This window comes from Bacillus cereus group sp. MYBK245-2 (genome assembly GCF_051916145.1).
Lineage (GTDB): Bacteria > Bacillota > Bacilli > Bacillales > Bacillaceae_G > Bacillus_A > Bacillus_A pacificus.
This window is the reverse complement of the sequence record NZ_JBQAGB010000005.1, coordinates 1-56575: the sequence shown is the minus strand read 5'-3', so window position 1 is coordinate 56575 and position 56575 is coordinate 1. Positions and strand designations below refer to the sequence as shown.

Below are 56575 nucleotides of genomic sequence, written 5' to 3'. Positions count from 1 at the left end.
GCTTCAAGTGACGCGCTTCTCGCGTTGCCACCATGTAAAATTAACGCAAATGGAGTTTGCATATCAGTCATTTTAAATTCCCCCAAGCCATCTTTTTTCTATATTGTTATCTTATTATGAAAACGCATACAATTAAACATAAAAAACTTCCGTTGTGTAACGGAAGTTTTTATATACTTCTCTTATAACGATAATAATATCTCTTGAAAATCTTCAACCACTTCAGCCTGAGCTAATTTCTCTATCGTATTTTGATTAGACATAATATCATATAAAAAATCATAAAGCTTTTGTAAATCTTCATTATTATTGCGCTTTACACTAAATAAAATAATAACTTGTACTTTCTTATCTCCCCATTCAACCGCTTTATCAAGTGTACAAAACATCAAAAATGTTTTCTCACTTAATAACTGCATCGGATGTGGAATCGCAACTAAATTCCCAACCGCTGTAGGGGATGTATTCTCTCTTTCCATAACAGAGTCATAAAAGCTTTCTGGTACATAATTTTTTTCAGCAGCTTTCTCACATAAAAATTGGATAACCTCTTCCTTTGTAGAAGCACTGTGATTTAAAAAGATTAAATCTTCCTTCATATATTGCTGCACGCTAGTATTCACATGCGCAAATAACTGCTGACCAATTGACTTAATCTCTTTATCATCAAATATTGAGTTTACTTTTATAACAGGCACAGGTAAACCACTTGGTATATGAATGGTACTAATAATACAATCTATCTTTTCTTTGTAGAGATCTTCTACTTTCAATTGATAATAACCTGTAATCCCTACAATCTCTAATTTATCTCGGAACTGTGATAGAATTTTATATTTCAATAGTTGAGCACTTCCTTGACCCGTTGCACAAACTAATAAACATCTTTTCTTTTGATTCTGTTCCTGTAAACGACTCATCGCTCCGCCGAAGTGAATCGCAATATAACCAATTTCACTTTCCGGAATCGATTCTCCCGTGTATTCACCAATTATATCTCCAACGAGAACCGCAATTTCAAAAGCATACGGATAATTCTTTTTCACTTCTGCCAAAAGAGGATTTCTCGTATTTAACTTATACTTCAAACGGTTTAATAACGTTTTTAAATGCACACCAAACCCAAATAATAATTCTTCATCATAATAAAAAATAAGATTCCGTTCTTCCGCTACTTTAAAAAGAATATGTTGCATGAATGCATATAGATCTTTTCCTAATAGTTCTTCCACATTTTCATAACGATTTTTCGCTGTAACAGCAGTACTTAATAAATGCATCGTCACATATAAAACTTCTTCTTCGGGAAATGAAAGATGCAACTCTTTCTCTAAATCCCCTAAAATCTCTTTCGCAATTGTATATTCTTTCTTTATTATAAGTTCAGCTTGCTCTGTATGTAGTCCTTTCATATAATGTTGATCTTCACAACGCTTTAATGCAATTGCAATATGAATGACTAAATTATCTATTTCTATATCTGATAAATATATCGCTCCTCCTTCGATATACTTTAATATAATCGAACGGATAAGCGGTATATGAGGTAACGATAAATATGTATCATTCTGCTCAAATTGCTCATGAAACGGAGTATGGTCATAACGCGGTAAACCATATTGTGATAAACAAGAACGAATATGAAACTCCTCTCCGACAATACGTATACCATAATACGGTCTCTTTTCAATTTGTAATTGATAGCGACCACATATATCTGTAACATCTTTCATAATTAAATTTACAGTCGATTTACTTACATAAATCTCCTCTGCTAGCTGTGAAAGCTTCACATACCCATCTGTCGTTAAAATACGTTGCAGAATGTAAGCTATCCTTTCTTCATAAGAAGTCGGGATTTTTTCTGTCTGTTTTTGAAATAGACTCACGCAAAACTCTTCAAACTTCTTCGCTTGTATAATCTCTAGTTCGTATCCAGTCCCTCTTTGCGATTCAATTTTCGCTCCGTTTTCTTCCAATATATCATTTAATAATTTTATATCTTTTTGAATCGTCTTCGTTGATACATGTAAACGGCTCGCTAAAAAAGCTCGATTTAACATCGATTTCTCTTCTAAAAACTCCTCTAAAATAGAAACTAATCGCTGATGCACCTTTGTCATAGCTCTTCCTCTCGCAATATATATATAAAAAGGAAAAAGCTGCTGAGGTCAGTAGTTTTTTCCTTTTTTAATTTATCTATTTCTTTAATGTAAATCCGAATTTATCCCATGCTTGTAAATAGTCTAGTAAGAAAATCTCTTCTTCTACAATTCGACCAACTACATTTGTTTTTCCTGTATTCACCATATCTTTTAATGCAATTTGCAATTCACCTTTATATTGGCCATATTGCTCATTATCAATTAAAAGATCGCCGCGCTTAATTTCACGTGTATTATGAGGTTTAAACTCTTCTTTTTTATATTTCACACGGCTTTGTGTCGAACGAATCATATATTCAGATACATCCCCGCGATAAAAATGAGGTTCGTCTAATACGATAATTCTTTCTAATTCTGTCGTTGTATCATATAACTCTATATCAAATGTTTGTTTCTCTTTATTTAATGCACCTAGTGCTTGTAATTCTTCTTCTGATGCATAAGCGTTCGCAATAATAACATCATCAATTAATTCTGTCGCAAATAAATGCTTCGCCTGTGTTGTCATTGGTAGTTCTCGATGCTGTTCTAACGTACATAATCCTTCTGTTACGGGCCAAGGTCCATATGTTGCATCAAATGATGAAATAAAAGCAGCCGTTCTCATACCGTAATCTTTAAATTGTTTCGAGCATGTAATGAAATGATCGTATGATAATCCAGAATAACGATGCGGATAAAAATTATGGCAACCAATTAAATTTTCACGATTTGGTCTATGGCTCATAATATTATCTACATACTTCGTACCGTTACTCATATTAATCTCAATTTTTAAGCCATACGGATTGTAAGTCATAATTGATTCTTCTAATCCTGAGAAACCAACATCTAAACGAATACCGTACGCACCTAGTTCATGGAAGAATGATAAATCATTATACGAAATACCTAGTTGTTCAAAAACAGCTGGACTAATATCAACTAATACTTGGAACCCTAATGCATTTGCATGAGAGATCGTTTCTTTAAACTCTTCTATAATTTTCTCTTTTTCTCCATCTACAGACAATAAGCATGTGAATACACGTGTAAATCCGTATTTACTTGCTAATGTTAAATATTCCTTATCTTTCTCTACTGTTGAATGTTCTGGATAAATAGAAATACCTAATCGTCTCATATGTACACGCCTCTTTCTTCATTGTTTTGTAAACCTTTTCAAATATATGTAGTGAAAAAGTATATATCCCCTTCTCATTCACTACTTTTTGAATCCGCTTTCTTTAAAGAAAAAATAGTTTCTATCATTCATACCAACTACAAGTCTATACATCTATACTTTACAACTTTTTTTCATAGTTGTGTAGCTTTTACACAAATTTGTCAGTTTTTCACCTCGAAAATTGTTGTACGTTTTCAAGGCACCTTCCTTGACTGTTACATTGGCCAATACATATACTCGAAAGAAAAGAGAAATTTTTTATATAGGGGATGAATACATGGGAGAAGCAATACTCGTAAAACGAGAACCTTTATGGACGAAAGAATTTGTCGCGCTAATTCTAGCAAACTTATGTATGTTTTTAGGATTTCAAATGTTAATTCCTACTTTACCCGTTTATGTGAAAGAAATTGGAGGTACAAGTTCCAATATCGGATTCGTTGTCGGCATGTTTACTGTTGCGGCACTTTTTGTTAGACCGCTAACTGGAAATGCCTTACAAAAATTTAGCAAAAAAATCATTTTAATGATCGGTACTGCTATTTGTTTACTCGCTATGGGTAGTTACCTTTTCGCTTCAACTGTTTTCCTATTGCTTGCCGTTCGAATTTTACACGGAGCTGGTTTTGGTATTACAACGACTACATATGGAACTGTCGTTTCAGATTTAATTCCGCAAGCTCGCCGTGGTGAAGGCATGGGATATTTCGGTCTTTCTGGAACGATTGCAATGGCGCTCGGTCCACTGATCGGACTTTGGCTTATGCAAACATATAACTTCACGATTCTTTTTTTATGTGCACTTTCCTGTACAATTGTTTCATTAATATTAACGAAACTACTTCAAATCAAAAAATCGCCGCAATCACCACAGCAAACATCTGGTACCTTCCTTGATGGATTTATTGAACGTAAAGCTTTACTTCCTTCATTATTAATATTATGTATTACATTAATGTACGGAGGAATCGGGAGCTTTATTACATTATTTGCTACGGAAGTCGGAATTGCTGATATAAGCCTCTTCTTCTTATTTAATGCACTTGCAATCGCCGTCACTCGGCCGTTTTCTGGAAAATTATATGATGCGAAAGGTCATACATTCGTTATTATTCCAGGAGTTATTATTACGTTTACAGGTATTATTTTATTGTCGTATACAACTACAATTCCAAGTTTAATTATTGCGGCAGCATGCTACGGAAGTGGATTTGGAGCGATTCAACCTGCTCTACAAGCATGGATGATCGACCGAGTAGCACCTCACCGCCGAGGAGTTGCAACGGCTACATTCTTCTCAGCATTTGACCTAGGAATTGGTGCTGGCGCGATTATTTTTGGATTCATTGCACATTTTACAAACTACGCAACTGTATATCGTTATTCCTCTCTACTACTTATTGCTTTCCTGTTCATTTACATCACAAGTGTAAAAAAACAAAAGCACGGAAATAAAAACAGAGAAAAAGCTGCTGGATAATTTCAGTGGCTTTTTTCGTATTTTTCATGTTATAAAACTACATGCATTTTCCTACATATTTTTTTAACTTTCATCAAAAAATATACGATGAACTCGCAGACGCTTTCCTCCATATTCAACCGAACAATACTATTCTAAAAAGTGTGATTTCTTTACAAAATTAAGATTTATACAAGATAAAAACCAATAAAATACAGCTGTTTCTTTAAGGAATTGTAAACTTTTCTTCTCTTTGTAAATTTAGTGTAAATTTTACTAGCAAACCGTTTACAGTGCCTCAAGGTTCAGTTAATAATTACATCGTACATGAAATTTAAGGAGTGGAATGCGTGGAATATAATGTTCAAGATATGATCTTCCAGTTCATTGGTGGATTAGGTATTTTCTTATTCGGGATTAAATACATGGGCGATGGACTGCAACAAGCAGCTGGAGATCGTCTTCGCGATATTCTAGATCGCTTTACAACAAACCCACTAATGGGTGTACTAGCGGGTATGTTAGTTACTGTATTAATCCAATCAAGTTCAGGAACAACCGCTTTAACAGTCGGTCTTGTAAGTGCCGGATTTATGACATTAAGACAAGCAATTGGTGTTATTATGGGTGCGAACATCGGTACGACAGTTACTGCATTTATTATCGGAATTAAAATCGGAGAATACGCACTTCCAGTTATGGCAGTTGGAGCAATCTTACTATTCTTCTTTAAAAATAAAAAAGTACATTCTATAGGTCAAGTTGTATTCGGTTTTGGTATGTTATTCTTCGGTTTAGAATTAATGAGCGCAGGTATGAAGCCTCTTCGTTCTTTAGAATCATTCCAAGAATTAACGGTTAGCATGAGTGACAATCCAATTCTAGGTATTGTTGTTGGTACAGTCTTCACTTTAATTGTACAAAGTTCAAGTGCAACAATCGGTATTTTACAAGAACTATTCGGTCAAGGTGCAATCGATTTACAAGCTGCCCTTCCTGTATTATTCGGTGATAATATCGGTACAACAATTACAGCAGTATTAGCAGCAATCGGTACTTCAATTGCTGCAAGACGTGCAGCATTGGTTCACGTTATCTTTAATATTATCGGTACAATCATCTTTACAATTTTATTAGTACCATTTACAAGCTTAATCCAATATTTCCAAACGTCATTAAACTTAAATCCAGAAATGACAATTGCATTCGCACACGGAACATTTAACGTAACGAATACAATTATTCAGTTCCCATTCATCGCTGTATTAGCATGGATTGTAACGAAAATTATTCGTGGTGAAGATGCTGCTATTGATTTCAAACCGCAACATTTAAATCCAATCTTTATTGAACAATCTCCAGCTATCGCTTTAACAGAAGCTCAAAAAGAGATTATTCGTATGGCTGAGTTTTCATTACATGGATTAAAAGAAGCAAATCAATTTTTAAATACACAAGACAAAAAACACGCGAACATGGCTACTCAATTAGAAGGAGCTATTAACAATTTAGATAAAAAAATTACCGAGTATTTAGTTTTACTATCAGAAAAACCACTTTCACCGACAGACTCTGAGAAGCATTCAGTTCTAGCAGGTGTTGTTGGAGATATTGAACGTGTCGGTGATCATGTAGAAAATCTTGTAGAACTTGTAGATTTCCAAATTTCAAATCGTGTTTCTCTATCAGGCGAAGCATTAGCTGAACTAAATGAAATGCTTGAGTTAACAATTTCAACATTACAAGACGCAGTTGAAGCTTTAACAAACTTCGATACTGAACTAGCTCAAACTGTTATTGCAAAAGAACGTAAAATCGATCAAATGGAACGTGTTCTTCGTAAACGTCACGTATTACGTCTGAACGAACGTAGCTGTTCAGGTGATGCAAGTATCATCTTCGTTGATATGGTAAGTAACTTAGAGCGTATCGGTGATCACGCTGTAAATATCGCTGATGGTGTTTTAGGTGAACAAGGTAAAGTCAATTTAAAACAATCATTATAATAAGAAAGAGACGCTAACGTGAGCGTCTCTTTTTTCATTTCATATTTACAACCGTTCTTCCTTTTAACTTTCCTTGCAATATAAGTGTAAACTTCTCATCTAATTCTTCTAATGCACATTCTTCTGTATAAAATAGTAACTCTTTATTTCCCCATTCATTGGCTAGGAGCGTCCACACATCTCTTCTCACATCCACTGGGCATTGCACTGAATCTATCCCTAACAGACTGATACCTCGCAAAATAAACGGATATACCGTTGTTTGTAATTGCTGGCCTGCCACATTACCGCATGTCGTTACGCACCCGCCATACTTTACCGTTTTTAAAGCTGTTTCTAACATATGTCCACCTACAGTATCGATAACCCCGGCGTATATTCCTTTTAACATTGGTCTTCCGGATTCATCATTCAATTCCGCGCGATGCATCACTTTTTTCGCTCCTAGACGTAGTAGCATCTGTTCCTCTTCCATTTTTCCTGTCGCTCCTACTACGCTAAACCCTAACTTACTTAAAATACTAACAGCTACACTTCCTACACCGCCTGTAGCACCCGTTACTAAAACATCGCCCATACTAGGCGTTACTCCTGCTCTAATAAGCTTATATACTGATAGAGCGGCTGTAAAACCTGCCGTCCCGTACATCATACTTTCCTTTAATGACATTCCCTCTGTTGAGACTCCCACGACTAAAGTCGCAAGCCCTAATCCTTACGGATTGACGGGTGGGATTCTTGAATGACTAAACGTTCGCAGTCCATTTCTGTTTTGAACAGACTTCAAGATGAGGGCATCTCATTGCCCCTCCTAAGACAGTGCGTATAGCATCTTAGGCTGATTGACTGTTACCATCAATCACAGTTGCGTAGCGAATATTCATCGCCCCAACAATATCACGATGTTTCTCAAATCCACATCGGCACTTGTATTTTCTGTCTGGTGCTTTGTTCTTTTCAGAACATTTCGGACATGTTTGACTTGTATAAGCAGGGTTCACATATTCTACCTTAATACCAACTAAATTCGCTTTGTATTCAATGAATTGTGCTAAACGATAGAATGACCAAGTGTGTAGATTTTTCTCGTTTTTACGGCTTGTTCTTGCCGTCTGTCTAATATTCGTTAGTTGTTCTAAACGAATAACAGAAATGTTATTATCGGTTGCAAAGTCAATGATTTCACGACTTACTTTGTGGTCTTGGTCTTGCATCCATCTTTGTTCTTTATCATCAAGTTGTCGAATGGCATTTAATTTCTTATTTTCACCTAACTTCTTACGAACACTACGAAACTTACGTTTCATATATTTGTTTTGTCTACCATTGCCGAAGAAACGAACTTTATCATCGTCTGTGATGGCTACCGCAGGGACTTTAAGACCTAAATCTACCCCTAAAATCTTCGTTCCTGTTTTTTCATTTGTAGGAATCGTGACAGATATTTGAGCAATCCACTTATTAGATTTCTTCGTGATACGAAGTGTACCTAACTTGTGTGTTAACAAATTAAAATTGCGATTATATTTATCAGTTAATAAAGCACGAACCTTTAAGCGAGTTGATTTTCCATTTACCATGAGTGGAACTGAAATGTGCGTGAAGTCAAACGAATAGTTTTGATTGTTCCATACACAAACAGGTCTCTTTAGAATCGGAATAACTTTGTATTTACTTTTTTTCACCTTGGTAGAAAACACACTTTTAGCGTCTTTAATTGCTTGGTTCTTCACTGCGCTTGGAAGATTAGCTTCAACATCTTTTGTACTTTTCTTAGTGCTCTTCTTCGCTTCAGCCATTTCAGATACAAGTGTATTAATGACTTTGATATACTCATAGCTACTTTGTTCCAATAACTGAATTTGTTCTTTTGTTGGAAGCAATTTAACTTTGACTGTGATTGTTTGTGACACAATTTTCACCCCCTCGTCTTTTGATTTTCAACATACTGTTTAATTGTCTCAGTCGATACATTTCCAGCAGTAGAAACAAAATAGGAACGTGTCCATAGACTTGGCAAGTGTTGAAGATGAGGAAACTCTCCTCTCAAACGCTTCGATGTCACTCCTTTAATTTTCGCCATTGTGTCAGCAGGACTAAGTGTTGGTAGTATATTTAAGAACAAGTGAACGTGGTCTTTGTCGCATTCCATTGCGACAATAGCAACATCCATTTCTCCGCATATTTCTTGAACCAACTCTTTGAAACGTTCTTCTACTTTTGTGTTAAGAAAAATCTTTCTTCTGTATCGCGGGCAAAACACAAAATGGTAGTTAATTAATGACACAGTTGTTTTGGTTCTTCTATAATCATTTATCATATTCACATTGTATCAGTTTTACTTTTAAACTACACCACAAAAGATACCAATATTTTGGATACTTAAAGTACCACAAACTTAGCGATTTTTAGTGGTACTCCGTATCCAACCTCACTTTCATCCCATACCTAAAGGCGATGGGCTTTCCCGTTCGGAAAGGGCTGTAAAGGGACAATCCAAGATGCCGGCACGCGAATATATTCTCCGAAACCACCAGAAGTATTCATCCCTAAATCATATCCCGTTACAATGACTTGATCTCCTACCTTAATGGTAGCATCTTCACTACTCACAACCACTCCTGCTGCATCAATTCCTGGCGTATGAGGATATGTTCTCGTAACACCTTTATTACCAGTGGCTGAAAGAGCGTCTTTATAATTTAGTGAAGAATAATGAACCTGTATGAATACGTCCCCTTCAGGTAAACTACTTACTTCTCTCGCTACAACGTTTCTTACAAACTGCTTACTTTCTGTTTCGTTCACAACAATTGCTCGGAATGATGTATGATTCATTACGCCCTCTCCTTTATCCGTCAAATTCTTCTTTATTATATGGAAGAAACAAGTAAACCTACTCGCTTCTTCTTGGCTATATTTCAACAAATCTTACTTCTCTATCACTTTCTCACAATACATATTTTCATTTCTACTAAAACAACTTATACTTATTTTACATCTAAAAAATATAATATAGAATATCTGACTTTTTATAAATATATTGAATTTTTACGAAATGTAAATGTTTTGTAATGTTTTTTTTCGTCAAATTTCATTATAATAAGTGGATATGAGTGTCGTATTTCAATCCAAATGAAGGAGTACAGGAAATGGAGCAAAACCCATCTTTGCAAGAAAATACACGCAGTAAACCGAAAAAAAGTAAGAAAAAAATAAAAATTATTATAAGCGTTATTCTATTCTTTTTAATAGTAGGTGGCGGTTATACTTGGTTTTTAGTAAATAAAGCATCTTCTGCTGTTCGAAATGCCGCACACGATTTAGCACGCGGTGATAAATCTGATTTACGTGATAAAGTTGTAAAACCTATTACAAACAATGTCTCTGTCTTAGTAATGGGTGTCGATGAAAGCGATGTCCGAGGAAAAGAATATGGTGAAGCTATAAGAACGGATGCACTATTACTTGCAACGTTTAATAAAGATAGCAAAACTGTAAAACTATTAAGTATTCCACGAGATACATATACGTATATTCCAGTGGAAAAGAAAAAAGATAAAATTACACACGCTCATGCATACGGTTCTACTAAAAACGGAAAAGATGGTGGACCACAAGCAAGTATTGATGCAGTTGAAAAATTACTAAATGTTCCTGTTGATTACTTTGTAAAGTTTAACTTCAAATCATTTATGAAAATTGTCGACGATTTAGGCGGCATTGAAGTTGATGTACCCGTTGAATTTACGGAACAAGATAGTAATGATAATGCTGATGCAATTCACCTGAAGAAAGGTGTTCAAAAGCTAAATAGTGAAGAAGCTCTTGCTCTTGCTAGAACACGCCACATCGATAGTGATGCAATGCGTGGGCAACGTCAACAGCTCGTTATTGAAGCAATTTTAAAGAAACTAACAAGCGTTGGATCTGTAACAAAAGTTGGTAACATCATTGATGATATTAACGGACAATTCGTTACAAACTTAACATTCGATGATATGCTTTCATTCTATAAGTACGGATCGGATTCAGAAATTGAAAAATTACAAATTCAAGGTGAAGACTGCTACATGGCAAAAGGTGATGATACTTGTAGCAAATCTGCTGGTGGCGGCCGAACGTATTACTACAATCCAGATAAAAAAGAATTAGCAAAAGTTACAAACGATCTTCGTACGCACCTTGGATTACCTGCATATACAAAAACAGACTCTGATTCGAAAAAAACAAGTACAGAGAAAACAAAAGAATCTAAGTCTGAAAATTCAAGTGAACGCGAATCAAGTAACAATGAAGTGAAAAATAAAAATAGCAATGAAGATACAGAAACATCGTCTAACGACAATGAATAATAAAGAAGCAGTTCTCTATGGAGGTAGAGTACTGCTTCTTTTTATTCCGTCACAATCAAAAATCAGAACTTTCTAACTATCTTTTTTAATATTTTTAAATTATAATAAATAGTAGCAATCTATTCCAATTATCAGGGGGTTCATACATATGAAAGCTGCAGTAAAACATAACATCTCAGATTTTAGAGACTACTTAAAGTCAAACGATATATACATGGAAGAAAATATAGATGAAAATAATGGTTCTGTTCATTTTTCAGTAGGATTAGAAACAGAAGCTGGCGCAAAAATTCAACTTCTCGCTGCTTTCCAAAATGAAGATCCTACTGTGGATATATACTGCTTCAATGTTGCTCACGTACCCGATGCAACAGCAACAAATGATATTTTGCACGTTATTAATGAATTAAACACATCTTATCGATTTGCAAAATTCACATTAAACAAGCAAAATGCAATTGATATTTCAACATCTCTTGCATTCTCAGAACCAAACTTTAATCCAGCGCTTGTCTTTGAACATACTCTAGCGCTATATAGATTAGCAAATGACGAATATAAGAACTTAATGAAAGTGATTTGGGCATAAATAAAAGGATGGGCTGCAAGCAGCGCCATCCTTTTATTTCGATATCATATCAATCCACATCTTAACAGCAGTTCCTACAATCAAAATCGATAACATATATTGCAGTGCTTTTTGATTGATCTTTTTCCCAACTCGCGCTCCAAGCGGCGCAGCAAAGATGCTTGCAATCGCAATAATAAGAGCTGGCATTACAACTACTTGCCCAGTTATCACTTTTCCAGTCGTAATCCCTACTGAGGAAATGAACGTAATAGCGATAGAGGTTGCTATCGTTGTACGTATTGGCAGTTTTAAAATGACTAGCATAATCGGAACTAAAAGGAACGAACCTCCAGCACCTATAATACCTGATGCTCCGCCTACACTAAACGCTAACAAGCTTGCTAACCATTTATTATATTTCAGTTCATCACCATTATTTCGGTTCGGTACGAACATCATAATAGCAGCAATTGTTGCTAACGCTGCATAAACAACATTGACCGTATGTTCCTCTAATGCATTAGCACCAAAACTACCTATAAAACTTCCTATTAATATACTAGCTCCCATATACACAACGAGCGTTTTATCCATATCATTACTTTTCCGATAAGCCCATGCCCCTGCAAAAGTTGCAAAGAATACTTGCACCGCTGTAATACCACTCACTTCATGTGCAGTATAGCCAGTAAATCCTAGCAATACCGGAATGTATAAGATCATCGGATAATTAATAATCGCACCGCCAATTCCAACCATTCCTGATATAAACGATCCTATAAACCCAATTATAAAAAGTAATACGACTAAGCTCATCTTACATCCCCTCCCTTCTAGAAAGAAGATGAATTAAATGAATAAGTTCACATTCCCATCCGAAGCATCTGCTAAATAAGCTCCTACTCCTGCAAACTCTACCCCTTCCATAATCTCTTCCTCTTTTAACCCTAATAAATCTACTGTCATTTGACAAGCTACAAGTTTAATCCCCTGTTCTTTCGCCAAATCAATTAAATCTGGTAACGGCATCGCATTATGTTTTTTCATAATACCTTTGATCATCTTTGGGCCCATACCGACAAAATTCATTTTCGATAATCCCATCTTGTCAGCACCACGTGGCATCATCTTTCCAAATACTTTTTCTATGAAAGTTTTCTTTACCTTTACATGTTCATCTTTCCTTAAAGCATTTAATCCCCAGAAAGTATGAAAAATAGTTACCTCTTGATCATAAGCAGCTGCACCATTTGCAATAATATAAGCAGCCATCGCTTTATCATAATCTCCGCTAAATAAAACGATTGTTGTTTTCTTTTGTTGTTCCATGTTGTTCTCCCTCCGATTACCTATAGGGGTATTCTAATTTTTATAAAAAAAGCATTTCGCCCTATTCTACTTTACCTTCCCACGCTAACATACCACCTACCATATTAATCACTCGAAAACCGTAACTTTCTAAAAACTGAACTGCTCTTGCACTTCTGCCGCCAGAGCGACAAACGATAATATATTCTTTCTTTTTATCCAACTCATGCATACGAAATTCTAACAGCCCTAGTGGAATGTTACACGCTTCTGGAATTTTCCCTTCAGCTACTTCTTCTACTTCACGTACGTCTACGATATTTACTGCTTCTTTACGCAACAATTTTTCTTCTAATTCTTTTGCTGTCATTTCTTTCATTTTACATTTCCTCCTCACAAACCATTCATTCCGCCTGAAACATTGATAACGTGCTGAAATCCTAATTTTTTTAATACTTTTGCTGCTTGCTTACTTCTCATCCCGCTCTGACAAATAACGATTACTTCCTTATTTTTATCTAACTGACTTGCTCTACTAGCTAACTCATTTAAAGGGATATTTTGAAATCCTTTCATATGATTTCCTCTATATTCACTTACTGTACGAACATCGATAAGTTGTTTCCCCTTTTTTCCCGCTATATTCTTTAATTGTTTTCCACTTATATTTTGAACACCTTTAACTGGTAAAAAACGCGACATAACAACTACTACAGCAAATACAATGAAAAGCGTACTTAGTATTGTATTCATATAACCAACCTCTCTATATTTATAAAACTACTACGCCTTCTTAATCCAAAACTTCAGCACATCATCTTCTTCTACATGCTTTACAATGTCATGACCACTTTTATTTGCCCATGCTGGAATATCCTTAATAGACCCTTTATCCGTTACATGTACTTCTAACACTTCTCCCGTTTGTAAAGTATCCATCGCTTTCTTCGTTCTTACAATCGGCATTGGACACGCTAAACCTGTCGCATCTAATACTTGTTTTACATTCATCATCTATTCCTCCATTTTTTATTTATTTCATTATTCGTGCACTGCACAACGATTTGGACCAATCTCCATTTCACGCTCTTTATCCACACTTGGGTGAATTTTACCCATATTGGTTTGACGGATTTCTTCATATGCATTTGGCTGAGGTGGTAAGTTTTCTGTTACAGTTTTACGGAACTCTACCTCATCCTCAATATTTAACCCTGCATTATTCGCAAACAAATCTTTTAATTTTGCGCTAACAATACCACTTTCGTTCATTTCACTTACTTTTGAATAATGAGCTGGTAACACAACTAAATTTTGAGATAGCTCTTTATATCGGCTATATAAAGTATTACGTAAATCACTTACCCAATCTTCAGCCTTCCCAGCAAGATCTGGACGCCCGATGGAATCTACAAATAAAATATCGCCTGATAATAAATAGGAATCATCTACAATAAATGATGTACTTCCAATCGTATGCCCCGGTGAGTATAATGCATCAATTTCAATTTTAGTACCCCCCACCGTAATAACAGATCCTTCAACAAGCGGTTCGTATGAGAAAACAACTTCCTCCGCATCTTTTGGCGGTAACCAATACGTACCACCTACTTTTTCCGCTAACTTATGTCCTCCAGAAATATGGTCTGCATGTAAATGTGTATCCATTACATTCGTAATCGTAACAGCATGCTCTTTCGCAAATTGTTCATACGCTTCAACTGTTCTTACTGCATCAATAACTGCTGCTTCACCGTTTGAAACGACCATATAAGATAAACAGCCTTTTCCAAGACGGTTAAACTGATACATACTTCCGCCATTTTTTAAATCTCCAACTTTTACAGGCTTTACATATTCACTCCATGCCTTCATACCACCAGCTAAATAATAAATATTTTCTAATCCAGCCTCTGTTAATTGCTCTGCCACAAATATAGAAGACCCTTCTTTTGCGCATACTACTAAAACATCTTTATCTTTAGGTAATTCACTTACAATATGATCTACACCATCTAACAAATCAAAATACGGTTTATTTATAGATGAGATTTGTTTCCCTTCAATTTTCCAATCTTCATAATCCGTCTCATTACGAACATCTAAAATAAACAACTCTCCGAATAAAACTTTCTCTGCAACATCTTTTGCTTGTAATGATTTAACACTCATCTTTTTACCCCCTATGGTATATTTACATTTAAAAAAAATTTAATTCTTTATATTCCCTTGCCACTCTAACATACCTGGAATGACATTTTTCACATTTGCATAACCTTTCTCTTTCAACATATGGCAAGCTACATCACTACGGTTACCAGTTCGGCAAACAACATAAATTTGCTTCGTCTGATCTAAAACTGCACTGTCTAACTCTCCTAACGGCACCGAAATGGCCGATGGAATATGACCAAAAGCGAATTCCGCTGCTTCTCGAACATCTAATACAATACACTCTTCATCGCTTAATAATATCTCTTCCAACTCCGTATTCGTAATCGTATGAGGATACTTTGCTACTTCGTTCACTTCATGCTCATGTGCTTTCCTAATGTAATGCATCAAAACATCGCCCTCTTGTTTCGTCCCGATATATTGATGCCCTACTTTATTTGCCCAGCTTTGTATATCTACTGTAGATCCTTTATCTGTTGCCTTAATTTCAATCACTTGTCCTGATGCTAATCCTTCTATCGCCTTCTTCGTTTTCACAATCGGCATCGGACAAGCCAAACCTTTGCAATCTAAACTCATATTCACTTTTATACTCATAGTCGATTCCTCCACAACTTATATACATATACCTGTAGGGGTATAATAAAATGTTTTTGAAAATCTGTCAACACTTACGTTTGACAGATTATCGGCTTTTTACAAGTAATTGAACAGCTTCTTTAATTAATTCTTCATTTGAACCATTACCACTTTCAAACTGTTCACGTAAACATTGCTCTAAATTTGTTCCAACAACAAGTCCAATTGTACGATCAAGTGCAGAACGAGACGCCGTTAACTGTGTAATAACCTCTCGGCAATCTTTTCCTTCTTCCATCATACGAAGCACACCACGAACTTGCCCTTCAATACGCTTTAATCTATTTTTCATGTCTTGATTATATTCCATTGTATAATCACCTCATTACCATTATGTCACTATTTATAACCTATGACAATATATTATACCCTATAGGGTATTTTGTAAACCCCTATTTTTAATTTTCACCTCATATATTTGCAAAACAAAAAGCGAAACCTTAATCTATAGGCTTTCATCTCCCACCAAATTTTGAAGTGGAAGATGAAAAAATATCAATATACAATACGTTCTGGTAATACTGTTCCATACAATTTAAAACCACCATCTACATTCTTTACCTTATATCCTTTTTCCATTAACATGCGCGCTGCAACATATCCTCTCATACCGAGTTGACACGTAATATATATATCTTTATCCACTGGCACTTCATCCAAACGATCACGTAATTCATCTAACGGAATATTAATAGAGCCTTTAATCATTCCTTGTTTGAGTTCATTAGGCTCTCGAACATCAATAAGATATCCACCATTTTCAACAATACGATCTATTTCATGCCATTGTACTGTGTCCACAAAACCATCTACTATATTACTTGCCGCATACCCTACCATGTTTACTGGGTCTTTTGCAGAAGAATATGGCGGGGCATATGATAATTCTAAATCTGGCAAATCAAGTACAGTTAAATTTGCTTTTATTGCCGTTGCGATAATATCCATACGCTTATCTACACCGTCACGTCCTAACGCCTGTGCTCCATAAATTTTTCCACTATCTTTATTAAAAATTAATTTTATTAGCACTGGCGTAGCATTCGGGTAGTATCCCGCATGAGAATTTGCCTGTACATGTACTACCTCATAGGGTATATTTAATCGTTTTAATATTTTCTCATTTACTCCAGTCGAAGCAACTGTTAGAGCAAAAACTTTAGCTACAGAAGTTCCGAGCGTACCTTTATATAAAGAATCCGTATGACCATGAATAATATCTGCTAACATACGACCTTGACGATTAGCTGGCCACGCTAAAGGAATCATCGTTTCTGTTTCAGTAACAAAATCTTTCACTTCAATCGCATCACCAATTGCATATATATGTGGGTCAGACGTTTGAAATTTCTCATTTACTTTTATCGTTCCTCTAACTCCTAGTGCTAACCCTGCATCCTTTGCTAAACTACTCTCTGGTTGTACACCAATTGCTAAAATAATCATATCTGTCTCTATAACTGAGCCACTTTTTAAACGTACAACATTCCCGCTCTCTTCTAATGCATCTACACCATCTTCAAAAACAAACTCAACATCGTGATTTTTCATATGCTCATGCACATATGCCGCCATTTCATAATCGATTGGTGGCATCACTTGATTTGCCATCTCTACAAGAGTAACATCAATTCCTCGTTCTCTTAAGTTTTCAACCATTTCCACTCCAATAAATCCGCCACCAATCACCGTCGCGTGACGTGGTTTCCTCTCATCAATGTACGCTTTAATACGATCTGTATCAGGTACATTCCGTAATGTAAACAACGCCTTCGCTTCTTCAATGCCCGGAATAGGTGGAACAATTGGTTTCGCCCCTGGTGAAAGAATTAAAATATCATATTCCTCGCTATATGTTTCATTTGTCGTTACATTCTTTATCGTAATTGTTTTCTCTTCTTTATTAATCTTTACTACTTCACTCAATACACGTATATCTAAATTAAAACGCTTCGACATTCTTTCAACAGTTTGTACTAATAATTTTTGTCTTTCTGTAATGACACCGCCAATATAATATGGCAATCCACAGTTTGCAAAGGAAATATATTCACCGCGCTCCACCATAATAATTTCATCTTCTTCACTTAATCGACGAAGCCTTGCAGCTACTGATGCGCCGCCGGCAACTCCGCCTACTACAACTATTTTTCTGGACATATTTTAAACCTCCATAGTATTTAATTTTCTCAAACCCCACACAAACATATACCTGTATGGGTATATAATAAGATATACAAAGAGCATTTTCAATATATATGTTTTTCTTTCACAAATTTGAAACAAATAAAAAAGAACTTAGATATCTCCAAGTTCCCTTACGTATAGTTCTATAGCTTTCTGTACGATTACATCTGCTGTATTTTCCTCCGGTGGCATCAATAAATTTGTAACCGGCCCATACACAACAGGACTTAATTCCACTTCATAACCACCATATGAAATTTCTTCCTTTGTCGGCAAGTAACCAATATATCCGTTCATATATCCACCAAAGAAAGCCAATTCATTTTGAAGATTCTCTTTCACTTCTAATGCCGTTTCCGAAAAAGGTTCCATTGGTATACCTGAGAACATACCATCATTCACTTGAAACAGTTGCACTTCTAAGTCAATAGTTAAATGCCGAATACCTTGCTTATATTTCTCTAAAACGATAGTAAGCCATTCATCCGTATTCACGCCCCACTGCTTCTCAGCTAACCAAGCCATGCTTCGTATCTCATCAATTTCAGGGATATCCTGCAGTTTCATTTGCACCGTACTCGAAACTGTTCTTAAATTTACAATTGGGCTGTATGTAACTGTTGGCAACATCGTTAATACATGTCCACTAAGTGTGTAAGCCATTTTCTTTAATGCTTCCCTTGAACCGCGATATTTCGCATTTACATTACCAGCAGCTCCTTGCACAATCATAACAGGACAGTTTACGATCCTCTCAAGAACCTCCCTCATCATTCCAGGATAATCCGCTGATAATACATCGCTATCACCTTTTAAAACATTCGGATGCGCAGTACAAAATACTACAATACCAGATAGCTCCTTCGTTTCAGCATTTCTTATTGCTAACATCCCAATTCTTTTATCTACAACGCCCTCTATATTTGTTCCCATCTTCGCTCTTCCATCAGATGTTCTCTCTCTTCGGTTGACCCCAATATCACCTGTCGTAACACCCCAGCCAACTTCACATCGCTTCAAGTTGTTATTCGCAGTAACAGCACCTTGCACCACATTATTTACTAAAATCGTTTTATACGACCTTACTAAAGGTTGTTCACCAACAGTTTCCGGACCAGAATGTGTATGTGTATAAACAACTGTTATTCGCTCAAATGGAACATGAAGCCTACTTGCTACTCGCTCACGAATCATATTCGTATCTTCTACTAACATTCCAATATTATCAATACTTATAAACACAGTTTTCATTTCATCTTTTTCAAATACAAAAACCGTCCCATAAATACGTTCTTCAACATTATTTATTCCTGTCTCTCTATGGTATCCAACAAAATCAATGCCAACAGGCGGCGTAATATCCACCTTGCATACCCCTATTTTGCTCATTTGAATCGCTCCATTTCTCTATGTAACTCCCTTTTTTCAAGAATAGCATATTTGACTTTGTTCCAAATAAAAAAAGAACGAACATAGCATCCTATGTCCGTTCTTCCCCTCACACATACTTCCGATGCACCATCTTCCCATCATAAGAAAACACAACACCCTTACTCTCTACGATCGACTCCATATGCACCGTTCTTCCCCATAGCTGATGAAGATATGGCAATACCTTTTCTAAGTATTTTAAATCGAGCTCAATTCCTTCGTAACTATGTTTAATGTACAATTCTCCATTCTTTAAGTAGTCCCCGTCTTCTACTACTAAGTACGGGAAACCACCATTTGTCCGCATATTTACGAGCTGATCACGTACATGCTCCCACTCTTTATCTATTACTTTATATTCTTTTCCTTGACGCTGGAATAAGTACATATCTTCTCTCATTACGAGATCTTTATTTAAGTAGTTTCTTAAAAACGATACGTCCCATTCGATTTCGCGTACTTCAAAGATTTTGTCACGACCAGATCCTGGTTTGACACCTCGTCTTTTCATTTCTTCTGTCGGGTTGTTGTAGCGCTCCTCAATATCTTCAAACATTTTAATACCGAGGTAGTATGGATTAATGCTTGTTTTGGATGGCTGAACGACGCCCGCATTTAATTTCGCAAATTCAATTGCTTCATCAGATGTTAAGTCCATTTCGCGAAGTATGCGTTGATGCCAGTATGATGCCCAGCCTTCGTTCATGATCTTCGTTTCAAGCTGTGGCCAGAAATATAACATTTCTTCACGCATCATCGTTAATATATCTCGCTGCCAATCTTCTAGCTCACGGCTATATTCTTCAATAAAGAGGAGTAAGTCTTTCTCCGGTTGTGGTGGGATTTTCTTCTTTTTACGCACATTGGAGCGTTCCCGCTTTTTATTTCGATTATCTAAATTCCATAAGTCATCGTATTGCGATACCTTTTTCTTTTCTACTTCTTCCTCTTCTAAATCATCAATACTCCATGCAAGTTTTGGACGCATGAGCGACGGATCAATATGCTCTTGAATGGCAAGTACGGCATCTAAAAATGTTTCTACCTCTTCTTTTCCGTACTTATGCTCATACGCTTTCACCCGTTCAGCTGTCGCTGACATACTTTCTACCATATCTCGCTTCGTATTTGAAAAACGAATATTATTTTTAAAGAAATCACAGTGCGCTAACACGTGCGCTACGATTAATTTATTTTGAATTAACGAGTTCGTATCTAATAAAAAGGCATAACATGGATCAGAGTTAATAACGAGTTCGTATATTTTACTAAGACCTAAATCGTATTGTAATTTCATTCTGAAAAACTGTTTCCCAAAACTCCAATGTGAAAACCGCGTCGGCATCCCATATGCACCAAATGTATAAATAATTTCCGCTGGACATATTTCATAACGCATCGGATAAAAATCAAGCCCAAATCCAGTCGCAATTTCCGTAATTTCCGCAATCGCATATTGCAGTGCTTTATCGTCACTTGCTCTCATTATTTTCCCTCCTTACACTTTCCCTTAAGAAAGTGTATGATTGAGAACAAGCTTTCATGAGGATTGATTGCATAATAAAAAGACACCCCCGTAAAAACGAGAATGTCTCATCTATTAACCTTCAATAATCTCCATCTTCTCCGTAATCGGTGTACGAGCTTTTCCTTCTGGCGCTTTATCGAAATAGCCAAGGTGAAGAATTCCAACGATGCGTTGACCTCTTGTTAAACCAAGTCCTTCTATAAATAATGGATTGTAGTTTAATCCACCTGATTTCCAAACACAACCTAATCCACGTTCCCAAGCAAGAAGTTGGAAGTTTTGCATAAATGCACATGTTGCAGCGTAATCTTCGTCACGTTGAATTTGACGTGGGTCTTCATTTATATATACAACAATTTGTGCTGGCGTGCTTAAGAAACGATCAGATAAAATTTTACCTCGTTTCGCTCTTTCTTCTTCTGTGAAAGAGTTTAATACTGCATCTACTAATTTCTGACGGCCGTCTCCAATGTATAATTTACAATTCCATGGTTCACGATGTTTATGATTCGGTGCCCACGTTGCGTCGTTTAATAGTTCAATTAACAACTCTTTGTCTACTGCTTTATCTGTAAATGTACGAACAGAACGTCTTTCTTTAATCACATTTGCGATGGAAGTATATGTAGTCATATTTTTCTCTCCCTTATTTTTATCTATATGTATACGTTTATTATTGATATTGATTTTCAATTTCGATTATACCTTAGTTTTTTACTATTAATCAATGTTTTATGTTGGAAAACTCCCAAAAACTTCATTTCATACTGTGAATAAAAAAACTTGATTTGTTCACAAGTATTTCACATTTTATGGAAATGATATGTGTACAGTTTTCCACATCATCTATCTAGGAGGAGTTTATATGTACAAAAAAATCGCAGTAAGTATGACTATGGCAGCATTATTATTCGGTACAACCGTCTTCCCCACTTTCGCTGCTACGCCAAAAGAAGTAACATTGCATCATCATAAACCAATTTCAGAAGAAGAAATGCAATCGCTCGAAAAACTCGGTTATAACAAACATGAAATTTGGAAAGCTGCCCACATTGCAAGAATGAGTAAAAAAGAAATTAAGGACGTTTTAGCTTACTATAAGCAAAATAAATCTTGGGAGAAAACAGCTGAGCATTTCGGGATAGATCCAAGTAAGTTGAAAAAGCATCATATGAATAAAGAAACGAAAAAGGCGCTACTGCAAGAATTAGCAAATATGCAAAAATCTACACCAGACGGGCTAAAACAAAAAATGAAAGAATATAATATCGGATTACGTCAGCTCACGGTATTAACAATCATCTCTCAAAAAAGTAATACTCCCCTTGATGATGTGCTAAAAATGAAAAAAGACGGAATGGATATGAAACAAATTGCCGAAAAATTAAACGTAAAAAAAGAAGATATACGAGCAGAAATGATTAAATTAGTAAAGTCTATTAAGGAAAAGAAAATAAATTAATACGCCAAAAAGGAAGAGTTTTTCAATACTCTTCCTTTTCTTTATGAACTTTCAATTTTCAAGTATAAATTCCCGTCTTTCCCAAAAACTAACACAAGGAAATGATATATGTTAGGGGTGAGAAAATGTTCGGTTTATCATCTAAGAAATCAAAAAATACTAGCACAAAAACAATTTGTTCTATTCCAGAATTTATACAAACCATGAAAGAATCTAGCGATTTTGTCTCTTATAACGTACTTGAAGATGAAACATTATGCTTGTTTTATTATAAATCTGTCGTGGAAGCACTTATTATTAAACAATTTATTTTAACTCCTATAAAAAAGAAGGCAGAACACATTCAAAATATCTCTGATTTATATAATATTATCTCTATTGAAGACATCATTACCTCTCCTTCTATTAATGATATTCGCGAAAAATTATTAGGTGGATATATATTAATACGTTTAAAAAGCAATTCGAATCCCGATCAATATGCTTTAATTCGTGCAGAGAGTACTGTTCTAGGAAAACGGTTATATAACGATACAGAAAATGAATATAGTGTAATCGGTCCTAAAGTTGGTTTCGTTGAGAATATTGATACAAATATACATTTATTACGCCGAAATATCGTAACAGAGCAACTCATTTTCAAAGAAATTATCGTTGGATCTATGTCAAAAACGAAGGTAGCAGTTGCTTATATTGAAGGAGTTACAAATGAACAATTTATCAACGTCGCAATACAAAGACTAGAAAATATTGATTTTGATGTCCCATTTGATGCGACCATGATTGAACAATTTATTAGTGATAATAGCAATTCACCTTTTCCTGTTCTACTACCTACAGAACGATTAGATCGAGCAATATTTGCATTAATTAGTGGGGAAGTTTTAATTTTAACAGATGGCTCCCCCTATGCTTTATCCGGACCGACAACATTACTAGATTTTTTCATTTCACCAGAAGACTATTATTTACCGTGGATGATTGGATCGTTCTTTCGTGTTATTCGTTTTTTCGGAGCTATATTTTCTCTTTTTTCCTCCGCTATTTATACAGCGGCTTTAACTTATCATTATCAAATGATTCCTGCCGACTTATTAGGCCCTATTATTTTTTCGAGAGCGAACGTACCTTTCCCGCCTATTCTAGAAGCACTCTTCTTAGAAATTACAATCGAATTGCTTCGTGAAGCGGGAGCACGTTTACCGACAAAAGTTGGGCAAACGATTGGAATTGTTGGTGGAATTGTAATTGGTCAAGCATCCGTTGAGGCAGCTTTAACGAGTACAATTTTATTAATTGCAGTTGCTTTATCTGCCCTTGCATCTTTCACAACACCGACTGTAAAGATGTCTTCTACGATCCGTTTGTTACGCTTTCCGCTTATTCTTTTAGCTGGCGCATTCGGAGGATTAGGGCTTATTGTTGGATTTGTATTTATTTTAGCTCATTTAATTAAATTAAAATCACTTGGATCACCTTATTTATTACCTTTATATCCATTTCGTGGTTTAGGTACAGCAGAAGGTTTTCTTAGATTACCATTTAGTCAAACGGCACAAAGACCTTCTTTTCTTAGGCCAAAATCTAAATGGCGCTATAATCCAAGCAAAGCGAAGCAAAAACGTGATGGTGATGGTGAATGAAAAAACTCTTATTGCACCTTATCATGATCTTCTTTTTTCTACAAACTGGCTGTACACAAACGTATATAGTGGATACGCAGCGTATTATTCATGTCGCTGGATTTGACATCACAAAAAACAAAAGATTCCAAGGAACTATCTTATTTCCAGAGTATACACATGGTGTGAAGTCTAAACCAGAAACCCAATCAACATCTGCCCGTTCACTTGAAACTATTGCTTCACGATTAAATGCGAAATCTCCTCACAATGTTGTTGTAGGTCAAATGCGTGTCGTCCTATTCGGAAAAACTCTAGGAGAACGAGGAATGGGAGAAATTATTACTAACTTACAACGTGATCCAAATATCGGGCGTGATGTACAACTAGCAATTGTAGATGGATCAGCTGAAGAGCTTTTAAATCGTGGAAAACAAAATGGTTCATTATCCATTGTTGATTTACTTGAGCAAAATATACGAAATGAGAACATTCCACAAACCTCATTGAACGTTTTTTTATATAATTACTATTCTTCTGTATGTGATGCCTATGTCCCATATATTAAAACGGACGCTAATCATTCCGTCGTTGTCAAAGGACTTGCTTTCTTAAAAGACGATAAAGTGGTCATGTATACAGATAAAAGGCATTCTGTTTTAACAAAATTACTTCTTAATCCTACGAAAAATGGACGTTACGAAGCAGCGATAAAAAAGAATAAACATAAAGGCATGGTTGTCATACAAGATTTAGCTGGGAAAAGTAAATATGATATAGATCAAACTGGTGACATACCAAAAGTAAAAATCAATTTAAAATTAGATGGATTAATTAAAAACTCTCCTACTTGGATTGATTTAAGAAAAAAAAGAAATATCAATTATATAAAAAAACAAATTGAGCGAAATGTTGAAAAAGACTGTGAAGGGTTAATAAAACAATTTCAAGAAAAGGAAATTGATCCTTTAGGAATACGTGATGAAATTAGAAGTCATACGAGAAAATGGAATATAAAACAAATTCGAAATATGTATCAAAATATAGATATTGATGTAAATTTAGATATTAACATTGTTCAATCTGGAATCGGGGAATAGTGAGGTGAAATAAGCAATGCATACAATGAATAAAACAAAGACTGTCTCTCCATATTTTGCATTTATTTTGTTGCATTCTCTTCAAATCGGAATAGGAATTCTAGGATATCAACGCGTAATTTTAAAAGACGCTGGCTATGATGCCTGGATTTCTCTTATTATTGCGGGAATTGCAACTCATATTGTGCTGTTTTGTATGTTAAAAATGTTAGAAAAAGATGGAGATTTAATTAGCATTCATACAACAACTTTCGGGAAATGGATTGGCTCTATATTTTCTGTCATTTTCACTCTTTATTGCTTATTATTCTGCCTTACTGTTCTTCGTACATATATGGAAGTCATACAAGTTTGGATTTTTCCTACCATTAAATTATGGAAACTTACCCTTATGTTTTTATTAGTGACTTACTACATTATAAAAGGTGGATTTCGTTCTGTGACTGGAATATGCTTTTGGGGAGTCATTCTTCCTATTTTCGTTGTATTCTTTTTAATCTATCCAATGAAATACGCTCATTTCCATAATATTTTACCTATTTTTACACATTCACCTACTGACATGCTTATATCTGCAAAACAATCTGCATTAGAGTTTCTCGGCTTTGAAACAATTCTTATCTTCTATCCATTTATTGAAAAAGGAAAATCTTTAAAGAGATGGGCCCATGCAGGAATTGCTTTTAGCACTTTAATTTATGTAATTTTAGCCATCGTATCCTTTATGTATTATAGCGAAGGACAATTAAACCGTACTATTTGGCCTACTTTAACAATGTTAAAAATTATTAAGGTTCCTTTTATTCAACGCTTTGAATACATTATTATTTTTATTTGGTTTTTAATTATTTTGCCAAACCTTTGCTTAACTATTTGGTCATCATGTCAAACGATGAAGCGTTCCTTTCATATTTCGTTTACATTTACATTACCGTTTTTTATTTTTATCATATTTTCAATTTCTCTACTTTTCACAAACCGTGAAAGTATAAACACATTAAACACAGTACTATCTCAAGCTGGTTTATATATTGTATACGCTTATATCCCTATTTTATTTCTATTTCATTCAGTGCGATGGCGCTTCAAAAATCAGTCGAAAAAATCTTCAACCGATACACCGTAATCTCTGATACAATTTGATTAATACATTTGTAAAGGGGACAAGCGAATGGAAAAATATGTATTTTCTTTACTTGCAGTACTAAGCTTAATTCTTGCTGGATGCGGAAGTACTGGTACAAATGACCAAAAATCTTCTGAATCAAAAAAAGAAGAGCACGACCACGCATCGCACACTCAGCAAGCTGACATTCAAGAGAAAACAAAAGGAATCGACACACTTCCTACCTTCCTAGACAAGCTTGATCCACAAATGAAAGACATCTACACTGTCGCTGGACAAAATGCAGAGCTATTAGATTGGATTCCATGTTACTGCGGTTGCGGTGAAAGTGTAGGACATAAAAATAATAAAAACTGCTTTATTCGTGAAATTAAAAAGAATGGTGAAGTTGTTTGGGATTCCCATGCAACGACTTGCGTCAATTGCCTAGAAATCGCAGTTGAATCTGCTTCGATGAAACAAAAAGGAAAATCAACACTTGAAATTCGTAACTATATCGATAATAAATACAAAGAAGGCTATGGCAAACCAACACCTACGCCAATGCCAAAAGCTTAAAAAACGAGGAAACACCTCGTTTTTTTTCATTCACTTTTTTTCTTAACAAATTCTTTCAAGTGTATTTCTCCTTACTTATCACACACTATATATAACTCTCGGTAAGGAGGGTACACAGTGCAAACATATAACGATTATGATAAAGCTCTCTATTACACGTATTGCTGTAATTGGGATAAATTACTCGTTCTCATGGTTCAAACGAACGATCAATTATTTTCTAAGCGTATTGAGCATTTTTTACACGCTTATCAATACAGTAAAGAACTGCCAGAAGTTGATAAACAATTGCAGCTCCTATTTCAATATATTGACCACGCATCCCAAAAGTCACATATAGAAGAAGTAGAGCAAATTCAAATGTAAACTATAGCGCTATTCTCTTCTGGAGAATAGCGCTTTTTTAAAATGTTCATATCAATAAAAGTTTCCCCTTATAAAACTTTTATTGATAAACATATTTTTTCTTTCTTTTCTGTACCACTTCATACTATAATTTAGTATGTAACTATTATAAGAGAGGTATAAAATATGGGACGAGAAAAAAAGCAAGAATATGCTTTATTTACCGCGTGGGGAGCTTCTTTTATCGCTACACTAGGAAGTCTATACTTTTCCGAAATCATGAAATTTGAACCTTGTGTCCTTTGTTGGTATCAACGTATTTTCATGTATCCATTCGTTTTATGGCTCGGTATCGCTGTAGTAAAAAAAGACTATCGCATCGCAAATTATTCTTTACCAATCGCAAGTATTGGTGCTTGTATTTCTTTATATCACTATGCAATTCAAAAAGTCGCAGCATTTTCGGCTGCAGGGGCAGCTTGCGGCCGTGTACCATGTACGGGAGAATACATAAACTGGTTCGGCTTTGTGACAATCCCGTTTTTAGCACTTATCGGCTTTATTACAATCGCTGTTTGTAGCTTTATTGTCATCAAAAACAAATAAGGAGATGAAAGAATGAAAAAAATGCTTATATTTGGCGGTATTATTATCGTCTTATTTGCGGCAATCTTTGCTGTAACTCAAATGGAAAAGAAAAACGCATCGACAGATGAAAAAGGTTACTACTCAAATAAAATTTCTCTTGAAGATCTCAATAAAAATATAGAAGATAAAAAAGAACAAACGATTTACTTCTATCAAACCTCTTGCGTTCATTGCCAAAAGGTCTCTCCTATTGTTGTACCTTTAGCGAAAGATTTAAATGTTGATATGAAAGTAATTGATATTGAAAATTTAAACGAGCCTTGGGATAAATACAATATCCAAGGAACACCGACAATTATTCATTTTAAAGATGGTAAAGAAGTAAGCCGTATTAGCGGAGAACAGTCAAAAGAAAAGTTTAAAGAATGGTTTGAACAAACGAAAAAATAACGAGAAAAGGAAACTCCTTCTACACATGAAATGGACGTAAAATTCCAAACTAATGTATAAGGAGGGGGTTTTATGCCAGAAGTAAGATGCTCTGTTTCCAATTGCTCATTTTGGGGACAAGGTAACTTTTGTCAAGCAAGTGCGATTATCGTTCAGCCAGATGCGGATGAAACGGGTCAAACCGAAAATGAATCGTATACAAGTGCAGTTTTAACGAACGAAACGCTAGAAAGTTCTGTAGCAACAAGTGTAGAGACTTGTTGTCATACATTTAAGCCAAAATATTAAACATAAAAAGCATACGACTAATCGTATGCTTTTTTACATCCCCCTCCAAAAATCATGCATAATAAAAAAGTACAAAATAACGAGAACGGCTGTCCCGCATAACGTAATGCGCCGATATATACTCTTCTCCCCTTCTCTCGCCTTAACAAACGCCCAAATAAATCCGAAGAACAATATTAAATCAACATATGGAACATAAAACGAAAAGACGAGAAACGCATACAAATACACGATAAATAAACAGGTCGTTACTAAGAAAACTTTAAACGCAAATTCACTTTTCATAATGTAACCGCCCCCTATCTGTACTGTATTATATTCAGCAAAGTACAATAGTTGCAGTTAAACTGGAAGTAGAAATAAGCTACCGTCTATAATACGGTAGCTATTATGGAACATTATATTTCCGTTTATATATATTACTTAAATTCGAAATAGGAATCTGTTCATAACGAACTTTCCCTCCCATTTCATCGACAATATACAAATTGTTTCCTATATAATATATTCCATCTTTTCGTTTTGAGTACACTGCATATCTTTCGTTTGGCAATACCATTTTCACTTTCGTTAGCTGTCCATTCGGTTCTTGCCAATATATATCGGCGCGATCTACTAACGTAAGCATACCAATTTGCTCTTCTTCTACTTTACGACCATTCCAGCTCACAACACGATAACCAAGCTTATTCGCTTCATATTCCGGGCTCGTATGAAACCGAGAAATGATTACTTTCGTCTGTAATTGAACTCGGTCATATAACCACTGTATATCCCTGTCATGCATGCGAATACAGCCATTTGATTCTCTACTTCCAATCGTCCATTCCCGATTTGTCCCATGAATCGCATATTCATTTTTATCTAGTCCAAGCCATCTCGTACCAAGAGGATTATTCGGTGCACCACCAGCTATTTTTTTTCGATGATATTCTTTATTTTTAAATTTAGTTATAATACAAAAATTACCTTCAGGCGTAGGTGTACGATCTCTTCCAGTTGTTACGGGGAATGTTTTTGTATAATTTCCATTTTCAAAAAAAGATAATTGGTTTGTCGTAAGGTTCACTAATATTAGATGATCTGTATTAGCAAAGGCACTAACCGGTAGGATGAAAAATAATAGTATGACAAAACATAATTTTTTCATCTATATCCCTCCCCTAGCGCCACTATAATAAGTGGAATTAACTTTACTTTGCTCTTATAAATGAAAACTATCCATTTACAATAACGCCCCCATTTACGTGTATCATTTGCCCGGTAACATAGGATGAATCATCAGACGCTAAATATACGTATGCTGGTGCTAATTCATATGGTTGGCCCGGTCTTTGCATCGGAACATTGCTTCCAAACTGTGATACTTTTTTCTCATCAAAGCTCGATGGAATAAGTGGTGTCCAAATCGGTCCTGGCGCAACACCATTTACACGAATCCCTTTTTGCACTAATGACTGAGAAAGTGATCTTGTGAAAGCAACGATTGCCCCTTTCGTTGCGGAATAATCAATTAACGTTTCATTTCCTTCGTATGCAACGATAGACGCTGTATTTATAATGACATCCCCTTGCTTTAAATGAGAAAGTGCGGCTTTCGCAACATGAAAATAAGAAAAAATATTAATACGAAAAGTCTTTTCTAGCTGTTCTGCTGTAATATACTCTAATCCTTGCTGCGGATATTGCTGCGCAACATTATTTACTAAAACATTTAAACTACCTAGCTGCCGGACAGTCTCTTGTACAATATCTTTACAATGCTGTTCATCACTTAAATCACCTGGTAACAACACACACTTTACACCTTCTTGTTCTACACGTTGCTTCGTCTCATTAGCATCTTCTTCCTCATCTAAATAAGCAATCGCAATATTTGCTCCCTCTTTCGCAAAAGCGATAGAAACAGCTCGTCCAATTCCACTATCTCCCCCTGTAATTAATACATTCTTTCCTTTTAACTTTTCGCTACCTTTATAATTTGGATCTTCAAACTGTGGTAGAGGATTCATTAATGATTCAATACCAGGTTGTTTATTTTGATGTTGCGCTGGCATTTTTATAAAGTTTTTTTGCTGTGGCATAGCTTCTTTCAACTCCTTTTTCTTATAATGTGCATAATAAAAACTGAAATTCACACATCAAGTTACGATTAATATTCGAATTTAAGACACAAAATATGAATTGTTGTAAACTTTTTATGCAAAACTATTGCAAAATAGATAAAAAACGAATATTATATATAACTGTTGTGAAAATTATTCGTAAACAGAAAGGATGTTTATATGTTTAACCTTTCAAAACATAAAACTTCTATTAAAACTGAAATTATGGCAGGTATTATTACCTTCTTAACAATGGCATATATCATTGTCGTAAACCCAGTTATCCTTGGGGATGCAGGTGTTCCATTTGAACAAGCATTTACAGCAACAATTATCGCTGCTGTTGTCGGAACATTATTTATGGCGATCTTTACAAACTTACCAATCGCAATTGCACCAGGTATGGGATTAAATGCTTACTTCTCTTACTCTGTTGTAAAAGCTCATGAAGGCATGACTTTCGCAATTGCATTCTCTGCTGTATTCGTAGCAGGTATGATTTTAATTTTGTTATCATTCACATCTTTCCGTACAAAATTAATGGAAGCAATTCCTGAAAACTTAAAACATGCAATTACTGCTGGTATCGGCCTTTTCATCGCCTTTATCGGTTTACGTTTAACAGGTATCGTTACAAAAAATGAAGCAAATTTAGTTGGACTTGGTGATCTTCACTCTGCTCCAGTACTACTCGCATTAGCTGGACTTGGAATTACAATTGTCCTTATGTCTTTAAATGTAAATGGCGCACTATTTATCGGTATGCTATTAACTGGTATTATCGCTTTCTTCACGGGACAATTATCATTCTCAAACGGTGTTACATCAATGCCTGGATTACCAGAAGGCATTATCGTTTCAAATCCAATTACTGCTGTATCTGATGTAATTAACTACGGATTATACGGCGTTGTATTCTCATTCTTCCTTGTTACATTATTCGATACAACAGGTACATTACTTGGCGTTGCTCAACAAGGTGGATTTATGAAAGATGGAAAGCTTCCAAAAGCTGGACGAGCTCTTCTATCTGACTCATTCTCAGCAACAATCGGTTCTATGTTCGGAACAACACCATCAACAGCTTACATTGAATCATCTGCTGGTGTTGCAGCTGGTGGTCGTACTGGTTTAACAACTGTTACAGTAGCTGTTCTATTCGCTCTAGCAGCATTCTTCGGACCATTAGTAAGTGCCGTTTCTGGTGTATCAGCTATTACTGCACCATCACTAATTATCGTTGGTAGTCTTATGATGGGTTCAGTTCGCCATATCGATTGGGACGCATTTGATGAAGCATTCCCAGCATTCTTAGTAATCTTAAGCATGCCACTTACATCAAGTATCGCAACAGGTATTGCACTTGGATTTATTTCATATCCACTTATGAAAGTGGCAAAAGGTAAATTCCGTGCTGTTCACCCACTTGTATATGTATTTGGAATTTTGTTTGCTTATCAATTGATATTCTTACCACATTAAAAAAGTAGAGCATCGGATTTCGATGCTCTACTTTTCTTTTATAACAATCATTCAAACTATAACGGTCCCTCCAAAATATGAAGGAGCTTATAATCTTTTAATATTTCTCTTCTACCTGTAATTCTTTACTATACTTTTGAATGAAAACTGACGAAACAATCATTACCATTCCTACACTAAATCCAATAAACTGATCCAGTAGCATTTCATCATGAATGAACCAGCGCAGTAAAAATACCCCACCAAAAATAAGCATCATAATAAATCCAGTATGTCTAAGCCCTTTATATACATTTTCCATATGTATCACCTCTCTACATACTTTTATCCATATTATACCACAATCTAAAAACGTGTATAACCAACATTCGGTATCGAAACCAATAATAAAAAAGACTGCAGAGAATCCCATCTCCACAGCCTAATTATTATTTTTGCAAGAACGCCTTTAAATCTGCAAACTGTCTCTTTGCATCTTCATAGCCTTGCTCATATAAATTTTGTAGTTTTGCTGTATCTTTTTCCATACGATCTACTTGAAGCGGTACTTCTGGACGAATAACAAATAAATTCCCAGCTTGTTCTTCTTTTTCAATATAGTGAAGTGTTTCATTATACACTTCATAACGATTTAGCATCGTGTTCACAAGGTTCGGATATTTTTTATAAGCTTTCGCAGCAATCCACCCAAATCTTGATTTTTTCTTTGCGTAACCGTGATTTCTTGTTAAAATTACGACTGATTTTTTAAATCCATCTTCCTGTGCTTTACGAACTGGAATTGGATCAGAAATCCCGCCATCTAACAGTTGCTTACCACGATAATTTACTACTGGTGCAATGAAAGGCAATGAACTAGACGCTTGTAATAAATTTAGTGCATCATCATTCGTTCCTTCTTTTTCAAAATAAACAGACTGTCCTGTTTCACAATCCGTCGTTCCTACAAGGAAACGTTCTGGGCTATTAAAGTATGTTTCAAAATCAAACGGCACATGCTTTTCTGGAATTTCATGAAAAATAAAATCCATATCAAATAGCTGACGTTTTCTCCATAAGTTTTTATACGATAAATATTTCGGATGTGATGCATAATCAATATTTACTGTTTTATTTCTATTTCTTTGTCTGGAAAGATACGACGCTGCATGACAAGCACCAGCTGATACACCGATTACATATGGAAAATATAAATCTTGTTCCATAAAGTATTCTAATATCCCGCCCGTATATACACCACGCATACCGCCGCCTTCTAATACTAACCCTGTATTTTCAAGCATGTTACTCTCTCCTCTATATATATTGACTCTTTAATTATTCACCATGTTAAGTATCTGTTTCTATTATATATGAGTTCTTTAAGAAATTATATTTAAAAGACTTGAGAAAACGGAATTTTTTCTTCCAATTATATTTCCAAATAATCAGAGACATCCTTTATAAACCTTTGAATAAAATCTTGTTCTTCTTTCGTATATCTATCTAAGAGTAACAGCCACTTTTCTTCAGCTTGTTTATGCAATTTATCATGAGCTTTATATATTTCATTTCCGCTTTCCGTTAAACGGAAGAAAATTTCTTTTTGATTGTCTAACATTTGCATCTTCTCAACGAATTTCTTTTGGAACAACTTTGTACAAACTTTAGAGATTGCGCCCTTCGTCATTCCCATTTCTATCGTAATTGCCGTTACATTCATCAGACCATTTTTCCCGATACACTCGATTACATGTAACTCAGATAAAGACATACCACTTACACCTGTCTCACGAAGAAACTTCTCATTTTGTCCTTTCAAATGTTCTTCTCTTTTATGCAAAAGTGTACGAATGTCCGAAAGTATTTCCATTTGTTTCGTTGTATAATCCAATCTATTCGCCCCCTAAGTTTCCAAAGAAACAATTTAACTATATACCATTTTAAAATTATTTTTTCATATTTACAAGTTAGAAAAACATGTTAAAATAAATTTAGTTTCCAAGGAAACTAAATTAGAAGGAGGTTAACACAATGAAAAAATCCAAACTACATTTCATTTTATATGTTGTCTGTATTAGTGCCTTACTCGGTTCCTTCGCTCAAAATATTTACACACCTATCTTGCCCATGATTCAAGGTTCTTTTCATACTTCTCTTTATCTTGTAAATGTAACAGTTTCCCTTTTCACATTCGTCCTTGCGATTATGCAGCTCGTATATGGACCTTTCATTGATACAAAAGGGAGAAAATCTGTCCTTATCCCTAGTTTAGTCATTAGTACAATTGGTTCAATCGGATGTGCTTTTTCGGCAAACATTTATTTATTTCTCTTTTTTAGAGCTGTTCAAGCTATAGGAATAGCGGCTATACCTGTAGTTTCAGCAACGATTATTGGTGATTTGTTTGAAGGAAAAGAACGAGGAGAAGCAATGAGCCTTTATCAAATGTTACTTGCTCTTGCACCTGCGATTGGCCCTCTCATTGGTGGTTATCTCAGCAGTATAAACGGCCATGTATCCGTATTTCTCTTTTTATCTATACTTGGCATTCTCTTATTAATGATAAACATTTCACTACTTCCAGAAACAAAACCAACTGTAAGTAAGCAACCGCAATCAAAAAAGAATTACTGGTTTATCTTAAAAAATAAAACTGGATTTTCTATTACTCTTATTGGCTTTATTCAATTTTGTATTTACTTTTGCTTCCTCGTTTTTTTACCGAGCATTTTAACAAATTTATTTCACTTAACTGCAAGTGAAATTGGTCTTATGTTTGTACCGATGTCCCTTTCTATTATGTTAGGAAGTTATTGCTACAAGTTTTTGCAAAAACGCCTCACAACAAAGCAAACTTTATTCATTACTAGTTTCTTCAATATTATATGTGTCACTTTATTCTCTTTCACATATAGCATCAATATCCCATTTATCATTATCGTTACATCATTGTACGGTTTTAGTATGGGCCTTTCTATGCCAACTCACACTACTTTATTAACGGAAGAATTCGTACAAGAACGCGCAACTGCTATCGGTATGTACAACTTCATCCGCTATCTTGGTATGGGCACAGGGCCACTTATAGGTGGATTTCTTTTATTTAATCAAAATTACTTTTGGATTTTCTTCATAGGTGCAATTATGTTTCTACTCATAATCTTATATGCAATGAAAATGCTACGATTCCCTGCCATACAAAAAGCAAAATAGAGACCTACAGATGGTCTCTATTTTAAACTCGTTGATCCGCAACAATATGAATATCAATATGCTTCGTCTGTCTCATAATTTCATTCACAATCGAACCTTTTCGAATTTCTTCCCATCGCGTTCTCGCTGATTGCCCAAGTAAAATTTGCGTTACTTGTAATCTTTTTGCAACTTCAATAATAACATCCGCTGGCTTTCTTCCTTTCGCTTCTTCTAATACAAAACTTGCGTCAAATTGATTCGTGAGCGCCTTCCACTCTTCAATTGTCTGCTTTTTTCCAACTGAAAGAGAATCTATATTTTCCCTTTCAACATTTAATACATACAATTCAGCGTTTAACCGATCAGCCATGCGCCATCCCCGTCTTATTAATTTCTCTGCCGTTGAACTGTACTGTACACAAACGAGAATTTTTTCTTTCACGCCAATTGGCTCTATCACTGTTTGACTAATTTTCTCGTCCATATCGTCAGCGACTTCACGAAGCGATAATTCCCTGAGTGCTCCTAAATTATTAAGCGTAAAGAAATTTTGTAAGCTTTGCTGAATTTTTTCTTCTTTATATATCTTTCCGTCTATTAACCTCTTCCGAAGTACTTCCGGCGTTGCATCGACAAGCTGAATTTCATTTGCTTTTTGTAAAATAAAATCTGGAATTCGTTCTCTTACTTTTACATTCGTAATTTGAGCTACAATATCATGAACACTTTCTAAATGTTGAATATTAAACGCTGACAATACAGATATACCAGCCTCTAACAATTCTTGTACATCCATATAACGCTTCTTATTTTTAGAGCTGGGAATATTACTATGTGCAAGTTCATCCACAACAACAACTTGCGGTGCACGCTTTATAATTCCTTCCACATCAAGTTCATAAAACACTTTCCCTTTATACTCTATTTCTTTTAAAGGAACCTTTTCTAAATCAGCAATTGCGTCTTCCGTCTCTTTTCTCCCATGCGTTTCAATTAAACCAATTACAATATCCATACCGTCCTTTTTCATTTCCCTTGCATCAAAGAGCATTTTATAACTTTTCCCTACCCCTGGAGCTGCTCCTACATATAGCTTTAACTTCCCACGGTTTTGCTGGCGAATATATTCTAAATACTCTTCTGGTGTTCGCCTTTGAAAAGTTGGTTTATAGTCATCCGCATACAAAACACTCACAACCTTTCTTTTGAAACAACGCTACCTCAATCCATTAGATTGAGGTAGCACTGTTACTATTTCAGTAGTTTCTGTAATTCTAAATTTAACTTTAAAACGTTCACACGGTTTTCTCCAAATAAGCCAAGTGCCGCACCTTCCGTTTGATCCTTAATCAATTGATTTAGCGTTTCTTTCGGAATATTCGTTATTTTAGAGATGCGCTCTACCTGCACGGAAGCTGCCTTCGGACTAATGTCAGGATCAAGCCCTGAACCTGAATTTGTCACTAAATCGATTGGCACTTCTGTAACTGGTACGGTGGGATTTTGTTTCTTCCACTCTTCAATACTTTTCTCTACTCGTTTCTCTAAATCTGGATTAGACGGTGCATAGTTATTTGAACCAGATGCCTCTGCTTTATATTCAATACTAGAAACACGCCCATGAAAATAACGTGGATCTGTGAAATTTTGACCGATTAATTTAGAACCAATCACTTCATTTTTATCATTATATATTAGACTTCCATCCGCATTATCCTTCATGACTGCTTGTGCAATACCAGTAACAATAAGTGGATATACAAGTCCGCACAACACTAAAAATGTAAAAGTAATACGGATGATTGGTGATAATATACTTTGTTTCTTCGCCATCTCTTTCCCCTCTTCCTTATATGAACAAGCCGACAATTATATCAATTACTTTAATTCCAATGAACGGTACAATGACTCCGCCAAGCCCGTAAATAAATAAGTTTCGGCCAAGTAGTGCATTCGAACTCATCGGTTTATATGCGATACCTTTCATCGCCAATGGAATGAGTAACGGAATAATAACTGCATTAAATATTAATGCTGATAAAATCGCTGACAGTGGTGATGTTAATTTCATAATGTTTAATGCTTCCATTTGCGGAATCGCAAGTGTAAACATTGCTGGAATGATTGCAAAATATTTTGCGATATCATTTGCAATACTAAACGTCGTTAACGCACCACGTGTCATTAACAATTGCTTACCGATTCCTACTACCTCAATAATCTTCGTTGGATTCGAATCTAAATCAATCATATTCGCTGCTTCTTTCGCAGCTGTCGTACCACTATTCATCGCTAATCCAACGTCAGCCTGCGCTAATGCTGGCGCATCATTTGTACCGTCACCTGTCATCGCTACGAGTTTTCCTTTATCTTGCTCTGCTTTAATAACTGCAATTTTATCTTCTGGTTTGCACTCAGCAACAAACTCATCTACTCCTGCTTCTTTTGCAATCGTTGCTGCTGTTAATGGGTTATCCCCTGTACACATAACCGTTTTAATCCCCATTTGACGCAACTGTTCAAAACGTTCACGCATACCAGGTTTTACTGTATCTTTTAAATAGATTAAACCGTAAATACGATTATTCACTGCAACTACAAGGGGTGTTCCGCCCTCTTTTGAAATGAAATCTGCTTTTTGATTCACATCTTTCGGAATTGTTCCACCTTGTGACTGAACCCATTCAATCACGCTACCGACAGCACCTTTCCTCACTTTCGTTCCATCCTGTAAATCAACACCACTCATTCTCGTTTCTGCTTTAAATGGAACAAACTCACCTTGTTCTGCAAGTTCTCTATTATATGATATAGATTTCGCTTGCACATACTCGATAACAGATCGACCTTCTGGTGTTTCATCTAAAACTGAGCTAATCGCAGCCCACTTTCCAACTTGCTCAATCGTTTCATTTCCTACAGGTAATAATGTATGAGCCATTCGGTTCCCAAAAGTAATCGTACCTGTTTTATCTAAAATAATTGTATTAATATCGCCCGCAGCTTCTACTGCTTTACCCGACATTGCTAACACGTTAAACTTTGTCACGCGGTCCATCCCAGCAATACCAATCGCTGATAATAATCCACCAATTGTCGTTGGAATTAAACAAACTAACAACGCAACAAGTACAGCTGTATCAATTTGAAATCCTAAATAGTTTGTAAAAATCGGTAACGTCACAACAACGATTAAGAAAATAAGCGTTAAGCTCGTTAATACTGTATTTAAAGCAATTTCATTCGGTGTTTTTTGACGAGCAGCCCCTTCTACTAACGAAATCATTTTATCAATAAATGATTCACCAGGATTACTCGTAATGACAATTGTAATCTCATCACTTACAACCATCGTACCGCCTGTCACGGAACAAAAATCACCACCAGCTTCTTTTATTATAGGAGCTGATTCCCCTGTAATCGCAGATTCATCAACAGACGCTAATCCTTTTATGACTTCTCCATCACTTGGAATCATTTCTCCTTGTTTTACAATAACAACGTCACCTTTTCTCAGATCCGTTGCCGAAACTTGAACGATGTCTCCATTTTCTTTTACAACATTGGCAAACACATCTTTCTTCGACTGTTTTAAAGAATCGGCTTGCGCTTTCCCCCGCCCTTCCGCTAACGCTTCTGCAAAGTTAGCAAATAAAACTGTAAATAATAGAATGAGGGAAACTGTTATATTAAACCATCCTGGTACACTACTAGAACGACTTGGAAGAAACGATAAAATGAACGTAATGATAAATCCAATCTCCACAACGAACATAATCGGATTCTTTATCATAACTTTCGGATTCAATTTCGCAAAGGATTGTTTCATCGCATGTTTCACGATATCACGATCCATCGTTTTCGCTTGTCTAACCTCATCTTCTACTGCATGTATGTGTGACTCATTTACTCTTTTTTCTTTTACTACTACCGGTCTCATCATTTACCCTCCATTACTTCAATGTAAGAAATTCTGCAATTGGGCCGAGTACTAACATCGGGAAGAATGTTAATGCACCGACAATTACAATTGTTCCGATGAAAATGCCGCCAAATAAACTATTATCCGTACGGAACGTTCCGACTGTTTCTGGCACAACCGTCTTCTCTTTCAATGAAGCTGCAACAGCTAGCATCGTAATTAAACTGAAATAGCGTCCTAAAAACATAACTAAACCAGTTGTAATATTCCAAAACGGTGTATTATCTGCTAACCCTTCAAATCCAGATCCGTTATTCGCAGCTGATGACGTATACTCATAAACAACTTGTGTTAAACCGTGGAAGCCCGAGTTAGAAATCGCTTCTGTTCCTAAATGTGTAGAAAGAGCCAATGCTGAAAATCCTAAAATAAGCAGTGGATGAAATAGTATTGTTACCGCAATTAATTTCATTTCCTTACCTTCAATTTTCTTACCTAAAAATTCCGGTGTCCGTCCAACCATCAATCCAGATATAAAGACTGCGATAATCGCATACATAATAATGTTCACAAAGCCTGCTCCAACGCCGCCGTATACTGTATTTAACATCATATTTACGAGTGGTACTAACCCGCCAATTGGTGTTAACGTATCATGCATCGTATTAACAGCACCTGTTTCCGCAGCTGTCGTTACTGTCGCATAAAGGGAAGAAAATACTGTTCCAAACCTCACTTCTTTTCCTTCTGCACTTCCTTGTACATGCTGGATACCCATGTCATTTAATATTGGATTTCCATGTAATTCAGATGTCGTAATTGTGATAAATCCTAGTAAAAACACCATGAATAGTGATACGAAAAGGATACGACCTTGCTTTTTATTTCCTACCATTCGTCCGTACGTAAACGGAAGTGCAGTTGGCAATAACATCATAAGCATCATTTGCAAAATATTACTCATCTGCCCTGGATTTTCGAAAGGATGAGTAGAGTTTGCTCCGAAAAATCCACCACCGTTATTTCCAAGTTCCTTAATGGACACGAATGATGCAACTGGTCCGCGTAATATACTCTGCTTTGCCCCATCGATTGTTTGTGCTGTAACGGCCCCGTCTAACGTTTGTGGTACACCAAGTGCGACAAAGACTAGTGCCGCAATAAATGCAATAGGAAGAAATACTCTCGTTAATGCTCTCGTAAAATCAACGAAAAAGTTACCGAGTTCTTTTCCAGCGAGCCCTCTTATAAACGCCATTACAAGTGCTAACGTCGTTGCCGGCGCTGCAAACATTAGGAATGTAATTCCGATTAATTGCGATAAATAAGATAAACCATTTTCACCGCTATAATGCTGTAAGTTTGTATCAGCCATAAAACTAATTGCTGTATTAAAAGCAAGCGTAGGCTCCATCCCTTCAATGTGTGCTGGATTTAATGGCAATACTCCTTGTAGTCTGAAAATGAAATATACGACAACAATCATAAATCCATTTAATAAAACTAATGACAATGCGTACTGTTTCCACGTTTGATTGTATTCTTTTACACCCGTAATTTTAAAAATAAGTTTTTCAAAAGGCCCAAATACTTTATCTAACTTTTTACTACCTTGAAAGGCTTTCTCTAAATAAATTCCTGTTGGCTTTGCCACAAGAATAAACAACAGCATTGTAATAACGACTGCGACCCAGATCATAATGAATGACTCCCCCTAATTAAAACTTTTCCGGATTTAGTAATGCATACACTAAGTACACCGTAATTGCTCCAACAATAACCGATAAGGCAATCGTCATGATTGCTTCCCTTCTTTCACAACTTTATCTGACCAACTTGCAAGACTTGCCATCGATGCGACTAATACAACAAAAATCCCGATCATTACAACATCTAACATAGCTATCCCTCTCTTTTGTAAAAAATTACCATTGGATAATCAAAAAAAGAACACTAAGCTCTACTTAGTGTTCGAAATGAACAACACAAAGTAAACCTCCTCTCTAAACGCTTACGAGGTTAGCTGTCGGATTCGGGCCTAAAGAGTAGCCCTACTTTCAAAACTGAAAGATTCACCCCAAGTGACGATGCACAAAATTGGTTCCCCCGCTCCATTTCTGGAACTCAGCGATTTTAGGTTTTTTTGGAAATTTTATGAATGATTTATGAGAGTAAATATACTCCTCTATATTTAACTTGTAAAGAGGCAAATTACCTAAAATAAGAAAATAAACACCCATTTAAACGCTTACATTAAGTGTTATTAATATTCTTTCACCTGTTTTCTCGTCTTTTCTTTCTTTTTCACAGAAATGACCTTTTAAATACGAAATAAAAAGAGCGAATGACATGAAGTGCATAGCTTGTTGCACTTCGCATTCGCTCTTTTTTTATTCACTATTTATTCTCCTCGTAAAAAAGCACGTAAATTTCTCCCACGAATATAAACTTGTGACAATTCTGCATGTAGCTGCTCATATTCGATAACATCTGTTTTTAAATATAAAGCATCTTTAGATGGCAATATGATATAGGGCCTTGGAAAAATAGGATCCAGTACCACCAATTCTTGAACTCGCTCTACCGATACCGCCCAACGATTCGCTATATCTCCTAGTAACAACACTTTCATCTTCTTTTCCCCCGCCCTATTCAAAAAATAAAAAAGTAATATTATCACAATTCGTAAACACGACAAATGTAGCTCCCATTGTTTCATAGAGCCTCGCTGGATATCGTTTATTCCTTGTAACAACAGTAATAGGTGCCTGAAAAGAAAAGCGAATGTGTTCTGTAAAGAAGCTAACGATGGGAAGCTCATCCCCTAGTAAAATCACCTTTTTAATACACTCACAAATACTAGTAAAATCCTGCTCCTTACTACAACTATACGTCCAATCAAATCCACAATCCCTAACTTCAGCCGCTATCTCTTCATTCGCTGTAAAAATAATTAACTCATGTTGAAATGCTACTAAATCTCTTAAACTATTTACCTTGCTTTCTTCTCCAACACAAATAAGTGTTAGTTCCATGTACCTCATCCTCCTTAGCATAAAAGAACTCAAACATAGATTGATATTCCCCTATACTAATCAGATCGATGAAGTGATGTATCCATCATGGCACCGTCCTCTCTCAAGATGCTTACGAAGTTAGCTGTCGGATTCGGACTTTGAGAGTAGCCCTACTTTCAAAATTGAAAGATTCACCCCTAGTGACACTGCACAAATTGGTTCCTCCGCTCCATATAATTGGACTCAGCGTATTACAAAAAATATATTCTGGCTGATATATTACTCCTGTATTTGGAAAAAGTAAACAGAAAAAAAGCCAGTTATACAACTGACTTTTTTTCTACTTATACATGTGATTTATTTAATTTATACGCAAAATGATTCGTCGGTCCATGACCACTTCCAATATGCAGCGGCTCTTCAATTGCTATACTAATAAATTGTTTTGCTTCTTGAACTGCCTCTTCAATTGAGTATCCTTTCGCAAGTCCTGCTGTAACCGCTGAAGCAAATGTACAACCGCTTCCATGCGTTTGTTTTGAAGGAATTCGTTCACTTTTAAATTCGATAAACTGCTCACCATCAAAGAGTAAATCAACTACTTCATTACCTTGATATTCTGCATGTCCGCCCTTCATAAGCACATATTTTGCACCCAATTCATGCAGTACTTTTGCAGCTTCCTTACTATCTTCAACATTATAAATCTCCATCCCAGTTAACACTTCTGCTTCTGGAACATTCGGCGTTATAACCGTTGCTACTGGTAATAAATATTCTTTTAATGCTTGCACTGCTTCTTGTTGTAATAATGATGCACCGCCCTTAGCAATCATAACAGGGTCTAATACAATATTATTCCAGCAAAACTTCTTTATATGTTCTGCTACAATTTGAATAATTTCGCTGCTAAATAACATTCCTAATTTCACAGCATCTGGTGTTAAATCCATACCAATTGAATTCAACTGTTCCGTAATACCTTCTAATGGAACTGGATATACCCCTTGAACGCCAAGCGTGTTTTGAGCAGTAATTGCCGTAATAGCCGTCATCCCATACACACCAAGCTCTTGGAATGTTTTTAAATCTGCTTGAATGCCGGCACCGCCGCCACTATCAGATCCTGCAATTGTTAAAGCTTTATTTACTTTCATCCCACTCATCCTTTTCTATCCAAAATAGCGATGATAAATCGTCTTTGCTTCGCTTATATCTTTCGTTCCATGTACAAGTACACGACCATCTTTAAAAGCAACTAATCTCTTTTCTTCCACAGAAAATGATAATAAATATGGATTTACATTTAAATCATGCACACGATCATTCAGCAGCTCTTTATATCGTTCAAAATCTATTTCCTCTTTATGAGGTGGTCTAATTTGAACTGTATTTCTCCCGCATAACACTGCTGTTTTCGATGTATTATCTTTATTTAAATACGGATACAAGGCATTCCCTCCGCACGAAGGACAATTGTGCTTACGAAGCTTTTGCACATTCATACATGAATATTCATTCTTCCATACATCAAACGATACAAGTCCATCTCGAAGCGATTCGTAATCTTCTACTAACAGTTTAAGAGCTTCCGTTACTTGATGAGAAACGACGAGAGATACAGCAGGTGATATAATCCCCGCTGTATCACATGTCGCCCCGCCAAGCGGAATCGATTGTAATAAACAAGATAAACATGGCGTTTTACTAGGAAGAATTGTGTAAGAAAGGCCGTAACTCCCTACACATGCTCCGTAAATCCATGGAATAGAATGTTTTTGTGCTATATCATTCACAATGAAACGCGTTTCGAAATTATCAGTTGCATCAATCATTACATCAACGTTTGTAACGAGTTCTTCTAACTCCTCAGCTGTTACATCTTGAACGAGCGCTTCTACTCTTACTTCACTATTAATCTCTTCTAGACGCTTCTTCGCTGCTACAGCTTTCGGAAGATTATTTTTCACATCACTCTCTGCATACAATTGCTGCCTTTGTAAATTACTCCAATCGACATAATCTCGATCAACAATCGTTACTGTACCAACACCAGCTCTTACAAACATTTCTGCATTTGCACTACCTAATGCACCTGCGCCGATAATAAGCACATGCTTTTCCCTTATCTTTTGCTGTCCTTCTTCTCCAATTGGAGAAAATAGTTCTTGGCGAGAATATCGATTATTCAACTACGCTCATTCCTTCTAAAGGACTACTTGCCGTTGCACAACGCTTACGTCCAATACGACCTGCTTCAAATCCTAAACGGCCTGCCTCAATACTTAATTTCATTGCTTGTGCCATTTTAATAGGATCTTTTGCTCCTGATACAGCTGTATTTAATAACACGCCATCTGCTCCTAATTCCATCGCAAATGCCGCATCAGCCGGGCTACCAATACCAGCATCAACGATAACTGGTACTGTCGCTTGTTCAATAATGAAGCTCAAATTCAATGGATTTACAATACCAAGTCCTGATCCAATTGGAGATGCTCCTGGCATAATCGCATGCACGCCAAGTTCTTGTAATTTACGTGCTAATACAACATCATCAGATGTGTACGGAAGTACGATAAATCCTTCTTCTAGTAACATTTCAGATGCCTTTAACGTCTCTACTGGATCAGGTAATAACGTTCTATCATCACCAATAACTTCTACCTTTATCATGTCGCAAAGCCCTGAAGCTTTTGCTAATTTTGCAATACGAACAGCTTCTTCAGCATTTTTTGCTCCGGCAGTATTCGGTAATAACGTATATTTTTTCACATCAAGTTTCTCTAATAAATTAGGCTGCTTTGCATCAAATATATCCATACGACGTACTGCGAACGTTAAAACCTCAGCCTCAGATACATCAATTGCCTTTTGCTGCACATCAAAATCAGGGAATTTTCCTGTTCCTAATAAAAGTCTAGAATGAAATGAAAATGGTCCAATGTTTAACATAATCAACCGCCTCCTACGAAAGTTACAATCTCAATTTGGTCTCCATCAAAAACAGATGTATCTGTATGATCATCTTTTTGTAAAATATCTTTATTACGCTCTACTACAACAATTCTGTTATCTAACTCTAAATGTGTAAGTAGCTCAGCTACTGTTTTCACACTCTCTGGCACTTCAATTTGATTACCATTAATTTTTAAATTCAAACTTCCATCCCCTTTCTAAACTGTTTTAGAAAGCAATGAATCTAGCAAGTGATTCTCCTGCTTTCCTTCTATTAAATCAGCCATATATTGACCAGAAACAGGACTTAATAAAATACCGTTTCGATAATGGCCCGTGCAAGCATATAAACCTTTTATTTCTTCATGCTCTCCCATATAAGGAGCTTCATGATTCGATTGTGGTCTTAATCCTGCCCATGCACTTTCCCATTCAGCTTCTTTTAAAGCAGGCAATATTGTATACGCGCGCTCTAATATAGAAGTAATACTTTCTGGTTGCACAGTTTTATTGAACGTACGAGGCTTCATCGTTGCTCCAATTACGTAACGTCCGCCGCGCTTTGGTGCAATGTAAAATCTTTCTTGGAAAATAGGCGCCTTTAAAAGTGGTTTTCTACTTCTTACCGCTACTACTTCTCCTTTAACCGGATATGTACCCCATTCGCGGTGAAAATAACCTAGTAACTTCGTGCTCCATGAGCCACCTGCAATAACAACTTTCTCGCAAGTGATCATACCTTCGCTTGTCACAATTCCAGTCACTTTATTATTTTCAATACGAATATCAAACACTTCTGTCTGTTCATATATATCAGCACCCGAAAATGATGCGGAATGTGCGAATGCTTTCGTAAGCTCTGGTGCAATAACATGACCATCTTTTGGATAATATACAGCCCCTATAATTGACTCAGATAAATACGGCTCTTTCTCTCGTAAACGATCTCCCGCCAGAAAGTAAGAATCTTCACCGGTTTTCTGCTGCCAATCCATAATATGAAGAATTCTTTCCTTCTCCTCTTCATTTTGAGCAATGCGATAAATGCCTTTCTCTTCATACCCAATATCAATTCCTGTTTTTTCACGTAAAACTTCTGCAAGTTGTGGAAATATAGCACGGCTTTCTCTAGCAAGTTCAAATAGCGGGTCATACTCATCCCATTCTGCCTGCACCCCAAGTAAACCAGCGGCTGCTTTCGAGGCTTCAGATGCAATCTGTTGCTTCTCTACAATCGCTATTTTATGTCCTCTTTCTGCTAGAAAATGTGCAACTGAACTACCAATTACACCACCGCCAATTATCGCTACATCATACTTCTTACACATGTTTTTCCGCCCACTTTCTTATTGATTCCTTATAAGACTTCGCTTTGCTATACGGGTTACTACTACTTATAATCCCAGACATAACAGCAATACCACTGACGCCGTTAGCAAGAACATCTCCAGTGTTTTCCGGAGTGATTCCTCCAATTGCTGTAATCGGTATGGATAAACACTTTGCAATGTCTGAAATTTCTTCAAGCCCTCTCGCTGGCACACCTTTTTTACAATCTGTCGGAAATACATGACCATAAACGAGTGAATCCGCGCCATTCTTAAATGCATCAATCGCCTCTTCTAAAGAATGTACAGAATAACCGACATGCAAATAAGAAAACTTTTCTTTCACTGACCTTACATCTGCGCTTCGATATCCTAGCTGCACGCGCGGAATGTTTAATAAAATAGCAATATCAATTCGATCATTTATCACTATTTTTGATGCTGGAAAGCCTTTCTTCAAAAGACTTTCCACACCTTCATACAATTCCTTCGTGCTTTTCTCACGCTCACGAATATGCAAATAATCAATTTCACTTTCAATTTGCATCGCTACATTCACTAACTCTTCGAATGACATGTGACCATTTGAGATTACATGAAGCTCATTTTTCATATTCATTCGCCTACTTTAAAATGTTTTCGAATAACTCATCGGCCGGAACGATTTCTTTCGTCATTCCTTTATCTTTCAACCATTTATTTTGTTTCTCCCATGACTCTTTTGAATCTGATAAAAATGGTTCATCCTTCGTTTCCATTTTCTCTAATAAAATTTTCATACTTTCTTTTTCAACTTCTGGTACAAGTGGGAAGTTTTCTTTTTCCTGATGATTTAATAAAATATTTAATGCTTCATCTGGATTTTTCTTCATGAAATCATAACCTTTTTTCGTACCACGTAAGAAAGCTTGCAACGCTTCTTTATCTTTTTTCAACGTTTTATCACCTGTTACAAATACAAGCTCATGATAATTCGGTACACCGTAATCTGCTGGATTAAAGTATGCTGGTTCATGACCTTCATGACGCATAACAGGTACTTCATGGTTAATGTATGCCCCCGTTACCGCATCCACTTTTTTTGTAATTAATGCTGGTACTAAATCAAAACCAACATCGACTACTTTCACTGTATCTGGATTACCACCAGCTTCTTTTACCATCGTTTTTAAATACATCTCACTTAAAGGTGTTCCAGAATATCCAACTGTTTTACCCTCTAAATCTTTTGGCGATTGAATGCCTGCAGACTTCAGCGATACAACATGATTTAATGGTGAACGTACAACAGCCCCAATTGATTTCACTGGAATTTGTTCATTTGCTTTTGCCATGACAACATCTGGCTGATAATATAAGCCCACTGTTACTTTTCCTGCAGCTGCTAACGTTAATGGGTCAGTCGGATTAGAAGGGAATTTAATATTTACCTTTACTCCTTCTTCTTTAAAGTAACCTTTTTCAATTGCCGCATAAATAAAGCTATGTACCGCATTTGGGTACCAATCAAGCATGACCGTTATTTCTTTCTCTTTTTTACTTTTTTCCGATGCTGAATTACTCGAACATCCAGCAATCATTGCAACTAATAATGTAAACACAAAGATGCGCTTTAAAAATTTCATGAATGCTTCCTCCAACTAATGAATTTTTTTTCTACTAACGAAATAAGTATGACGAAGAGAATAGCTAATAATGATAACAATACAATGGGGGCAAATACACCTGCCCCGTCTAACTGCGTCATCATTCTCTTACTGAAATATCCTAGCCCCGCTTGTGCACCGAGCCATTCACCAATTGCCGCCCCAATTACACTAAGCGGTACTGCAATTTTTAAAGCTGAGAAAAAATAAGGAAGAGCAGACGGCAATTTTAATTTAAGAAAAACATCTTTTTTCGTTGCCCCATACGTAACTAAAAGCTCTTCCCATTCTTTTTTCGTACTGCGCAGTCCATCATACGTATTAACCGCAATTGGGAAAAACGTAATTAAAACCGTAACAACAACCTTACTCCAAATCGTATATCCAAACCATAAAACAAATAGCGGAGCAAGCGCTGTAATAGGAATCGTTTGCGAGGCAACTAATAATGGATAAAATGCTCTCTCCATCCATGTACTCGCATTCATTAACATCGCTAGCCCTACCCCAAGTACGATAGAAATAGCCACCCCTATTAAAACGACATATAATGTTGCTGGCAAATGAACTGTAAATAATATGTCTTTTAGTTTCCATATCTTCATTACAATCGCAGACGGTGACGGTAAAATGTACATTTCATCTACAATTCTTGCGCCTACTTCCCAAAGAGCAAGTAAAATACTAGAAAGCGTAAGAGCAGGTAATAGCTCCTTCAACCGGTTCATCATACGAGTACCTGCCTTTGCAACATACTAAGAAGCTCATCTTTCAGCGCTAATACTTCTGGTTTATATAAATCTTTCCTTGTCCGATTATGATCAAGCGGTACAATCCTCTCGGTTAAAGTAGTTATCGGTTGCTGCTCTACTACTAAAATTCGATTAGAAAGAAACAATGCTTCTTCCACATCATGAGTGATAAATAAAATTGTTTTTTCCCACTCTTTCCATTGTTCAAACAACCATTCTTGCAAAGAGGCCTTCGTTAAAGCATCCAACGCACTAAACGGTTCATCTAACAGCAATATCTCCCCACCTGTTAATAAAGTTCGAATAAAGGATACACGTTGTCTCATACCACCAGATAAATCTTTCGGATATTTTGTCTCATACCCTTGTAAGCCAAATTTATGCAATAGTTCCTTCGCCTTTATTTGTGCTTCTTTCTTCTGTACACCTTGGCACTCTAACGGCAGGGCAGCATTCTCAATAATCGTTCTCCACGGCAAGAGCATATCTTTTTGGGGCATATATCCTACAGGATGGCTCTTTGTCTCTGTCAGCTCTATCTGTCCCGTACTTGCTTCTTCTAAACCTGTAATAAGGCGAAATAAAGTACTTTTCCCGCATCCACTCGGTCCGATAATGCTTACAAACTCTTTATCTTGTATAGAAGCATTTAATTCATTAATGATTGGCTTCTCATCATAATGAAAAGAAACATTATGAAACTGTAGTATGTTCTTGCTCCTCAAATCCCCACATCTCCTTACGGTAGGACATATCCCAGAATAAATATTCAAATCGACTGGAATATAGGAAAATCTCCTCTAATCGATCTAGCTCTTTTTCAGACTTTCCAACTGCCATTTCATTTAATAAATCGATTAACCAAACACAAAGGTTGCCATATTCTTCAGAGCTATAGCCTTGAATCCACTCACCAAAGAACTCATGATCTCTTGCTCCAGGAATATCATTTAAACGCTTTCCAATCTCCCAGTAGCTCCACATACATGGAAGAAGTGCTGCTATTAATTCCGCAAGTGTGCCATTTTGAGATACAGACATCATGTAATTTGTATAAGCTAAATTTTTAGCAGATGGCTTTGCAGACTCTATCTCCTCTATAGAAATTCCAAGTCTTTTTGCATACTGTTTATGAATGGTCATTTCTCCATTTAATATCCCATCAATTTGTTCAGCAAATTTCCCCATAACTTGTGGATTTGTTGCCTTTACAACACCGATCGCATATAACTTTGCATAATCTAACAAGTATAAATAATCTTGAATAATATAATACTGAAACTTATCTTTTTCTAACGTACCATCCCCCATACCTACAACAAATGGATGATTATGACTCATCTCCCAAACTGGTTGTACAGTTTCTAATAATCTATCGCAAAATTTCATTTCTCTATCCCCTTTCAATTTATATATCTAAATAAAAAACCACTTCTAAATAAGAAGTGGTTACAGCAAATAAAATTATAATTTATTCGTTGCTCCACTTCCCTTCGCTAGTATTACCTAGATCAGGTCTGTAAGGGTTAAGGATTATTCCTCTCTCAGCACAACAAGCACCCCTAGTGGTTTCAATATGAAATTTTCAAATAAAAAAGCCCCGTTTCTATACGCAAAGAAACGGGGACTCATTGTTAGTGTCCGAATTGCTTCCCTACGCTAGCATAATCTAGATCAGGTAATAAAAAGGATCAAAGACTTAAGGCCTTACTCTCAGCTGGCAACACCAGCTCTCCTAGCAAACTATAAAATTATCACTGTCAGTATAACATCGTAATAAGACATCATCAACTGTTTTAATTTTCTCAATTGTCAACAAAATAACAAAACCATATAATACTTATATTCTATCTTAGAAATTATTATCCTAATGAATTGGATAAAAAGGAATCATTATCCTCAAAAAATTTATTTTTATATTGATTTCATATTACATTTATGTGAATACACCCACTATATTATATCTTTATACTATAATAAAATTACAACTATACAACTAGAGGAGGTCTCTATTATATGAATATGAAAGCTACTGCTTTAACAGCAACTACTGTCGCAATTGCTTCTTTACTTCCTTCTATGGGAGAAACAAATGTACAAACAGCCAACGCTGAACAATTATCTAATATGAAAACTGGATATGTCAAAGTCGATCAAGTAGCCTTACATACAAAAGATAACGCAAATAGCTCATCAATTGATACAATTCGCTTTAATACGAAAGTGAATATACTTGAAACAACTAATGGCTGGTATAAAGTATCTGTTAATAATAAAGTAGGTTACGTACAAAAAGATTCTATTCTACTAAAAAACAAACTTCAATCTAATAATCAATATATCGTCAATGCCAATGCATTAAACGTTCGTTCTGAACCTAATTTAGAATCTTCAATTTTAGATGTATTACCAAATGGGAAATTCGTTACTATTCAAGAAGAACAAGGTGAATGGTATAAAATTTTACATAATGGCAAAACAGGTTACGTACAAAAGGCATTCGTATCTAATGGTTCACAGCCTTTAGTAAAAGGCATCACAGTTCAAAATAATACGAAATACACAGTTGCAACACCTAAACTTAATGTGCGTAGCAACGCTAGTACAAGTAGTGCACTACTTGGTTCATTACAAAATGGTACACAATTACAAGTAGTGGAAACTGTAGGAACTTGGTATAAAATTCGTTTTGGCACAGGATACGGATACGTGGCAAAGCATTATGTAGTGCAAAATCAATCACAAGCTCAAACGGCTCAACCTACTTCCATTCCAGCCGTTTTCAAATTCCCTACTCAAGGAAAAATTAGCTCAACCTTTGATATGCGCTGGGAACAAATGCATTATGGTATAGATATCGCAGCTCAGGGTAATGTCTCTATCCAGGCGGCGGCTGCAGGTAAAGTCGTGAAATCATATTATTCAGCTAGCTATGGCAATGTTGTGTTCATCGCCCATCAAATAAACGGGAAATTATATACAACAGTCTATGCTCACATGAAAGATCGCACTGTACAAGCTGGTGATCAAGTACAAGCTGGACAATTAGTAGGTCATATGGGAAACACAGGTCATTCATACGGGCAACATCTTCATTTTGAATTACACAATGGAGAATGGAATTTTGAAAAAACAAATGCAGTAAACCCACTGCCATATTTAGTTAGGTAAATTGTATGCCACGCAATATCAATATACCTCTCTTAGTTGAATACTTAGCCTTTTTAGGCTTAATCTGTTGCTTAGTAATTTATAATACAAATACTGTATTTTTATCTATTATCATTGCTTTTGTTGCTTTAGAAATTATGATGGAAGCTTTTCAAGTTCAACTAAAACAAAAAATTGCCCATATTTATAATGCCATCTTTCTATTAAGTGCTTTAATAACAAATATTATTAGTAATGGTTTTTATTTATCTACCGTATTTCCCGTATTTTTTATGGCTGTTTTATTATTCATAGCTAGATACATTCATGTCCCTAATAACAAAAAACACGAACAAGAAGCTTAGAAAGAGGAGACACTGTGTACCAATCTTTCAAAGATAATCCGATAAAATATATATTGAATTTATACAAAAAAACAAATACTTTTTTTGGTATACAAGGAAGCTATACGGCACAATTTCTCCTTTATGGAATGTTATTTCTCGTCTTAATTACATTCTCCTTGCTTTACTAATAAAAAAGGATCTCACAATTGAGATCCTTTTAATTTATATAGAAAATGCTCTTTATCCGCAAGCATATTTTTCATAAATAAAGCTAAGATTATATTTTTTCTCTAAGCTCATTCTTTGTTCATCATCACACCAATAGAACAGAATATCATGAATCGTTGCATAACGCTTATTTTTAAGAAACAGTTTAAAGAAAGATGGTAAACAGTCATGTAATTGTATAAATATATAATTGCGTAATATTTCTTCTTTATATTTAATGCCCTTACAAATATACAATAATTCTTCACAATAATATGCATGTTGTGGAACTTGGATCATTTCAAAAAATGGCACATATGATAATAACTTTCCAATAAAATGATCATATCGATCCATTATCCCTATCGTCATATGCTCCATCATATCTTTCATTACATATAAATAATCATCTACATGAGTAGTCTTGAGTGGGTCTAATCGATCTGAAATTTGAGAAAGTACAGCCCTTTGGCAAGCTAACACCGCTTGACTAGGTCCATAATATGATAGAAAGTCTGTACACTTACGATACTTTCGTAATAAATCATATGTATATAAGTCATAAACAAAAGTATTACAATACATCGCTAAACTCATCATATCACTATTTAATTGCTCTTTTGATAGTGACTTAGCTCTCTTACACATATAAAAAAATGTAAATTCTAATACTTCTTTATGGGATAATAAATGTTTACAGTCTTTTATACATTTCTCATTAAATTTAACTCTATCCCAAATTTCTACATCCCCATCAGTTAATTCACCAATACGATATTTAATTATTAAATAGTTTAAAGCAACCGCCTGCGTCAAAAGATCCCACGTTTCATATTCCAATGAAGTATGAACAAACTCAGCTAGCCCTTGAGTTACCATAAAAGTATTCGCTTCTTCATACCAACCAATTTCTTGGCATAAGCGAAGAATACGTACTAAAGTTGGAATTTCGTCTTTATGAAATTGCGGTAAATTCTTTGCTTTATTCATTCCATATACGATAAATGCCGCTAAATTTTCTTCTTTATAAAATTCTTTTTCTTTCCACACTAATATAGTTCGCTCTTTCCCTTCACCTTTTGGATGACAAGGTACAAGCAAAGAAAATAATTCAGCGAAATTATTTGGTTCTATATATGTATCTGTAACCAAATTCCAATTTGGATCGCGCTGTACAGCCTTCATATAATTCCCCTTCCCTTTTGTCTACATAGGAAATATTAATCCATTATTACATCATTAACAATAAATATTGTTATATTCGAAATCAATCATAATACTTATATCTATCAGTATATCATTTTTTCTCTTATTTATAATTAGGAATGACAAATTTAAATAAACTGTCGAAATTACTCACTGTATACTTATTATATAATGGCTCAGATACATCATGCTAACATATTAGCTTAACCCTATATACTAGAATAATGTATCTGATTTTTATACGTAACGTATTCCACTAACTAAAGTCTCACTTCATTCCGTATGCTCTGATATTTCACTTAAAGCAAATCCCGCTTGATCATCTGCCGATTCTTTTATAGCTAAATCTCCTAGTGCTAACATCCCAACGAGTTGACCACTCTCAACTACTGGCAATCGTCTAATTTGATACTGCGCCATTAACTCTGTAGCCTTTTCAATAGAATCATCTGGAGAAACTGAAACAATGTTTGTTGTCATTACATTTGTAATTTTATTAGATCCAGGATGTTTTTCAGCAATCCCTCGAACAACTAAATCTCGGTCCGTAACAAGACCAACAACTTGTTCATTTTCAACAACCGGGATCAATCCAATCGATTCTTCTTTCATCTTCACAGCAGCTTCATATACATTGTCTAACGGTGTACACTGTACAATATGAGTGCTCATCAAGTCTCTCACTCGTGTCATTTGTATCTCCTCCTTTTTATACATACCATAGCTTTTCCTAAATCCCTTTATTTATTTCAGGAAAATCAGTTGATAAAGGAGAATGAACGCACAATAAAAAAGAGTCAGCATATTGCTGACTCTTTTTTTATGACCCGTACGGGATTCGAACCCGTGTTACCGCCGTGAAAGGGCGGTGTCTTAACCACTTGACCAACGGGCCATGGCTCCGCAGGTAGGACTCGAACCTACGACCGATCGGTTAACAGCCGATAGCTCTACCACTGAGCTACTGCGGAATAATATATGGTGGGCCTAAATGGACTCGAACCATCGACCTCACGCTTATCAGGCGTGCGCTCTAACCAGCTGAGCTATAGGCCCATATACTTTACAGGGGCAGTAGGAATCGAACCCACACTGGAGGTTTTGGAGACCTCAGTTCTACCTTTAAACTATGCCCCTAAAGGATGCCGACTAGAGGACTTGAACCCCCAACCTACTGATTACAAGTCAGTTGCTCTACCAATTGAGCTAAGTCGGCATAAAAAAATGGTGGCTCGGGACGGAATCGAACCGCCGACACGAGGATTTTCAGTCCTCTGCTCTACCGACTGAGCTACCGAGCCAAACATAAATGGCGGTCCCGACCGGGGTCGAACCGGCGATCTCCTGCGTGACAGGCAGGCATGTTAACCACTACACCACGGGACCATTTGGTTGCGGGGACAGGATTTGAACCTGCGACCTTCGGGTTATGAGCCCGACGAGCTACCGTGCTGCTCCACCCCGCGATGATAAAATATTTACTTTAGAAAAAATGGAGGAGGTAGAGGGATTCGAACCCCCGCGCGACTCTCGCCGCCTGTCGGTTTTCAAGACCGATCCCTTCAGCCGAACTTGGGTATACCTCCATGAAGGAAAAAATATTTTATTATTTATGTCTAAACCATTTTAAAAGAAAATGGAGGAGGTAGAGGGATTCGAACCCCCGCGCGATTCTCACCGCCTGTCGGTTTTCAAGACCGATCCCTTCAGCCGAACTTGGGTATACCTCCGAGACATATAATAAATAAAGTGGAGCCTAGCGGGATTGAACCGCTGACCTCCTGCGTGCAAGGCAGGCGCTCTCCCAGCTGAGCTAAGGCCCCATGTTTTTGGGAATATCGGGAAGACAGGATTTGAACCTGCGACCCCCTGGTCCCAAACCAGGTGCTCTACCAAGCTGAGCCACTTCCCGTTATTAAAAGCGCGCCCGAGAGGAGTCGAACCCCTAACCTCTTGATCCGTAGTCAAACGCTCTATCCAATTGAGCTACGGGCGCATATGGTGCCGAGGGCGGGGGTCGAACCCGCACGGTGGTCACCCACCGCAGGATTTTAAGTCCTGTGCGTCTGCCTGTTCCGCCACCCCGGCATGTCATATTGAAAATTGGAGCGGAAGACGGGATTCGAACCCGCGACCCCAACCTTGGCAAGGTTGTATTCTACCACTGAACTACTTCCGCAAGACATGTATGAGTTATTTTATTAAAAGTGCGGGTGAAGGGAGTCGAACCCCCACGCCAAAGGCGCTAGATCCTAAGTCTAGTGCGTCTGCCAATTCCGCCACACCCGCATATTTTGTTAAAATGGTGAGCCATGAAGGACTCGAACCTTCGACCCTCTGATTAAAAGTCAGATGCTCTACCAACTGAGCTAATGGCTCTTAATGGCTGGGCTAGCTGGATTCGAACCAGCGCATGACGGAGTCAAAGTCCGTTGCCTTACCGCTTGGCTATAGCCCATTAATTAAGAATGGTGGAGGGGGGCAGATTCGAACTGCCGAACCCGAAGGAGCGGATTTACAGTCCGCCGCGTTTAGCCACTTCGCTACCCCTCCGACATATATGGTGGAGGATGACGGGATCGAACCGCCGACCCCCTGCTTGTAAGGCAGGTGCTCTCCCAGCTGAGCTAATCCTCCATTTTGCCTGGCAACGTCCTACTCTCACAGGGACAAGGTCCCAACTACCATCGGCGCTAGAGAGCTTAACTTCCGTGTTCGGTATGGGAACGGGTGTGACCTCTCTGCCATCA

The 56575-nt window shown here is 36.3% G+C and carries 60 protein-coding genes, 20 tRNA genes, 1 rRNA gene, 2 pseudogenes and 4 riboswitches (1 of these 87 cut by a window edge); of the genes and pseudogenes, 17 read left to right on the top strand and 66 right to left on the bottom strand.

Going from position 1 to position 56575, the window contains the following annotated elements; genetic code table 11:
* The 3 genes from ACTFRN_RS10880 to ACTFRN_RS10870 form a co-directional block, all read right to left on the bottom strand.
* Positions 1-71 carry the beginning of a PTS lactose/cellobiose transporter subunit IIA gene (locus tag ACTFRN_RS10880; protein ID WP_000131336.1) on the bottom strand. The gene continues 250 nt to the left of window position 1, outside the view, so 71 of the gene's 321 nt are visible here — the first part of the coding sequence; the start codon lies at positions 69-71; its stop codon lies beyond the left edge, outside the window.
* A 111-nt stretch (positions 72-182) separates the two neighbouring features.
* Positions 183-2123 (bottom strand): BglG family transcription antiterminator, encoded by a 1941-nt coding sequence (locus tag ACTFRN_RS10875; protein ID WP_000169838.1) that lies wholly within the window; start codon positions 2121-2123, stop codon positions 183-185.
* A gap of 76 nt (positions 2124-2199) precedes the next feature.
* Positions 2200-3288 (bottom strand): DUF871 domain-containing protein, encoded by a 1089-nt coding sequence (locus ACTFRN_RS10870; protein WP_001253342.1) that lies wholly within the window; start codon positions 3286-3288, stop codon positions 2200-2202.
* Positions 3289-3607: 319 nt separating this feature from the next.
* Here ACTFRN_RS10870 and ACTFRN_RS10865 point away from each other — a divergent pair, with 319 nt between their 5' ends.
* Positions 3608-4810 (top strand): MFS transporter, encoded by a 1203-nt coding sequence (locus ACTFRN_RS10865; RefSeq protein WP_000503268.1) that lies wholly within the window; start codon positions 3608-3610, stop codon positions 4808-4810.
* Between the two features lie 329 nt (positions 4811-5139).
* Positions 5140-6795 carry a Na/Pi cotransporter family protein gene (locus tag ACTFRN_RS10860; RefSeq protein WP_000456274.1) on the top strand — a complete coding sequence of 552 codons (1656 nt, stop codon included), beginning with the start codon at positions 5140-5142 and terminating at the stop codon, positions 6793-6795.
* A gap of 34 nt (positions 6796-6829) precedes the next feature.
* Here ACTFRN_RS10860 and ACTFRN_RS10855 read toward each other — a convergent pair.
* The 4 genes and pseudogenes from ACTFRN_RS10855 to ACTFRN_RS10840 form a co-directional block, all read right to left on the bottom strand.
* Positions 6830-7471, bottom strand: a pseudogene (locus tag ACTFRN_RS10855) (zinc-binding dehydrogenase); the annotation flags it as partial.
* A 157-nt stretch (positions 7472-7628) separates the two neighbouring features.
* Positions 7629-8708 carry an RNA-guided endonuclease TnpB family protein gene (locus ACTFRN_RS10850; protein ID WP_014893289.1) on the bottom strand — a complete coding sequence of 360 codons (1080 nt, stop codon included), beginning with the start codon at positions 8706-8708 and terminating at the stop codon, positions 7629-7631.
* Positions 8709-8713: 5 nt separating this feature from the next.
* Positions 8714-9115, bottom strand: a complete 402-nt coding sequence (gene tnpA / locus ACTFRN_RS10845; protein WP_014893290.1) for an IS200/IS605 family transposase — start codon at positions 9113-9115, stop codon at positions 8714-8716.
* Positions 9116-9279: 164 nt separating this feature from the next.
* A pseudogene (locus tag ACTFRN_RS10840) lies at positions 9280-9633 on the bottom strand (alcohol dehydrogenase catalytic domain-containing protein); the annotation flags it as partial.
* A gap of 314 nt (positions 9634-9947) precedes the next feature.
* Between ACTFRN_RS10840 and ACTFRN_RS10835 the strand changes: the two are divergent.
* Entirely contained in the window at positions 9948-11150 is a 1203-nt protein-coding gene (locus tag ACTFRN_RS10835; protein WP_074567628.1) for an LCP family protein, read from the top strand.
* Positions 11151-11298: 148 nt separating this feature from the next.
* Positions 11299-11739 carry a YbjN domain-containing protein gene (locus ACTFRN_RS10830; RefSeq protein WP_000642369.1) on the top strand — a complete coding sequence of 147 codons (441 nt, stop codon included), beginning with the start codon at positions 11299-11301 and terminating at the stop codon, positions 11737-11739.
* A gap of 33 nt (positions 11740-11772) precedes the next feature.
* On the opposite strand, the gene ACTFRN_RS10825 is transcribed toward ACTFRN_RS10830, so the two are convergent.
* The 12 genes from ACTFRN_RS10825 to ACTFRN_RS10770 form a co-directional block, all read right to left on the bottom strand.
* The gene (locus tag ACTFRN_RS10825) at positions 11773-12537 is read right to left on the bottom strand and encodes a sulfite exporter TauE/SafE family protein (RefSeq protein ID WP_000060728.1); all 765 of its coding nucleotides are present in this window, start codon (positions 12535-12537) and stop codon (positions 11773-11775) included.
* A 33-nt stretch (positions 12538-12570) separates the two neighbouring features.
* On the bottom strand, positions 12571-13050 hold the full coding sequence (locus ACTFRN_RS10820; RefSeq protein ID WP_000437736.1) for a DsrE/DsrF/DrsH-like family protein: 480 nt from the start codon (positions 13048-13050) through the stop codon (positions 12571-12573).
* 61 nt (positions 13051-13111) lie between these two features.
* Positions 13112-13408, bottom strand: a complete 297-nt coding sequence (locus tag ACTFRN_RS10815) for a rhodanese-like domain-containing protein (RefSeq protein ID WP_014893292.1) — start codon at positions 13406-13408, stop codon at positions 13112-13114.
* Positions 13409-13422: 14 nt separating this feature from the next.
* Positions 13423-13782 carry a rhodanese-like domain-containing protein gene (locus ACTFRN_RS10810; RefSeq protein ID WP_016716527.1) on the bottom strand — a complete coding sequence of 120 codons (360 nt, stop codon included), beginning with the start codon at positions 13780-13782 and terminating at the stop codon, positions 13423-13425.
* A 30-nt stretch (positions 13783-13812) separates the two neighbouring features.
* Positions 13813-14043 carry a sulfurtransferase TusA family protein gene (locus ACTFRN_RS10805; RefSeq protein ID WP_016716526.1) on the bottom strand — a complete coding sequence of 77 codons (231 nt, stop codon included), beginning with the start codon at positions 14041-14043 and terminating at the stop codon, positions 13813-13815.
* A gap of 27 nt (positions 14044-14070) precedes the next feature.
* Positions 14071-15201: an MBL fold metallo-hydrolase gene (locus tag ACTFRN_RS10800; protein ID WP_088106520.1), complete on the bottom strand. Its 1131-nt coding sequence runs from the start codon at positions 15199-15201 to the stop codon at positions 14071-14073.
* Positions 15202-15240: 39 nt separating this feature from the next.
* Positions 15241-15801, bottom strand: a complete 561-nt coding sequence (locus tag ACTFRN_RS10795) for a sulfurtransferase TusA family protein (RefSeq protein WP_014893295.1) — start codon at positions 15799-15801, stop codon at positions 15241-15243.
* A gap of 88 nt (positions 15802-15889) precedes the next feature.
* A complete protein-coding gene (locus ACTFRN_RS10790) occupies positions 15890-16153 on the bottom strand; it encodes a metal-sensitive transcriptional regulator (protein ID WP_000456206.1) in 264 nt (87 codons plus the stop codon).
* Between the two features lie 185 nt (positions 16154-16338).
* Positions 16339-18003: a CoA-disulfide reductase gene (gene cdr, locus ACTFRN_RS10785; protein WP_088106521.1), complete on the bottom strand. Its 1665-nt coding sequence runs from the start codon at positions 18001-18003 to the stop codon at positions 16339-16341.
* Between the two features lie 138 nt (positions 18004-18141).
* Entirely contained in the window at positions 18142-19419 is a 1278-nt protein-coding gene (locus ACTFRN_RS10780) for a neutral/alkaline non-lysosomal ceramidase N-terminal domain-containing protein (protein ID WP_088106522.1), read from the bottom strand.
* Between the two features lie 109 nt (positions 19420-19528).
* Positions 19529-20947 carry a stage V sporulation protein SpoVR gene (spoVR, locus tag ACTFRN_RS10775; protein WP_001202715.1) on the bottom strand — a complete coding sequence of 473 codons (1419 nt, stop codon included), beginning with the start codon at positions 20945-20947 and terminating at the stop codon, positions 19529-19531.
* A 114-nt stretch (positions 20948-21061) separates the two neighbouring features.
* A complete protein-coding gene (locus tag ACTFRN_RS10770; protein WP_000214805.1) occupies positions 21062-21622 on the bottom strand; it encodes a nitroreductase family protein in 561 nt (186 codons plus the stop codon).
* Between the two features lie 232 nt (positions 21623-21854).
* Between ACTFRN_RS10770 and ACTFRN_RS10765 the strand changes: the two genes are divergently transcribed.
* The 9 genes from ACTFRN_RS10765 to ACTFRN_RS10725 all read left to right on the top strand — a co-directional run bounded on the left by ACTFRN_RS10765 (position 21855) and on the right by ACTFRN_RS10725 (position 28528).
* Positions 21855-22451 carry a hypothetical protein gene (locus ACTFRN_RS10765; protein ID WP_000276994.1) on the top strand — a complete coding sequence of 199 codons (597 nt, stop codon included), beginning with the start codon at positions 21855-21857 and terminating at the stop codon, positions 22449-22451.
* 125 nt (positions 22452-22576) lie between these two features.
* Positions 22577-24094 carry a spore germination protein gene (locus tag ACTFRN_RS10760; protein WP_000467503.1) on the top strand — a complete coding sequence of 506 codons (1518 nt, stop codon included), beginning with the start codon at positions 22577-22579 and terminating at the stop codon, positions 24092-24094.
* A complete protein-coding gene (locus ACTFRN_RS10755) occupies positions 24091-25173 on the top strand; it encodes a Ger(x)C family spore germination protein (RefSeq protein ID WP_000734945.1) in 1083 nt (360 codons plus the stop codon). The genes ACTFRN_RS10760 and ACTFRN_RS10755 overlap by 4 nt, the downstream gene beginning before the upstream one ends.
* Before the next feature lie 16 nt (positions 25174-25189).
* The gene (locus tag ACTFRN_RS10750) at positions 25190-26299 is read left to right on the top strand and encodes a GerAB/ArcD/ProY family transporter (protein ID WP_088106523.1); all 1110 of its coding nucleotides are present in this window, start codon (positions 25190-25192) and stop codon (positions 26297-26299) included.
* 45 nt (positions 26300-26344) lie between these two features.
* Entirely contained in the window at positions 26345-26857 is a 513-nt protein-coding gene (locus tag ACTFRN_RS10745; RefSeq protein ID WP_088106524.1) for a PCYCGC domain-containing protein, read from the top strand.
* 117 nt (positions 26858-26974) lie between these two features.
* A complete protein-coding gene (locus ACTFRN_RS10740; RefSeq protein ID WP_001195458.1) occupies positions 26975-27223 on the top strand; it encodes a YhdB family protein in 249 nt (82 codons plus the stop codon).
* Positions 27224-27388: 165 nt separating this feature from the next.
* On the top strand, positions 27389-27808 hold the full coding sequence (locus ACTFRN_RS10735) for a disulfide formation protein C (RefSeq protein ID WP_000532255.1): 420 nt from the start codon (positions 27389-27391) through the stop codon (positions 27806-27808).
* Positions 27809-27820: 12 nt separating this feature from the next.
* A complete protein-coding gene (locus tag ACTFRN_RS10730) occupies positions 27821-28240 on the top strand; it encodes a thioredoxin family protein (RefSeq protein ID WP_000738460.1) in 420 nt (139 codons plus the stop codon).
* A gap of 72 nt (positions 28241-28312) precedes the next feature.
* A complete protein-coding gene (locus ACTFRN_RS10725) occupies positions 28313-28528 on the top strand; it encodes a DUF1540 domain-containing protein (RefSeq protein WP_001115486.1) in 216 nt (71 codons plus the stop codon).
* A gap of 33 nt (positions 28529-28561) precedes the next feature.
* On the opposite strand, the gene ACTFRN_RS10720 is transcribed toward ACTFRN_RS10725, so the two are convergent.
* From ACTFRN_RS10720 to ACTFRN_RS10710, 3 genes are all read right to left on the bottom strand, one after another.
* On the bottom strand, positions 28562-28813 hold the full coding sequence (locus ACTFRN_RS10720) for a hypothetical protein (protein WP_000834195.1): 252 nt from the start codon (positions 28811-28813) through the stop codon (positions 28562-28564).
* A 103-nt stretch (positions 28814-28916) separates the two neighbouring features.
* On the bottom strand, positions 28917-29678 hold the full coding sequence (locus ACTFRN_RS10715; protein WP_014893298.1) for a L,D-transpeptidase: 762 nt from the start codon (positions 29676-29678) through the stop codon (positions 28917-28919).
* A gap of 67 nt (positions 29679-29745) precedes the next feature.
* Positions 29746-30612, bottom strand: coding sequence for an SDR family oxidoreductase (locus tag ACTFRN_RS10710; protein ID WP_088106525.1), 867 nt, complete (start codon positions 30610-30612; stop codon positions 29746-29748).
* Positions 30613-30813: 201 nt separating this feature from the next.
* On the opposite strand from ACTFRN_RS10710, the gene ACTFRN_RS10705 reads away from it, so the two are divergent.
* On the top strand, positions 30814-32115 hold the full coding sequence (locus tag ACTFRN_RS10705) for an NCS2 family permease (RefSeq protein WP_000482726.1): 1302 nt from the start codon (positions 30814-30816) through the stop codon (positions 32113-32115).
* A 97-nt stretch (positions 32116-32212) separates the two neighbouring features.
* Here the strand turns inward: ACTFRN_RS10705 and ACTFRN_RS10700 are convergent, their stop codons facing one another.
* From ACTFRN_RS10700 to ACTFRN_RS10690, 3 genes are all read right to left on the bottom strand, one after another.
* On the bottom strand, positions 32213-32416 hold the full coding sequence (locus tag ACTFRN_RS10700) for a hypothetical protein (RefSeq protein WP_088106526.1): 204 nt from the start codon (positions 32414-32416) through the stop codon (positions 32213-32215).
* Between the two features lie 127 nt (positions 32417-32543).
* Complete coding sequence (locus tag ACTFRN_RS10695; RefSeq protein ID WP_000892678.1) at positions 32544-33398, bottom strand: patatin-like phospholipase family protein; 855 nt, start codon at positions 33396-33398, stop codon at positions 32544-32546.
* Between the two features lie 128 nt (positions 33399-33526).
* Entirely contained in the window at positions 33527-33988 is a 462-nt protein-coding gene (locus ACTFRN_RS10690; protein ID WP_088106527.1) for a MarR family transcriptional regulator, read from the bottom strand.
* A 140-nt stretch (positions 33989-34128) separates the two neighbouring features.
* On the opposite strand from ACTFRN_RS10690, the gene ACTFRN_RS10685 reads away from it, so the two are divergent.
* Positions 34129-35310, top strand: coding sequence for an MFS transporter (locus ACTFRN_RS10685; protein ID WP_049122409.1), 1182 nt, complete (start codon positions 34129-34131; stop codon positions 35308-35310).
* 22 nt (positions 35311-35332) lie between these two features.
* Here ACTFRN_RS10685 and kdpDN read toward each other — a convergent pair whose 3' ends face one another.
* The 18 genes from kdpDN to tenA all read right to left on the bottom strand — a co-directional run bounded on the left by kdpDN (position 35333) and on the right by tenA (position 50304).
* Entirely contained in the window at positions 35333-36487 is a 1155-nt protein-coding gene (kdpDN, locus tag ACTFRN_RS10680) for a KdpD-like non-kinase potassium sensor (protein WP_088106528.1), read from the bottom strand.
* 56 nt (positions 36488-36543) lie between these two features.
* The gene (gene kdpC / locus ACTFRN_RS10675) at positions 36544-37125 is read right to left on the bottom strand and encodes a K(+)-transporting ATPase subunit C (protein WP_088106529.1); all 582 of its coding nucleotides are present in this window, start codon (positions 37123-37125) and stop codon (positions 36544-36546) included.
* A 16-nt stretch (positions 37126-37141) separates the two neighbouring features.
* On the bottom strand, positions 37142-39232 hold the full coding sequence (kdpB, locus tag ACTFRN_RS10670; protein WP_140383347.1) for a potassium-transporting ATPase subunit KdpB: 2091 nt from the start codon (positions 39230-39232) through the stop codon (positions 37142-37144).
* Between the two features lie 13 nt (positions 39233-39245).
* Complete coding sequence (kdpA, locus tag ACTFRN_RS10665; RefSeq protein ID WP_049111977.1) at positions 39246-40913, bottom strand: potassium-transporting ATPase subunit KdpA; 1668 nt, start codon at positions 40911-40913, stop codon at positions 39246-39248.
* Positions 40914-40932: 19 nt separating this feature from the next.
* Complete coding sequence (kdpF, locus tag ACTFRN_RS10660; RefSeq protein ID WP_000150657.1) at positions 40933-41013, bottom strand: K(+)-transporting ATPase subunit F; 81 nt, start codon at positions 41011-41013, stop codon at positions 40933-40935.
* Positions 41010-41114 (bottom strand): SipW-dependent-type signal peptide-containing protein, encoded by a 105-nt coding sequence (locus ACTFRN_RS10655; RefSeq protein ID WP_000887889.1) that lies wholly within the window; start codon positions 41112-41114, stop codon positions 41010-41012. The genes kdpF and ACTFRN_RS10655 overlap by 4 nt, the downstream gene beginning before the upstream one ends.
* A gap of 94 nt (positions 41115-41208) precedes the next feature.
* A riboswitch (cyclic di-AMP (ydaO/yuaA leader) is annotated at positions 41209-41354 on the bottom strand.
* Between the two features lie 261 nt (positions 41355-41615).
* Complete coding sequence (locus ACTFRN_RS10650; RefSeq protein WP_000866315.1) at positions 41616-41846, bottom strand: hypothetical protein; 231 nt, start codon at positions 41844-41846, stop codon at positions 41616-41618.
* A 16-nt stretch (positions 41847-41862) separates the two neighbouring features.
* Complete coding sequence (locus ACTFRN_RS10645; protein ID WP_140383348.1) at positions 41863-42249, bottom strand: hypothetical protein; 387 nt, start codon at positions 42247-42249, stop codon at positions 41863-41865.
* Between the two features lie 93 nt (positions 42250-42342).
* Positions 42343-42490, bottom strand: a riboswitch (cyclic di-AMP (ydaO/yuaA leader).
* Between the two features lie 85 nt (positions 42491-42575).
* Positions 42576-43397: a bifunctional hydroxymethylpyrimidine kinase/phosphomethylpyrimidine kinase gene (gene thiD, locus ACTFRN_RS10640; RefSeq protein WP_140383349.1), complete on the bottom strand. Its 822-nt coding sequence runs from the start codon at positions 43395-43397 to the stop codon at positions 42576-42578.
* A gap of 6 nt (positions 43398-43403) precedes the next feature.
* Complete coding sequence (gene thiF / locus ACTFRN_RS10635; RefSeq protein WP_088106533.1) at positions 43404-44423, bottom strand: thiazole biosynthesis adenylyltransferase ThiF; 1020 nt, start codon at positions 44421-44423, stop codon at positions 43404-43406.
* The gene (gene thiG / locus ACTFRN_RS10630; protein ID WP_000931996.1) at positions 44416-45186 is read right to left on the bottom strand and encodes a thiazole synthase; all 771 of its coding nucleotides are present in this window, start codon (positions 45184-45186) and stop codon (positions 44416-44418) included. Before thiG ends, thiF begins: the two co-directional genes overlap by 8 nt.
* A gap of 2 nt (positions 45187-45188) precedes the next feature.
* Positions 45189-45392 carry a sulfur carrier protein ThiS gene (thiS, locus tag ACTFRN_RS10625; protein ID WP_001049505.1) on the bottom strand — a complete coding sequence of 68 codons (204 nt, stop codon included), beginning with the start codon at positions 45390-45392 and terminating at the stop codon, positions 45189-45191.
* Between the two features lie 15 nt (positions 45393-45407).
* Complete coding sequence (gene thiO / locus ACTFRN_RS10620; RefSeq protein WP_000335168.1) at positions 45408-46517, bottom strand: glycine oxidase ThiO; 1110 nt, start codon at positions 46515-46517, stop codon at positions 45408-45410.
* Positions 46510-47130 carry a thiazole tautomerase TenI gene (gene tenI / locus ACTFRN_RS10615; protein ID WP_000787178.1) on the bottom strand — a complete coding sequence of 207 codons (621 nt, stop codon included), beginning with the start codon at positions 47128-47130 and terminating at the stop codon, positions 46510-46512. The genes thiO and tenI overlap by 8 nt, the downstream gene beginning before the upstream one ends.
* Positions 47131-47140: 10 nt before the next feature.
* Positions 47141-48142 (bottom strand): ABC transporter substrate-binding protein, encoded by a 1002-nt coding sequence (locus ACTFRN_RS10610; RefSeq protein ID WP_000670438.1) that lies wholly within the window; start codon positions 48140-48142, stop codon positions 47141-47143.
* Positions 48139-48891 carry an ABC transporter permease gene (locus ACTFRN_RS10605; RefSeq protein ID WP_011040017.1) on the bottom strand — a complete coding sequence of 251 codons (753 nt, stop codon included), beginning with the start codon at positions 48889-48891 and terminating at the stop codon, positions 48139-48141. Before ACTFRN_RS10605 ends, ACTFRN_RS10610 begins: the two co-directional genes overlap by 4 nt.
* Entirely contained in the window at positions 48891-49640 is a 750-nt protein-coding gene (locus ACTFRN_RS10600; protein ID WP_001256806.1) for an ABC transporter ATP-binding protein, read from the bottom strand. Before ACTFRN_RS10600 ends, ACTFRN_RS10605 begins: the two co-directional genes overlap by 1 nt.
* Positions 49609-50304 (bottom strand): thiaminase II, encoded by a 696-nt coding sequence (tenA, locus tag ACTFRN_RS10595; RefSeq protein WP_000666831.1) that lies wholly within the window; start codon positions 50302-50304, stop codon positions 49609-49611. The genes ACTFRN_RS10600 and tenA overlap by 32 nt, the downstream gene beginning before the upstream one ends.
* 82 nt (positions 50305-50386) lie before the next feature.
* A riboswitch (TPP riboswitch) is annotated at positions 50387-50489 on the bottom strand.
* A gap of 60 nt (positions 50490-50549) precedes the next feature.
* Positions 50550-50662: riboswitch (TPP riboswitch) on the bottom strand.
* 269 nt (positions 50663-50931) lie between these two features.
* On the opposite strand from tenA, the gene ACTFRN_RS10590 reads away from it, so the two are divergent.
* Both ACTFRN_RS10590 and ACTFRN_RS10585 read left to right on the top strand, forming a co-directional pair.
* Positions 50932-52086 carry an SH3 domain-containing protein gene (locus ACTFRN_RS10590; RefSeq protein ID WP_001056047.1) on the top strand — a complete coding sequence of 385 codons (1155 nt, stop codon included), beginning with the start codon at positions 50932-50934 and terminating at the stop codon, positions 52084-52086.
* 5 nt (positions 52087-52091) lie between these two features.
* A complete protein-coding gene (locus tag ACTFRN_RS10585) occupies positions 52092-52430 on the top strand; it encodes a hypothetical protein (RefSeq protein ID WP_088106534.1) in 339 nt (112 codons plus the stop codon).
* Positions 52431-52652: 222 nt separating this feature from the next.
* On the opposite strand, the gene ACTFRN_RS10580 is transcribed toward ACTFRN_RS10585, so the two are convergent.
* The 23 genes from ACTFRN_RS10580 to rrf form a co-directional block, all read right to left on the bottom strand.
* Positions 52653-53804, bottom strand: coding sequence for a DUF3965 domain-containing protein (locus ACTFRN_RS10580; protein WP_014893303.1), 1152 nt, complete (start codon positions 53802-53804; stop codon positions 52653-52655).
* Positions 53805-54098: 294 nt separating this feature from the next.
* Positions 54099-54518: a CBS domain-containing protein gene (locus ACTFRN_RS10575; RefSeq protein ID WP_014893304.1), complete on the bottom strand. Its 420-nt coding sequence runs from the start codon at positions 54516-54518 to the stop codon at positions 54099-54101.
* A 130-nt stretch (positions 54519-54648) separates the two neighbouring features.
* Positions 54649-54720, bottom strand: a tRNA-Glu gene (locus tag ACTFRN_RS10570).
* A gap of 1 nt (position 54721) precedes the next feature.
* Positions 54722-54796 (bottom strand) — tRNA-Asn (locus tag ACTFRN_RS10565).
* A gap of 8 nt (positions 54797-54804) precedes the next feature.
* A tRNA-Ile gene (locus ACTFRN_RS10560) sits at positions 54805-54881 on the bottom strand.
* Positions 54882-54891: 10 nt separating this feature from the next.
* A tRNA-Trp gene (locus ACTFRN_RS10555) sits at positions 54892-54962 on the bottom strand.
* Between the two features lie 6 nt (positions 54963-54968).
* Positions 54969-55041, bottom strand: a tRNA-Thr gene (locus ACTFRN_RS10550).
* A 9-nt stretch (positions 55042-55050) separates the two neighbouring features.
* Positions 55051-55126: transfer RNA gene (locus ACTFRN_RS10545), tRNA-Phe, on the bottom strand.
* A gap of 9 nt (positions 55127-55135) precedes the next feature.
* Positions 55136-55211, bottom strand: a tRNA-Asp gene (locus tag ACTFRN_RS10540).
* 3 nt (positions 55212-55214) lie between these two features.
* Positions 55215-55291, bottom strand: a tRNA-Met gene (locus tag ACTFRN_RS10535).
* A gap of 27 nt (positions 55292-55318) precedes the next feature.
* Positions 55319-55411 (bottom strand) — tRNA-Ser (locus ACTFRN_RS10530).
* Between the two features lie 51 nt (positions 55412-55462).
* Positions 55463-55555, bottom strand: a tRNA-Ser gene (locus ACTFRN_RS10525).
* A 20-nt stretch (positions 55556-55575) separates the two neighbouring features.
* A tRNA-Ala gene (locus tag ACTFRN_RS10520) sits at positions 55576-55648 on the bottom strand.
* A gap of 15 nt (positions 55649-55663) precedes the next feature.
* Positions 55664-55737, bottom strand: a tRNA-Pro gene (locus tag ACTFRN_RS10515).
* A gap of 10 nt (positions 55738-55747) precedes the next feature.
* Positions 55748-55821 (bottom strand) — tRNA-Arg (locus ACTFRN_RS10510).
* 3 nt (positions 55822-55824) lie between these two features.
* Positions 55825-55913: transfer RNA gene (locus ACTFRN_RS10505), tRNA-Leu, on the bottom strand.
* A gap of 16 nt (positions 55914-55929) precedes the next feature.
* Positions 55930-56004: transfer RNA gene (locus tag ACTFRN_RS10500), tRNA-Gly, on the bottom strand.
* Between the two features lie 29 nt (positions 56005-56033).
* Positions 56034-56114, bottom strand: a tRNA-Leu gene (locus ACTFRN_RS10495).
* Positions 56115-56128: 14 nt separating this feature from the next.
* Positions 56129-56204 (bottom strand) — tRNA-Lys (locus ACTFRN_RS10490).
* Positions 56205-56208: 4 nt separating this feature from the next.
* A tRNA-Gln gene (locus ACTFRN_RS10485) sits at positions 56209-56283 on the bottom strand.
* Positions 56284-56294: 11 nt separating this feature from the next.
* Positions 56295-56378 (bottom strand) — tRNA-Tyr (locus ACTFRN_RS10480).
* 8 nt (positions 56379-56386) lie between these two features.
* Positions 56387-56462: transfer RNA gene (locus ACTFRN_RS10475), tRNA-Val, on the bottom strand.
* 5 nt (positions 56463-56467) lie between these two features.
* Positions 56468-56575: ribosomal RNA gene (rrf, locus tag ACTFRN_RS10470) — 5S ribosomal RNA — on the bottom strand; the annotation flags it as partial.

What these genes read in the sequence shown, in the direction of transcription:
- ACTFRN_RS10875 (WP_000169838.1), bottom strand. Translation starts at nt 2,123, where the DNA reads ATGACAAAGGTGCATCAGCGATTAGTTTCTATTTTAGAGGAGTTTTTA.
- ACTFRN_RS10870 (WP_001253342.1), bottom strand. Translation starts at nt 3,288, where the DNA reads ATGAGACGATTAGGTATTTCTATTTATCCAGAACATTCAACAGTAGAG.
- ACTFRN_RS10865 (WP_000503268.1), top strand. Translation starts at nt 3,608, where the DNA reads ATGGGAGAAGCAATACTCGTAAAACGAGAACCTTTATGGACGAAAGAA.
- tnpA (WP_014893290.1), bottom strand. Translation starts at nt 9,115, where the DNA reads ATGATAAATGATTATAGAAGAACCAAAACAACTGTGTCATTAATTAAC.
- ACTFRN_RS10835 (WP_074567628.1), top strand. Translation starts at nt 9,948, where the DNA reads ATGGAGCAAAACCCATCTTTGCAAGAAAATACACGCAGTAAACCGAAA.
- ACTFRN_RS10830 (WP_000642369.1), top strand. Translation starts at nt 11,299, where the DNA reads ATGAAAGCTGCAGTAAAACATAACATCTCAGATTTTAGAGACTACTTA.
- ACTFRN_RS10825 (WP_000060728.1), bottom strand. Translation starts at nt 12,537, where the DNA reads ATGAGCTTAGTCGTATTACTTTTTATAATTGGGTTTATAGGATCGTTT.
- ACTFRN_RS10820 (WP_000437736.1), bottom strand. Translation starts at nt 13,050, where the DNA reads ATGGAACAACAAAAGAAAACAACAATCGTTTTATTTAGCGGAGATTAT.
- ACTFRN_RS10815 (WP_014893292.1), bottom strand. Translation starts at nt 13,408, where the DNA reads ATGAAAGAAATGACAGCAAAAGAATTAGAAGAAAAATTGTTGCGTAAA.
- ACTFRN_RS10810 (WP_016716527.1), bottom strand. Translation starts at nt 13,782, where the DNA reads ATGAATACAATACTAAGTACGCTTTTCATTGTATTTGCTGTAGTAGTT.
- ACTFRN_RS10805 (WP_016716526.1), bottom strand. Translation starts at nt 14,043, where the DNA reads ATGATGAATGTAAAACAAGTATTAGATGCGACAGGTTTAGCGTGTCCA.
- ACTFRN_RS10800 (WP_088106520.1), bottom strand. Translation starts at nt 15,201, where the DNA reads ATGAGTGTTAAATCATTACAAGCAAAAGATGTTGCAGAGAAAGTTTTA.
- ACTFRN_RS10795 (WP_014893295.1), bottom strand. Translation starts at nt 15,801, where the DNA reads ATGAGTATAAAAGTGAATATGAGTTTAGATTGCAAAGGTTTGGCTTGT.
- ACTFRN_RS10790 (WP_000456206.1), bottom strand. Translation starts at nt 16,153, where the DNA reads ATGGAATATAATCAAGACATGAAAAATAGATTAAAGCGTATTGAAGGG.
- cdr (WP_088106521.1), bottom strand. Translation starts at nt 18,003, where the DNA reads ATGTCCAGAAAAATAGTTGTAGTAGGCGGAGTTGCCGGCGGCGCATCA.
- ACTFRN_RS10780 (WP_088106522.1), bottom strand. Translation starts at nt 19,419, where the DNA reads ATGAGCAAAATAGGGGTATGCAAGGTGGATATTACGCCGCCTGTTGGC.
- spoVR (WP_001202715.1), bottom strand. Translation starts at nt 20,947, where the DNA reads ATGAGAGCAAGTGACGATAAAGCACTGCAATATGCGATTGCGGAAATT.
- ACTFRN_RS10770 (WP_000214805.1), bottom strand. Translation starts at nt 21,622, where the DNA reads ATGACTACATATACTTCCATCGCAAATGTGATTAAAGAAAGACGTTCT.
- ACTFRN_RS10765 (WP_000276994.1), top strand. Translation starts at nt 21,855, where the DNA reads ATGTACAAAAAAATCGCAGTAAGTATGACTATGGCAGCATTATTATTC.
- ACTFRN_RS10760 (WP_000467503.1), top strand. Translation starts at nt 22,577, where the DNA reads ATGTTCGGTTTATCATCTAAGAAATCAAAAAATACTAGCACAAAAACA.
- ACTFRN_RS10755 (WP_000734945.1), top strand. Translation starts at nt 24,091, where the DNA reads ATGAAAAAACTCTTATTGCACCTTATCATGATCTTCTTTTTTCTACAA.
- ACTFRN_RS10750 (WP_088106523.1), top strand. Translation starts at nt 25,190, where the DNA reads ATGCATACAATGAATAAAACAAAGACTGTCTCTCCATATTTTGCATTT.
- ACTFRN_RS10745 (WP_088106524.1), top strand. Translation starts at nt 26,345, where the DNA reads ATGGAAAAATATGTATTTTCTTTACTTGCAGTACTAAGCTTAATTCTT.
- ACTFRN_RS10735 (WP_000532255.1), top strand. Translation starts at nt 27,389, where the DNA reads ATGGGACGAGAAAAAAAGCAAGAATATGCTTTATTTACCGCGTGGGGA.
- ACTFRN_RS10730 (WP_000738460.1), top strand. Translation starts at nt 27,821, where the DNA reads ATGAAAAAAATGCTTATATTTGGCGGTATTATTATCGTCTTATTTGCG.
- ACTFRN_RS10725 (WP_001115486.1), top strand. Translation starts at nt 28,313, where the DNA reads ATGCCAGAAGTAAGATGCTCTGTTTCCAATTGCTCATTTTGGGGACAA.
- ACTFRN_RS10720 (WP_000834195.1), bottom strand. Translation starts at nt 28,813, where the DNA reads ATGAAAAGTGAATTTGCGTTTAAAGTTTTCTTAGTAACGACCTGTTTA.
- ACTFRN_RS10715 (WP_014893298.1), bottom strand. Translation starts at nt 29,678, where the DNA reads ATGAAAAAATTATGTTTTGTCATACTATTATTTTTCATCCTACCGGTT.
- ACTFRN_RS10710 (WP_088106525.1), bottom strand. Translation starts at nt 30,612, where the DNA reads ATGCCACAGCAAAAAAACTTTATAAAAATGCCAGCGCAACATCAAAAT.
- ACTFRN_RS10705 (WP_000482726.1), top strand. Translation starts at nt 30,814, where the DNA reads ATGTTTAACCTTTCAAAACATAAAACTTCTATTAAAACTGAAATTATG.
- ACTFRN_RS10700 (WP_088106526.1), bottom strand. Translation starts at nt 32,416, where the DNA reads ATGGAAAATGTATATAAAGGGCTTAGACATACTGGATTTATTATGATG.
- ACTFRN_RS10695 (WP_000892678.1), bottom strand. Translation starts at nt 33,398, where the DNA reads ATGCTTGAAAATACAGGGTTAGTATTAGAAGGCGGCGGTATGCGTGGT.
- ACTFRN_RS10685 (WP_049122409.1), top strand. Translation starts at nt 34,129, where the DNA reads ATGAAAAAATCCAAACTACATTTCATTTTATATGTTGTCTGTATTAGT.
- kdpC (WP_088106529.1), bottom strand. Translation starts at nt 37,125, where the DNA reads ATGGCGAAGAAACAAAGTATATTATCACCAATCATCCGTATTACTTTT.
- kdpB (WP_140383347.1), bottom strand. Translation starts at nt 39,232, where the DNA reads ATGAGACCGGTAGTAGTAAAAGAAAAAAGAGTAAATGAGTCACACATA.
- kdpA (WP_049111977.1), bottom strand. Translation starts at nt 40,913, where the DNA reads ATGATCTGGGTCGCAGTCGTTATTACAATGCTGTTGTTTATTCTTGTG.
- kdpF (WP_000150657.1), bottom strand. Translation starts at nt 41,013, where the DNA reads ATGACGATTGCCTTATCGGTTATTGTTGGAGCAATTACGGTGTACTTA.
- ACTFRN_RS10655 (WP_000887889.1), bottom strand. Translation starts at nt 41,114, where the DNA reads ATGTTAGATGTTGTAATGATCGGGATTTTTGTTGTATTAGTCGCATCG.
- ACTFRN_RS10650 (WP_000866315.1), bottom strand. Translation starts at nt 41,846, where the DNA reads ATGAAAGTGTTGTTACTAGGAGATATAGCGAATCGTTGGGCGGTATCG.
- ACTFRN_RS10645 (WP_140383348.1), bottom strand. Translation starts at nt 42,249, where the DNA reads ATGGAACTAACACTTATTTGTGTTGGAGAAGAAAGCAAGGTAAATAGT.
- thiD (WP_140383349.1), bottom strand. Translation starts at nt 43,397, where the DNA reads ATGAGTGGGATGAAAGTAAATAAAGCTTTAACAATTGCAGGATCTGAT.
- thiG (WP_000931996.1), bottom strand. Translation starts at nt 45,186, where the DNA reads ATGTTAAACATTGGACCATTTTCATTTCATTCTAGACTTTTATTAGGA.
- thiO (WP_000335168.1), bottom strand. Translation starts at nt 46,517, where the DNA reads ATGTGTAAGAAGTATGATGTAGCGATAATTGGCGGTGGTGTAATTGGT.
- tenI (WP_000787178.1), bottom strand. Translation starts at nt 47,130, where the DNA reads ATGAAAAATGAGCTTCATGTAATCTCAAATGGTCACATGTCATTCGAA.
- ACTFRN_RS10610 (WP_000670438.1), bottom strand. Translation starts at nt 48,142, where the DNA reads ATGAAATTTTTAAAGCGCATCTTTGTGTTTACATTATTAGTTGCAATG.
- ACTFRN_RS10605 (WP_011040017.1), bottom strand. Translation starts at nt 48,891, where the DNA reads ATGAACCGGTTGAAGGAGCTATTACCTGCTCTTACGCTTTCTAGTATT.
- tenA (WP_000666831.1), bottom strand. Translation starts at nt 50,304, where the DNA reads ATGAAATTTTGCGATAGATTATTAGAAACTGTACAACCAGTTTGGGAG.
- ACTFRN_RS10590 (WP_001056047.1), top strand. Translation starts at nt 50,932, where the DNA reads ATGAATATGAAAGCTACTGCTTTAACAGCAACTACTGTCGCAATTGCT.
- ACTFRN_RS10585 (WP_088106534.1), top strand. Translation starts at nt 52,092, where the DNA reads ATGCCACGCAATATCAATATACCTCTCTTAGTTGAATACTTAGCCTTT.
- ACTFRN_RS10580 (WP_014893303.1), bottom strand. Translation starts at nt 53,804, where the DNA reads ATGAAGGCTGTACAGCGCGATCCAAATTGGAATTTGGTTACAGATACA.
- ACTFRN_RS10575 (WP_014893304.1), bottom strand. Translation starts at nt 54,518, where the DNA reads ATGACACGAGTGAGAGACTTGATGAGCACTCATATTGTACAGTGTACA.